This window comes from Synechococcus sp. W55.1 (assembly GCF_047461655.1).
Classification (GTDB): domain Bacteria; phylum Cyanobacteriota; class Cyanobacteriia; order Thermostichales; family Thermostichaceae; genus Thermostichus.
In genome coordinates, this window is the sequence record NZ_JANSHN010000004.1 from 1 (window position 1) to 55370 (window position 55370).

The 55370-nt window shown below is 59.0% G+C and carries 54 protein-coding genes, 1 tRNA gene and 2 pseudogenes (1 of these 57 running past the window's edge); 31 read left to right on the plus strand and 26 right to left on the minus strand.

Annotated elements, in window-relative coordinates:
• Positions 1-232: 232 nt before the first annotated feature.
• The 7 genes from NW816_RS02945 to NW816_RS02975 form a co-directional block, all read right to left on the minus strand.
• Positions 233-799: a GDYXXLXY domain-containing protein gene (locus NW816_RS02945; protein WP_414408192.1), complete on the minus strand. Its 567-nt coding sequence runs from the start codon at positions 797-799 to the stop codon at positions 233-235.
• A gap of 26 nt (positions 800-825) precedes the next feature.
• A complete protein-coding gene (gene thiD, locus NW816_RS02950) occupies positions 826-1692 on the minus strand; it encodes a bifunctional hydroxymethylpyrimidine kinase/phosphomethylpyrimidine kinase (RefSeq protein ID WP_414408193.1) in 867 nt (288 codons plus the stop codon).
• Between the two features lie 173 nt (positions 1693-1865).
• Positions 1866-2060, minus strand: coding sequence for a hypothetical protein (locus tag NW816_RS02955; RefSeq protein ID WP_414342212.1), 195 nt, complete (start codon positions 2058-2060; stop codon positions 1866-1868).
• A gap of 276 nt (positions 2061-2336) precedes the next feature.
• Entirely contained in the window at positions 2337-2654 is a 318-nt protein-coding gene (locus NW816_RS02960; protein ID WP_011434371.1) for a 2Fe-2S iron-sulfur cluster-binding protein, read from the minus strand.
• On the minus strand, positions 2654-2911 hold the full coding sequence (locus NW816_RS02965; protein ID WP_414408194.1) for a DUF1816 domain-containing protein: 258 nt from the start codon (positions 2909-2911) through the stop codon (positions 2654-2656). The genes NW816_RS02960 and NW816_RS02965 overlap by 1 nt, the downstream gene beginning before the upstream one ends.
• A gap of 22 nt (positions 2912-2933) precedes the next feature.
• Entirely contained in the window at positions 2934-4070 is a 1137-nt protein-coding gene (gene rlmB, locus NW816_RS02970; RefSeq protein ID WP_414408195.1) for a 23S rRNA (guanosine(2251)-2'-O)-methyltransferase RlmB, read from the minus strand.
• 33 nt (positions 4071-4103) lie between these two features.
• Entirely contained in the window at positions 4104-4535 is a 432-nt protein-coding gene (locus NW816_RS02975) for a ribonuclease III domain-containing protein (protein ID WP_011434368.1), read from the minus strand.
• Between the two features lie 208 nt (positions 4536-4743).
• On the opposite strand from NW816_RS02975, the gene NW816_RS02980 reads away from it, so the two are divergent.
• Positions 4744-4944: a CsbD family protein gene (locus tag NW816_RS02980; protein ID WP_414408196.1), complete on the plus strand. Its 201-nt coding sequence runs from the start codon at positions 4744-4746 to the stop codon at positions 4942-4944.
• Between the two features lie 6 nt (positions 4945-4950).
• On the opposite strand, the gene NW816_RS02985 is transcribed toward NW816_RS02980, so the two are convergent.
• From NW816_RS02985 to NW816_RS02995, 3 genes are all read right to left on the minus strand, one after another.
• Positions 4951-5439 carry a photosystem I reaction center protein subunit XI gene (locus NW816_RS02985; RefSeq protein WP_414408197.1) on the minus strand — a complete coding sequence of 163 codons (489 nt, stop codon included), beginning with the start codon at positions 5437-5439 and terminating at the stop codon, positions 4951-4953.
• Positions 5440-5539: 100 nt separating this feature from the next.
• The gene (locus tag NW816_RS02990) at positions 5540-5659 is read right to left on the minus strand and encodes a photosystem I reaction center subunit IX (RefSeq protein ID WP_011434365.1); all 120 of its coding nucleotides are present in this window, start codon (positions 5657-5659) and stop codon (positions 5540-5542) included.
• A 52-nt stretch (positions 5660-5711) separates the two neighbouring features.
• The gene (locus NW816_RS02995) at positions 5712-6257 is read right to left on the minus strand and encodes a Photosystem I reaction center subunit III (RefSeq protein WP_414342216.1); all 546 of its coding nucleotides are present in this window, start codon (positions 6255-6257) and stop codon (positions 5712-5714) included.
• Between the two features lie 195 nt (positions 6258-6452).
• Here NW816_RS02995 and tsaD point away from each other — a divergent pair, with 195 nt between their 5' ends.
• Positions 6453-7553, plus strand: a complete 1101-nt coding sequence (gene tsaD / locus NW816_RS03000; RefSeq protein ID WP_414408198.1) for a tRNA (adenosine(37)-N6)-threonylcarbamoyltransferase complex transferase subunit TsaD — start codon at positions 6453-6455, stop codon at positions 7551-7553.
• Here the strand turns inward: tsaD and mnmG are convergent.
• A complete protein-coding gene (gene mnmG / locus NW816_RS03005) occupies positions 7511-9448 on the minus strand; it encodes a tRNA uridine-5-carboxymethylaminomethyl(34) synthesis enzyme MnmG (protein ID WP_414408199.1) in 1938 nt (645 codons plus the stop codon). The two genes, tsaD and mnmG, sit on opposite strands and share 43 nt — an antisense overlap.
• A 497-nt stretch (positions 9449-9945) precedes the next feature.
• On the opposite strand from mnmG, the gene thrC reads away from it, so the two are divergent.
• The 6 genes from thrC (at position 9946) to NW816_RS03035 (ending at position 16425) form a co-directional block, all read left to right on the plus strand.
• Entirely contained in the window at positions 9946-11286 is a 1341-nt protein-coding gene (gene thrC / locus NW816_RS03010; protein ID WP_414357602.1) for a threonine synthase, read from the plus strand.
• A gap of 104 nt (positions 11287-11390) precedes the next feature.
• Positions 11391-11912 carry a fasciclin domain-containing protein gene (locus tag NW816_RS03015; RefSeq protein ID WP_414357601.1) on the plus strand — a complete coding sequence of 174 codons (522 nt, stop codon included), beginning with the start codon at positions 11391-11393 and terminating at the stop codon, positions 11910-11912.
• A 36-nt stretch (positions 11913-11948) separates the two neighbouring features.
• The gene (locus NW816_RS03020) at positions 11949-12224 is read left to right on the plus strand and encodes a ubiquitin-like small modifier protein 1 (RefSeq protein ID WP_011434358.1); all 276 of its coding nucleotides are present in this window, start codon (positions 11949-11951) and stop codon (positions 12222-12224) included.
• A 26-nt stretch (positions 12225-12250) separates the two neighbouring features.
• A complete protein-coding gene (locus NW816_RS03025) occupies positions 12251-12829 on the plus strand; it encodes a DNA-3-methyladenine glycosylase (RefSeq protein WP_011434357.1) in 579 nt (192 codons plus the stop codon).
• A 16-nt stretch (positions 12830-12845) separates the two neighbouring features.
• Positions 12846-14153, plus strand: coding sequence for a peptidase C39 family protein (locus NW816_RS03030; protein ID WP_414408200.1), 1308 nt, complete (start codon positions 12846-12848; stop codon positions 14151-14153).
• Positions 14154-14475: 322 nt separating this feature from the next.
• Positions 14476-16425 (plus strand): NHL repeat-containing protein, encoded by a 1950-nt coding sequence (locus NW816_RS03035; protein ID WP_414408201.1) that lies wholly within the window; start codon positions 14476-14478, stop codon positions 16423-16425.
• A gap of 46 nt (positions 16426-16471) precedes the next feature.
• Here NW816_RS03035 and NW816_RS03040 read toward each other — a convergent pair whose 3' ends face one another.
• Positions 16472-17611 carry an energy transducer TonB gene (locus NW816_RS03040; RefSeq protein WP_414408202.1) on the minus strand — a complete coding sequence of 380 codons (1140 nt, stop codon included), beginning with the start codon at positions 17609-17611 and terminating at the stop codon, positions 16472-16474.
• A 299-nt stretch (positions 17612-17910) separates the two neighbouring features.
• Between NW816_RS03040 and NW816_RS03045 the strand changes: the two genes are divergently transcribed.
• Positions 17911-18387, plus strand: coding sequence for a VOC family protein (locus NW816_RS03045; protein WP_414358172.1), 477 nt, complete (start codon positions 17911-17913; stop codon positions 18385-18387).
• A gap of 18 nt (positions 18388-18405) precedes the next feature.
• Positions 18406-19287, plus strand: coding sequence for a Tab2 family RNA-binding protein (locus NW816_RS03050; RefSeq protein ID WP_414358169.1), 882 nt, complete (start codon positions 18406-18408; stop codon positions 19285-19287).
• Between the two features lie 436 nt (positions 19288-19723).
• Here the strand turns inward: NW816_RS03050 and NW816_RS03055 are convergent, their stop codons facing one another.
• Positions 19724-21109 carry an FGGY-family carbohydrate kinase gene (locus tag NW816_RS03055; RefSeq protein WP_414408203.1) on the minus strand — a complete coding sequence of 462 codons (1386 nt, stop codon included), beginning with the start codon at positions 21107-21109 and terminating at the stop codon, positions 19724-19726.
• 165 nt (positions 21110-21274) lie between these two features.
• Positions 21275-21760, minus strand: a complete 486-nt coding sequence (locus NW816_RS03060) for a 2Fe-2S iron-sulfur cluster-binding protein (RefSeq protein ID WP_414358164.1) — start codon at positions 21758-21760, stop codon at positions 21275-21277.
• Between the two features lie 175 nt (positions 21761-21935).
• On the opposite strand from NW816_RS03060, the gene ylqF reads away from it, so the two are divergent.
• From ylqF to NW816_RS03085, 5 genes are all read left to right on the plus strand, one after another.
• A complete protein-coding gene (gene ylqF / locus NW816_RS03065; protein WP_414408204.1) occupies positions 21936-22787 on the plus strand; it encodes a ribosome biogenesis GTPase YlqF in 852 nt (283 codons plus the stop codon).
• A gap of 233 nt (positions 22788-23020) precedes the next feature.
• Positions 23021-23386, plus strand: a complete 366-nt coding sequence (locus NW816_RS03070) for an NAD(P)H-quinone oxidoreductase subunit M (RefSeq protein ID WP_011432289.1) — start codon at positions 23021-23023, stop codon at positions 23384-23386.
• An 81-nt stretch (positions 23387-23467) separates the two neighbouring features.
• Positions 23468-23893 carry a DUF2996 domain-containing protein gene (locus tag NW816_RS03075; protein WP_414408205.1) on the plus strand — a complete coding sequence of 142 codons (426 nt, stop codon included), beginning with the start codon at positions 23468-23470 and terminating at the stop codon, positions 23891-23893.
• Positions 23894-24468: 575 nt separating this feature from the next.
• On the plus strand, positions 24469-25944 hold the full coding sequence (gene glgA, locus NW816_RS03080; protein ID WP_414408206.1) for a glycogen synthase GlgA: 1476 nt from the start codon (positions 24469-24471) through the stop codon (positions 25942-25944).
• A gap of 157 nt (positions 25945-26101) precedes the next feature.
• Positions 26102-27709, plus strand: a complete 1608-nt coding sequence (locus NW816_RS03085) for a glycoside hydrolase family 57 protein (RefSeq protein WP_414408207.1) — start codon at positions 26102-26104, stop codon at positions 27707-27709.
• A 297-nt stretch (positions 27710-28006) separates the two neighbouring features.
• Here NW816_RS03085 and ilvB read toward each other — a convergent pair.
• A pseudogene (gene ilvB / locus NW816_RS03090) lies at positions 28007-29806 on the minus strand (biosynthetic-type acetolactate synthase large subunit); the annotation flags it as partial.
• Between the two features lie 211 nt (positions 29807-30017).
• Between ilvB and NW816_RS03095 the strand changes: the two are divergent.
• Positions 30018-31595, plus strand: a complete 1578-nt coding sequence (locus NW816_RS03095) for a phospholipid carrier-dependent glycosyltransferase (protein WP_414408208.1) — start codon at positions 30018-30020, stop codon at positions 31593-31595.
• A gap of 109 nt (positions 31596-31704) precedes the next feature.
• Positions 31705-32769: a Gfo/Idh/MocA family oxidoreductase gene (locus NW816_RS03100; protein WP_414408209.1), complete on the plus strand. Its 1065-nt coding sequence runs from the start codon at positions 31705-31707 to the stop codon at positions 32767-32769.
• Positions 32770-33108: 339 nt separating this feature from the next.
• Here the strand turns inward: NW816_RS03100 and NW816_RS03105 are convergent, their stop codons facing one another.
• Together NW816_RS03105 and NW816_RS03110 are read right to left on the minus strand one after the other, a co-directional pair.
• The gene (locus NW816_RS03105; RefSeq protein WP_414408210.1) at positions 33109-33336 is read right to left on the minus strand and encodes a Uma2 family endonuclease; all 228 of its coding nucleotides are present in this window, start codon (positions 33334-33336) and stop codon (positions 33109-33111) included.
• A 32-nt stretch (positions 33337-33368) separates the two neighbouring features.
• Positions 33369-35198, minus strand: coding sequence for a transglutaminase domain-containing protein (locus tag NW816_RS03110; RefSeq protein WP_414408211.1), 1830 nt, complete (start codon positions 35196-35198; stop codon positions 33369-33371).
• A 198-nt stretch (positions 35199-35396) separates the two neighbouring features.
• On the opposite strand from NW816_RS03110, the gene NW816_RS03115 reads away from it, so the two are divergent.
• A complete protein-coding gene (locus NW816_RS03115; RefSeq protein ID WP_414408212.1) occupies positions 35397-36260 on the plus strand; it encodes a sulfite exporter TauE/SafE family protein in 864 nt (287 codons plus the stop codon).
• A gap of 54 nt (positions 36261-36314) precedes the next feature.
• Here the strand turns inward: NW816_RS03115 and NW816_RS03120 are convergent, their stop codons facing one another.
• Positions 36315-36536, minus strand: a complete 222-nt coding sequence (locus NW816_RS03120) for a hypothetical protein (protein ID WP_414357796.1) — start codon at positions 36534-36536, stop codon at positions 36315-36317.
• 124 nt (positions 36537-36660) lie between these two features.
• Between NW816_RS03120 and NW816_RS03125 the strand changes: the two genes are divergently transcribed.
• From NW816_RS03125 to NW816_RS03145, 5 genes are all read left to right on the plus strand, one after another.
• A complete protein-coding gene (locus NW816_RS03125; RefSeq protein ID WP_414408213.1) occupies positions 36661-37305 on the plus strand; it encodes a DUF3038 domain-containing protein in 645 nt (214 codons plus the stop codon).
• Between the two features lie 61 nt (positions 37306-37366).
• Positions 37367-38314 (plus strand): DUF4335 domain-containing protein, encoded by a 948-nt coding sequence (locus tag NW816_RS03130; RefSeq protein WP_414408214.1) that lies wholly within the window; start codon positions 37367-37369, stop codon positions 38312-38314.
• Between the two features lie 449 nt (positions 38315-38763).
• Complete coding sequence (locus NW816_RS03135; RefSeq protein WP_414408215.1) at positions 38764-39819, plus strand: CobW family GTP-binding protein; 1056 nt, start codon at positions 38764-38766, stop codon at positions 39817-39819.
• Between the two features lie 91 nt (positions 39820-39910).
• Complete coding sequence (locus NW816_RS03140) at positions 39911-40237, plus strand: hypothetical protein (protein WP_238376924.1); 327 nt, start codon at positions 39911-39913, stop codon at positions 40235-40237.
• A 2-nt stretch (positions 40238-40239) separates the two neighbouring features.
• Positions 40240-40461: a hypothetical protein gene (locus NW816_RS03145; RefSeq protein WP_414408216.1), complete on the plus strand. Its 222-nt coding sequence runs from the start codon at positions 40240-40242 to the stop codon at positions 40459-40461.
• 45 nt (positions 40462-40506) lie between these two features.
• On the opposite strand, the gene guaA is transcribed toward NW816_RS03145, so the two are convergent.
• A complete protein-coding gene (guaA, locus tag NW816_RS03150; protein ID WP_414331898.1) occupies positions 40507-42057 on the minus strand; it encodes a glutamine-hydrolyzing GMP synthase in 1551 nt (516 codons plus the stop codon).
• Between the two features lie 420 nt (positions 42058-42477).
• On the opposite strand from guaA, the gene NW816_RS03155 reads away from it, so the two are divergent.
• The 3 genes from NW816_RS03155 to NW816_RS03165 all read left to right on the plus strand — a co-directional run bounded on the left by NW816_RS03155 (position 42478) and on the right by NW816_RS03165 (position 44730).
• Positions 42478-43467, plus strand: coding sequence for a hypothetical protein (locus NW816_RS03155; protein WP_414341740.1), 990 nt, complete (start codon positions 42478-42480; stop codon positions 43465-43467).
• Positions 43464-44246 carry a 16S rRNA (guanine(527)-N(7))-methyltransferase RsmG gene (gene rsmG, locus NW816_RS03160; RefSeq protein ID WP_414341738.1) on the plus strand — a complete coding sequence of 261 codons (783 nt, stop codon included), beginning with the start codon at positions 43464-43466 and terminating at the stop codon, positions 44244-44246. The genes NW816_RS03155 and rsmG overlap by 4 nt, the downstream gene beginning before the upstream one ends.
• 196 nt (positions 44247-44442) lie before the next feature.
• Positions 44443-44730 carry an RNA recognition motif domain-containing protein gene (locus NW816_RS03165; RefSeq protein ID WP_414329140.1) on the plus strand — a complete coding sequence of 96 codons (288 nt, stop codon included), beginning with the start codon at positions 44443-44445 and terminating at the stop codon, positions 44728-44730.
• Between the two features lie 75 nt (positions 44731-44805).
• Here the strand turns inward: NW816_RS03165 and NW816_RS03170 are convergent, their stop codons facing one another.
• Positions 44806-45639: a metal ABC transporter permease gene (locus NW816_RS03170; protein WP_414408217.1), complete on the minus strand. Its 834-nt coding sequence runs from the start codon at positions 45637-45639 to the stop codon at positions 44806-44808.
• 24 nt (positions 45640-45663) lie between these two features.
• Positions 45664-46425, minus strand: a complete 762-nt coding sequence (locus tag NW816_RS03175; RefSeq protein ID WP_414408218.1) for a metal ABC transporter ATP-binding protein — start codon at positions 46423-46425, stop codon at positions 45664-45666.
• A 63-nt stretch (positions 46426-46488) separates the two neighbouring features.
• On the opposite strand from NW816_RS03175, the gene NW816_RS03180 reads away from it, so the two are divergent.
• The 4 genes from NW816_RS03180 to NW816_RS03195 all read left to right on the plus strand — a co-directional run bounded on the left by NW816_RS03180 (position 46489) and on the right by NW816_RS03195 (position 51479).
• On the plus strand, positions 46489-47424 hold the full coding sequence (locus NW816_RS03180) for a metal ABC transporter solute-binding protein, Zn/Mn family (RefSeq protein ID WP_414408219.1): 936 nt from the start codon (positions 46489-46491) through the stop codon (positions 47422-47424).
• A 72-nt stretch (positions 47425-47496) separates the two neighbouring features.
• Positions 47497-49302, plus strand: a complete 1806-nt coding sequence (gene aspS, locus NW816_RS03185) for an aspartate--tRNA ligase (protein ID WP_011432789.1) — start codon at positions 47497-47499, stop codon at positions 49300-49302.
• Between the two features lie 219 nt (positions 49303-49521).
• Positions 49522-50298 (plus strand): enoyl-ACP reductase FabI, encoded by a 777-nt coding sequence (gene fabI, locus NW816_RS03190; RefSeq protein WP_414408260.1) that lies wholly within the window; start codon positions 49522-49524, stop codon positions 50296-50298.
• A 32-nt stretch (positions 50299-50330) separates the two neighbouring features.
• Positions 50331-51479, plus strand: a complete 1149-nt coding sequence (locus NW816_RS03195; protein WP_414341734.1) for an AI-2E family transporter — start codon at positions 50331-50333, stop codon at positions 51477-51479.
• 153 nt (positions 51480-51632) lie between these two features.
• Here the strand turns inward: NW816_RS03195 and NW816_RS03200 are convergent, their stop codons facing one another.
• From NW816_RS03200 to NW816_RS03210, 3 genes are all read right to left on the minus strand, one after another.
• Entirely contained in the window at positions 51633-52532 is a 900-nt protein-coding gene (locus NW816_RS03200; RefSeq protein ID WP_414408220.1) for a sulfatase-like hydrolase/transferase, read from the minus strand.
• Positions 52520-53002 (minus strand): LapA family protein, encoded by a 483-nt coding sequence (locus NW816_RS03205; RefSeq protein ID WP_414408221.1) that lies wholly within the window; start codon positions 53000-53002, stop codon positions 52520-52522. Before NW816_RS03205 ends, NW816_RS03200 begins: the two co-directional genes overlap by 13 nt.
• A gap of 242 nt (positions 53003-53244) precedes the next feature.
• Positions 53245-53316, minus strand: a tRNA-Val gene (locus NW816_RS03210).
• Between the two features lie 156 nt (positions 53317-53472).
• On the opposite strand from NW816_RS03210, the gene NW816_RS03215 reads away from it, so the two are divergent.
• The gene (locus NW816_RS03215; protein ID WP_414408222.1) at positions 53473-54225 is read left to right on the plus strand and encodes a segregation/condensation protein A; all 753 of its coding nucleotides are present in this window, start codon (positions 53473-53475) and stop codon (positions 54223-54225) included.
• 313 nt (positions 54226-54538) lie between these two features.
• On the opposite strand, the pseudogene NW816_RS03220 reads toward NW816_RS03215, so the two are convergent.
• Together NW816_RS03220 and NW816_RS03225 are read right to left on the minus strand one after the other, a co-directional pair.
• Positions 54539-54829 (minus strand): annotated as a pseudogene (locus NW816_RS03220) (DUF6679 family protein); the annotation flags it as partial.
• A 115-nt stretch (positions 54830-54944) separates the two neighbouring features.
• On the minus strand, positions 54945-55370 hold the final stretch of the coding sequence (locus NW816_RS03225; protein WP_414408223.1) for a folate/biopterin family MFS transporter. Its footprint extends 1002 nt past the window's final position; the window shows 426 of its 1428 coding nt (coding positions 1003-1428); its start codon lies off the right edge, out of view; the stop codon is at positions 54945-54947.

Here is a 55370-nt window from a genome sequence, read left to right on the forward strand (position 1 = left end):
ATCTAAAAAAACCAACTTCATCCTCTTTCCTCTATAAATTATTCTCTCTATCCTAACATAAGATCAACACGACCTAGTTTGAATCGAAATGGCCATAGCTTGTTTTCAGCTCAGGGACTGAAATCATCGCTAGAGCCAAATAAAAATTGACAAATTAGAGAAGCATGAGATTATGCTAGATAAAGAGCTTTCCGATTGTGAAAGCTAAAGAAGTCCAAAGCCAAGAATACACTTAGTACCGACGCTCTCTTACCCAGAGGCCGACCAATGCTGCCTTGCCCCAGGGATCCACTTTCACTTCTGCCCGCGTGGCTTCAGGGTAACGCCGAATATCCTCTTCCAAGGCATCTCCAATCGCTTCGGGAATAAAAAATTCTTCGATTCCCAACTTGAGCTGCTGCCCGTCAAACCAGCCTCGCAGCACTTTCTCTTCAGGCTGCAAATCTTTGGGCATCTCCCGGCTGACACCGATTGCTCGCCAAGGTTGAGTGGGATCCCCTTCGGGGGGAGCTAAGCGCAGATAAAGGATCCCTGGCGTCTCCAAATCAGGTAACCAACCCGGCAGTTGCTCTAGGGTGGAGCGTCGAGCGACGACGTAGCCCAAGGTCACGTACCGGCCCCGCAAAAGGTCATAGGGATCCACGGGGGCCGTTTGCAGGTAGATCGTGGTTCCGACAGCGAGGGTCAACGCTTGCCGAGACGGTATCAGCAGAACGATACCCAGTTGCAGCAGGAGGGGTAGCCAAAGCCGCCATTTGGGCAGGGATCCCTTCCTAGAAAGATTCAATGGGCCAGCCATAGTAGCCAGAGAGAGGGACTTCTCTCTTATGGCACAGGTTCGCCGATCCCGGACAGAAGCGGGTAGAAGTGCCCCACCGGCCCCTGCCCTGACCCGATGGCCAAAGGATGTCGCAGCGCCTCCGTTACATAGGCTTTGGCCGCCACCGTGGCCGCAAAGGGATCCTTACCCCAGGCCATCTGCGCCGCAATGGCCGCCGAGAGGGTGCAGCCGGTGCCGTGGGTGTGGCGGGTGGGGATCCGCTCTGTTTTCAGCACTTCCAGTCGCTCGCCATCGAACCACACATCCACCCCCTGCAGTTCCCCCGGCATGCCTCCGCCTTTAACCAACACCGCTCCACAGCCCAGGGTGTGAATCTGCTGGGCCGCCGTTTGCATATCTGCCAGGGACTGCAGCTCCAGCCCCGTTAAAATTTGCGCCTCATAGCGGTTGGGGGTCAGCACCTGAGCCAAGGGGATCAGCCGCTCGCGGATGGCCTGAATGGCCTCATCTGCCAACAACTTCGCTCCCGTGCGGGACACCATCACCGGATCCACCACCAGAGGCCGCAACGTCCAGCGCTCCACCTGACGGGCTACCTCCAGCACGATCTCGGCATTCAGCAACATGCCCGTCTTGATCCCTTGCACCCCGATGTCCTGCACCACAGCCTCGATTTGGGCGGCTACGGCTTCGGGGGGCAGCGCATCCACCCGGCTCACCCCAAGGGTATTCTGGGCGGTCACGCAGGTCAGGGCAGAGGTACCGTGTACCCGTTGGAAAGCAAAGGTGCGCAGATCCGCTTGGATCCCTGCTCCCCCACCACTGTCGGATCCAGCGATGGTGAGGGCGACAGGGGGGTGCTGCTCGGCCAGCAGTGGAGCCGGAGTTGGTTCAGATGCAGAGACAGACATTGGCCAAACGACAAAAATGGGCAAGGGTACCGATAGCCATTTCCATCAATCAATATGAACCATCTCTTTAACGTAGCAATGAAACTGTTGGTTCTCGATTGGTCTGAGACCACTGGGGTATTGGGAAAACTCTTGCAGACGTCTGTCAAGAAGCTGACTAAGAGTGAGTTGTCCTAGTCTAAATCCGAGTAGCCCTCATCAGTGGTGGCGACCACCTCAACCCAGGCTCTATCCCCCTCCACCGCCGTCAAGCTCCAGCGCAGAAGCCGAGCCGGCTGGCCCAGCTCCCGGTCAACTTGCTGACAGAGGGATTGCTCCAGTTGCGGGGCAGAGAGAGGCGAGCTCAACGGCAGAGATAGGTGCAACAAATGCAACTTCACAGGAGTCGAGAACTGATCTCGCCAAGGAAACAGACTTACTTTCGATAACTTCTAACACTAAGAATCCAACAATATAAACTAATGTAGTATTTTCAGATTAGGCTGAGACAGCCGGGCTACTGAGAAAAACCTTTTGGGCCCCTGCATTATTGCTCCGCAACGCTGACGCGACCAAGGTTTTAGTTGTGGGTACAGTGTCCTAGTTTGAATCGAAATGACTACAACACCTACTAACAAGTAGACCTGAACAGAAATCCGGCACGGTTAGGAGCCAAACTGCAAACGGTAAACCTCTTCCTCTTGATCGGTCTCCACCTCCAAATCGGAGGTAGCATAGGCTACACACAGCAGCACAAACCCTTGGGCCTGCAGTTCTGGCCCAATCCCCATTGCCTCTGTCTGAGTCACAGATCCCGACTTCAGCCGCCCCGCACAGGTGGTGCAAACCCCCGCCTGACAAGAGGAAGGTAGCTCTATCCCGTGTTCAAGAGCAGCTTGTAAAACCGTCTGATCCGCAGAGGCAGGGAAGCGGTAGGTTTGGCCGCGGTGATGAAGGGTTACTTGATAAGCCGTAGCAGACATCAGGAACGGGCTCCCGACGGAGTACGGGTCACCGTCAGAGACTGTGGCTGGCGCATTTTCTTCACCAGAGCCTGGATCTTTTTGGCTCCTTCCTTTTGCAGGTCGGCGATGTAGTGGCCTTTGAGCCGCTCCGCCTCAGCTTCATCGGAGAAGGGGCCGTAGTAGTAGGTGCAGTCCTCGGTGGTGATCTCGATCCAGACCGACAGGCCGCGCAGCCTATCCAACAGATTGGCCAAAAGGTTGCTCACGGGATCCATCCCCCATTATCAAGTCTAGCAATCATTGGATGTCCTTTTGCAATCCCCTAGATTCTACTACTTTTATTGACGATTTGTTGAGGAATGTATCAACCTCAGGGCGTTTGAGGTGGTGGGGAGAGCGCTGCCGGTGGATTTCGTAGAGGGCAATGCCGGTGGCCACAGAAGCATTCAAGCTTTCAGTGCGGCCTGCCAAGGGAATGGACAGCAGTTGGTCACAATGGCGTTGTGTGAGCAGGCTAATCCCTTCCCCCTCGGATCCCACTACCAAAGCAATGGGCCGCTGAAAATCGGCGCTATAGATGGGGTCAGCCCCTCGGCTGGTGGTGCCACAAACCCAAAACCCCTGCTCTTTGAGGTATTCCAAAGCCCGATTCAAATTCACCACCCGCGCCACCGGCAAGGTGGAGAGGGCTCCTGCCGCCACCTTCATCACCGTCGAGGTGACTCCTGCTGCCCGCCGCTGGGGGATCACCATCCCCTGCATGCCAAAAGCTTCTACGCTACGGGCAATGGCTCCCAAGTTATGGGGATCCTGGATCCCGTCTAGAACCACCAGCACCGGATTGGGGCCGGCCTGCCGGCTTTTTTCCACCAAATCCTCCAGATCCATGTACTGATAAGGCGTGGCTTGGGCAGCAATACCCTGGTGGTTGGCGCCAGCCGTGAGAGTGTTCAGCCGCTGTGGAGATACTTCGTCGATGACAGTGCCCCGCGCTTTGGCTTCTTCCAACAGAGACAAAAATTGGGGGCTGTAGCGCAACCTCGGCAGGATCCAAACCCGGTTGAGGGTGGCTTGACTTCTCAGGGCGGCCAGTACCGTCTGGCGACCGTAGATGATCTCTTGCTCCAGCTCGGTCTGCGGATCCCGGTCGGCCTGAAGCTGCACTTCTTCCGGCAGAACCCCTGTCCCACCCATGGGAAGGCCGGGATCTCGTTGGCCTGCCGGTTGAGGAGCCACCTTGCCCTGGGGCCACTGCCGCTGTGCGTTGCGGCGGATCGGCTTCACCGGAGCCTCTTGGGTGGCAAGCTTGGGATCCCCGTCTCGGCGTTTGGGCCGCTGTACCCGCTTGCTAACGGATTGCCCTGCCCCTCGCCGCTGCAGTTTGCCCGAGCGAGACAGCCGTGAAGCAGGTTTGCGCTGAGAAGTCTTGGGCATGGGCGTGGAAGATGGAAAGACGGAAAGACTATCCTAACCTTCCCACTCGCCTAGGGTCTCAGCCAAAACATCAGTGAGGGCGAGGATATGGCGCAGCCGTTCGGGATTGGCCAGGTAGAGATAGCCCAGAACTGTTTCCAGGCCGCTGGCGTTTTGGTAATCGGCCAGAGGCAGATGCCGGGGTGGGCGACCGCAGCCATTGCGACCCCAGCGGACAATTTCCTGCTCTTCGGGGTTGAGATGGGGCAACAGGGCCAACAGCAGCTTAGCCTGAGCCGAGCCGCGCACCCGCCTCACCACCTGCTGATGATAGCGCTCCAGTCGATCCGGAGGAAATAGCCGTTGCCGCCGCACATGCAGTTCGTAAATGGCGTCTCCCAAGTAGGCCAAGGCTGCGGGCGATAGGCGGCGAATCTCGGCCAAGGAGGGCCTTTCGGAAGTGGGCTCGAACAGCAGATCGTTCACAGCAGCTCACGAAAGATAGGCAGAAAAAATGTCTAGAACCGCTGTCATCGGCTCATTGCAGGATTCAGTCCATGCTAAGACAAGCTTCCTCTGGTCTGCTAGCCTGACTCGCGCTCTTTCCCCCCTTGCAGGTGATTTGGATCACGAGGCCCAGAGAGAAAAGGTGCTATCGAGTAGGCAGGGCAAAGCCGGTTAAGGGGCTGATGTTATGAGCCTTGAAAAGCCAGTTGGAGTTACTGCCAAGAATCTGGAGAGCAAAATCCAAGAAATTGTGGGTGAGCTGGCCAGCGATCAGCGTGAAAGGCTGGAAGGCAGGGCCGAGCAAGCGGAAGCAGCCGCCCACCCTGGAGTCGAAGATGCTCGAGAGGCAATCAAAGACGTTGTGGATGATGTGATGGAAGGCCAATAGCCTCAATTAAGACGCAGGAATCAGGAGATCCGCATTTAGCAAAAGCAGGTAGGCGACGATCGCCCCCCCCATACCCCCTACCAAAAAGCCAGCGGCCAATTCGCTCCAAGATTGGGATCCCTTTACCGGCCCTGTGTTGCGCTGCGAGGTGACAGAGCCGTAGAGAGAAAGGGCCGCCGTCAGGATCAGGATCAGGCCACAGGCTCCCAAAAAGCCGCTCAGCAGACCGATGGGCTCGTTGCGCAGCGGCCCCAGCTTGGCAAAGGGGCCGACCAGCCAATAGCCGTGGGCCATACCGATTTCCAAGCCCCGCCAAATGGAACTCAATCCCGGTCGGTTGATGGGCAGCCAGTCGATCAACAGCCGGACAACAGGCGCGTGGTTGATCGGTGTCCAGAGATCCCCAATTTGCGGATCTCCCTCAGGGACGGTGACGTATCCCTTATTCATGTTCAACCTATTCAACGGAGCAGGATCGGCATTGGGTTCGACCATTTCAGCAACTCTGTGTTCAGTTCAAAGGAGGATGGAAAAAAGCCTAAAAAAGCAGGGATCCCACCGGGCGTAGGTTGCGCTGGGGATCCCTGGCCTACACTCAGAACGTCAAAATGTCGGGGAAGAAGCGATTGATCTCGATGAACAGGGCAAAAACGAAGCTGGAAAACAGGATAAACGCCACCGGAGCAGTGGTGAGAAACTTGGTGAAGTCAGCCATAGATGCCTCTCAAAGATTGAACAGATCGAGTTAGAAAGCCGGGCTCAGCTCCTCAGCGGGGCGAGATGGGCACAGCCGCTTCCGGCTCTCGAATTTCGCCACTGGCAATCTCCTTGAAAGCAGCAGCAGGCCAAGCCAAAGCCGTGAGGAAACACCGCAGCGCCAGCGGTACATCGATCAGGCTCTCTTTCATCTCGGGGCTATCCTCATCCCGAACCGCGATGAGGTAAGAACGCCCGGCCCAGCCCAGCCAACCGGCGATATAGAGGAAAAGCAGGCCGGGGATGAGAAACTCGCCCGCATGGTTCAACCGACCATCTGTAACCAGGTGGGGCAGGCCCTCTTCGCCGCAGAGCAGCTTGCTGTAGCGCTCAAAGCGCTTGCTGGTTTGGGCCAGCTTTTGCTGGTAGACGGGAGCCATAGCAGGGCTGGCGTTGAGGATCTTCTCCTCTAGGCTGCTCAGGCGTTCGTTCATCAGAGCCTGAAAAGCGGGAACTTCGCTGCAAGGTTTCAGACCGATCAAGGGCTCTGCCTGCACAGATTGGGCGAGGCCAAGCGCGATGCAAAGGGCCAAAAGAAGGCTTAAAAAGGTTCGCATAGCAGGATGTGTCCTTGAGGTAGGGGTCTAGGATCTGTCCAAATGCTAAGGGATGCTAAGTGCAGCAACAGGCACTAAACGGTTAGTATCATACTCCTGAGCGCCTCGCCCCGAAGGATCCTGAGTTTTAGCTCACACAATTCTTAATTTAAGGATCCCAAGGCTTTCCTATTCCTTTCCCCAGCTTGCTCTCCCATGCCCCGCGTCCTTGCCATCGAAACCAGTTGTGACGAAACGGCTGTGGCTGTGGTGGCGGCGGATGCAGCCTGGCCGGGGTTTGCCCCACGGCAGCTCAGCTCCGTGGTGGCCAGCCAAATCGACCTTCATGCTGCTTACGGGGGGGTGGTGCCGGAGGTGGCCTCTCGTCAGCATGTGGAAACCTTGCCCTTTGTGCTGGAGAGGGCTCTGCAACAGGCAGGATTGGAGGTGGCCGAGGTAGATGCCATTGCCGTAACCTGTGCGCCGGGCCTGGTGGGATCCCTGCTGGTGGGGCTGATGGGGGCCAAGACCCTGGCTTTGCTTTACGACAAGCCCCTGATCGGGGTGCATCATCTGGAGGGCCATCTCTTCAGCGGCTTCTTGGCAGAGCCCGATTTGCGCCCCCCCTGCCTATGCCTTTTGGTATCGGGAGGCCATACCAGCCTGATTTGGATGAAGGACTACGGGGACTACCAGACGGTGGGCCGCACCCGCGACGATGCTGCCGGCGAGGCATTTGATAAGGTGGCGCGGCTGTTGGGGCTGGGCTACCCGGGGGGGCCGCAGATCGACCGTTGGGCCCAGCAGGGGGATCCAGAGCGGTTCCCGCTGCCAGAGGGCAAAGTGGATCATCCCTACGACAGCAGCTTCAGTGGCCTAAAAACGGCGGTGTTGCGCCTAGTACAGCAGTTGCGGCAAGAGGGCCAGGAGTTGCCCATTGCCGATATTGCCGCCAGCTTTCAAGCCCGCCTGACCGGTGCACTTGCCCAAAAAGCGGTGGCCTGTGCCGAAGCGCTGGGCCTCTCGACACTGCTGCTGACCGGAGGGGTGGCTGCCAATCGAGAGCTGAGGGCCCGCCTCAGGGAAGCAGCCCGGCAAAAGGGGTTGCGGGTGGTGATCCCGCCGATTGCCCTTTGTACCGACAATGCGGCCATGATCGGGGCGGCTGGTCTCTGCCATTGGCTGAGAGGGGAGGTCTCGCCGCTGGAGCTGGGGGTGGCCTCTCGCCTGCCCCTGGAAGGGATCCCTTCCCTCTACCTGGGTGGGGGCGGAGCTCATACAGAAGAACAGACGGGATCTGCCGCAGCCGTCCTCTGACGTTGCCTCACTTCCAGGTAGATCAGCAGGGCATTGATGTCGGCGGGGTTGACACCGCCAATGCGGGCTGCCTGGCCCACGGTGAGGGGACGCACCGCCGAGAGCTTATCCCGCGACTCTTTGGATAGGGTGGGGATGGCCTGGTAGTCGAGGTCAGGAGGCAAGGGGCGATGGTACTGTTTGCTCACCTGCTCGATTTGGCTTTGCTGCCGCTGGATGTAGCCGCTGTATTTGACGGCAATTTCCGCTGCTTCCTGCTCAAAGGGATCCAGCTCCGCATCCCCCAGCCCCAGTTCCAGGAGATCGGAGTAGTGAATCTGGTTGCGGCGCAAGATCTCGGCCAGAGTGGCGGATCCCTTGATCCCCTGTCCGGTCAGTTGGCTCAGTTGGATCCCGGCGGGGTCTTGGGCCTTCACCCGTTGGCTTTCCAGCCGTTGAATTTCGGCTGCGATACGGGCTTGCTTGGCTTGGAACAGGGCCCAGCGCCGGTCATCGATCAAGCCCCATTCCCGCCCCAGGGGGGTGAGCCGTTGGTCGGCATTGTCGGAGCGCAGGATGAGGCGGTATTCGGAGCGGCTGGTGAGCATGCGGTAGGGCTCCCGCAGTTCTTTGGTGCAGAGATCGTCGATGAGGGTGCCGATGTAGCTGGACTCCCGCGGCAGAATGACCAGAGGTTTGCCCTGAACCAGGCGGGCAGCGTTGATCCCGGCCATCAGCCCCTGAGCTGCCGCCTCTTCGTAGCCGGTGGTGCCGTTGATCTGGCCGGCGCAAAACAGCCCCTGCACTTTTTTGGTCATCAGAGTGGGGTAGAGCTGGGTGGCCGGCAGATAGTCGTATTCCACCGCATAGGCGGGGCGCAGCATGACACACTTTTCCAGACCCGGCAGGGAGCGCAACATCTGGATCTGGATTTTCTCCGGCATGCCGGTGGAGAACCCCTGGATGTAGAGCTCCGGCAGATCCCGCCCTTCCGGTTCGATAAAAATCTGATGGCTTTCCTTGTCGGCAAAGCGGACAATTTTATCTTCGATGCTGGGGCAATAGCGGGGCCCTTTGGCCTCTACCCAGCCGCCATAGACGGGGGTTTCGTGGAGATTTTCCCGGATGATGCGGTGGGTCTCTGGGGTGGTGCGGGTCAAGTAGCAATCCATCTGCTCCCGTGGCACCCACACTTCGGGGTCGAAGCTAAACCAGCGCACATCGGGATCCCCCGGTTGCCGCTCCATGACCGAAAAATCCACGCTGCGCCGATCCACGCGGGCAGGGGTGCCGGTTTTCAGCCGGCCCGTCTCCAAGCCCAGTTGGTGCAGGGTGTCTGTCAGCCCTTCCACCGCAAACTCCCCCGCTCGTCCGGCAGATTGCCAGTGACGGCCAATCCAGATGCGCCCCCCCAAAAACGTGCCGGTGGTCAGGATCACCGCTCGGCAGCCGAAGATGGTGCCAAAGTGGGTGACCACGCCGACGATCTCATCGTTGCGCCCCAACACCAAATCGGTAACGGTGCCCTCGCGAATCGTCAGGTTGGGCTGGTTTTCCACCACCGAGCGCATCACCCGCGCATATTCCCGTTTGTCGGTTTGTGCCCGCAGCGCCCACACCGCCGGCCCCCGCGAGCGGTTGAGCACCCGCTTCTGTAAATAGGTGCGGTCGGTGATTTTGCCCATCTCGCCGCCGAGGGCATCGATTTCGTGTACCAGTTGCGATTTGGCCGGGCCGCCGACGGCGGGGTTACAGGGTTGCCAGGCGATCTTGTCCAGATTCAATGTCAGCATGAGGGTGTTGCAGCCCAGCCGCGCTGCTGCCAACGCTGCCTCGCAGCCGGAGTGCCCCCCGCCGACCACCACCACATCGTAGTGATCGAGAAAATCAATGCTGTCCCGTCCAACTCTGAGCATAGGGTGGCAATTCCAAAATGAATAGCCGGGATCCCCGGTCTTTTAATTTTCAGGTTATTTCAGCTCGCTTATCCAGCTTAGCGATGGCGGCAACGGATAGGGTTATTTGCGACCGGCCTGAGGCAGGCAGAGCAGTAGGGAAAGTTTTCTGTTGCCCTGGGAAATAAAGTTGGGTAGAGGCTCAGTTCCCAGCCTAAGTCACCTGATTGAAGAGTTGAAGAGACCTCAGGGCGCTGGGATCAGCTCCCCCAAGGCTGCCGATAGCAGGGGATCCCAGAGGAAAGGGCAGAGTCGCCCAAGGGATGTTGCGGCTCATACAAACACCAGACAGCCCGCCTGAGAGAGCCAAGCACCGATTCCATTATCCTCAACCGGATCTAATCCAGACTATTTTAGTCGGGTTTAGTTGACGCGGCAGATTGCGGGTGATAAGATTCCCCCCAACGATAGGTAAGTTCAATCCAGCGCCCACCCTTTCCTTCACCTTGAGGCTGCCCATGTCCCAAACTCTTTCCGAACGCCCGCTCAGCCCTGCCGATTCCCCGTTGGCCTCTGCCTTGCACAGCTCCAAGGTGGGCTTCAGCCGTTTGCGCTGTCGGGAGTGTGGCGCCGAGTATGAGCCGGTCGCCAAGCATGTTTGTGAGCTGTGTTTCGGCCCCCTCGAAGTGGCTTATGACTACGACTGGCTGAAGCGCACGGTTAGCCGTCAGAGCATCCAGGCCGGGCCGCATTCCATCTGGCGCTATCGGCCTTTTCTGCCGGTGACTTCTGAGAAGCCCATTGATGTGGGCACGGGCCTGACCCCTCTGATCAAAGCGGAGCGGCTGGGTCGGCGGCTGGGATTGAAAAATCTTTACATCAAGAACGATGCCGTCAACATGCCCACCCTCAGCTTCAAGGATCGGGTGGTGTCGGTGGCGCTGACCCGTGCCAAGGAGCTGGGCTTTACCACCGTCTCTTGCGCCAGCACGGGCAACTTGGCCAACTCCACCGCTGCTATTGCCGCCCACGCCGGCTTGGACTGCACCATCTTCATCCCGGCGGACTTAGAAGCGGGCAAAGTGCTGGGATCCCTGATTTACAACCCCACCGTTATGGCTGTAGAGGGCAACTACGACCAGGTGAATCGCCTCTGCGCCGAGGTGGCGGATCGCTACGGCTGGGGCTTTGTCAACATCAACCTGCGCCCCTACTACTCAGAAGGCTCCAAAACCCTGGCCTATGAGGTGGCGGAGCAATTGGGTTGGCAACTGCCGGATCAGGTGGTGATCCCATTGGCCTCGGGATCCCTGTACACCAAGGTTTACAAAGGCTTCCAGGAGTTTGTGAAGGTGGGGCTGGTGGCGGATAAGCCGGTCACCTTCCACGGCGCCCAGGCGCAGGGATGTTCGCCCATTGCCCAAGCCTTCCGCGAGGGACGGGATTTTGTCACTCCGGTTAAGCCCAATACCATCGCCAAGTCCATCGCCATCGGCAACCCTGCCGACGGGATCTACGCCCTGGACATTGCCCGCAGAACCGGTGGGCAGATCGCAACGGCCACGGATCCCGAGATCATCGCCGGCATTAAGCTCCTGGCCGAGACCGAAGGCATCTTCACCGAGACTGCCGGCGGCACCACCATTGCCGTGCTCAAACACCTGGCAGAATCCGGTCAAATCGATCCGGAGGCGGTTACAGTAGCCTACATTACCGGCAACGGCCTGAAGACCCAGGAGGCGGTTCAACCCCACGTAGGCCATCCTCTGGTGATCTCGCCCAAGCTGGAGAGCTTTGAACAGGCTTTGGAGCGCGCCCGCACCCTAGAGCGGCTGGACTGGCAAGAGGCATCAGTATGAACTCGGTTTGCAGGGAAGACCCTCTCCACTGCCTCTTAACAGGATCTTAATGAAGAACTGTTAAGATCCCTGGCGTAGACCTATTGGCTCAGGAGCTTTGCACGATGCCTATCTTTCCTTCTGTTCAGCGCCTTGTTCGCCGTTGGATCCCGGTGGCGGCTGTACTGACCCCGCTTGTCTTTGCTCCCGTGGCCCGGCCACAAGGGCTGAACACCATTGCCGTTGAGCTGGAAACCTTGCCCAGCAGCTACTCGACGCTGGCAGCGGCTTTACGGGCGGCGGGGCTAAATACGGCTTTGGCAGGGCCGGGGCCGTTCACGGTCTTTGCCCCTTCCGATGTGGCCTTTGGGCAACTGCCGCCGGGTACAGTGGAGACGCTGTTGCAGCCGGCCAACCGGGCTCAGCTCACCCGCATTCTCACGTATCATGTGGTGCCGGGGCGGATTACCTCGTTTGATTTGCAACCGGGCCAGTCGGCTACTCTCACCACCTTGGCAGGGCTGCCGCTGCAGGTGCAAGTGGGATCCGATGGCAGCATCCGGGTCAACGGGGCTAACGTGAACCTGGCGGATATTCCAGTTTCCAACGGCGTGATTCACGGCATCGATGGGGTGCTGCTACCCTAGTTTTTTGATGTTGGTTAATGGACGAGGCATTGGGCTATGGCAGTCAAGGTGCTGATTCCCAACACGCTGCGGGCGCTCACCCAGGATCAGGGGGTGGTGAATTGCGAGGGATCCACCATCCGCGAATTGTTGGATGCTTTGGAACAACGCTGTCCGGGGATTAAGGCGCGGCTGTGCGATGAGAAGGGGGAATTGCGCCGCTTCGTCAACTTTTATGTGAACAGCGAAGACATTCGCTTCCTCAAGGGATGTGACACCCCTCTGCAAGATGGGGATGAGGTGAGCATCGTCCCTGCCGTTGCTGGGGGCTGAGGGCTGCCAAGCCTGCCGTGGACGCTGTGGAGTGGTTGAGCCAGCCGGCCCCGCTGGTGGCACCTGCCTTGCTGGGCATGGTTCTGGTGCGGCAATTTGCCGATGGGCTGCAGGTGCGGGCCCAGATCGTAGAGACGGAGGCCTACACGGCTGGGGATCCGGCCTGCCATGCCTACCGCCGCAAGACCCAACGCAACCAGGTCATGTTTGGCCCGCCAGGGCATCTCTACATCTATCGCATCTACGGCCTCTACCACTGTCTAAATATCGTTACCGAGCCAGAAGGGATCCCGGCGGCGGTTCTGATCCGGGCAGCTCAGTTGGATCGCCTGCCAGACTGGATCCCGGCCAACAAACAGAATCAGCCAGCACGGGCGGCGGCGGGGCCGGGCCTGCTCTGTCAAGCACTGCGCATCGACGGATCCCACAACGGCTGGCGGCTAGAGCGGGCGGAAGCCGGCCAGGAAGGCATTTGGCTGGAGGGATCCCCCTCTTGGCAAACGCAGTTGTCCATCGTCCAAACCACCCGCATCGGCATCACCCAAGGAGCCGAGATCCCCTGGCGCTGGTACATTGGTGGACATCCGGCGGTGTCGCGCTATTAGTGGGGGCAGGCGGACAATGCTCGCAGAAGGCAGTGGCTATCGGCAGGGGCTGCCTGGGCTGGTCAGCGGGGTTGTGCTGCTCTTGCTGGGGTTGCCCGCGTTGGCCCAGCCTGTTCCAACTTTTCCAGGACTCTTGACGATGCAAGCCCAGACCCACTCCACCTATCGCACCGGGTTTCAGCGCTGGCGGGCGGGAGAAGCTCAGGGGTTTCAGGACTGGTCAACCCAAGGGATCTGCCTGAACGCCCGAGGGCAATTGGTCTTGGATCCAGAGGGTTTGCGGCAAGAAGTCAGCCTTGAAGAGCCTGAGGTGGCGCTTCGGGGGCGCCCTTTCTATCCCCTTGGCCCCTACTGGGTGGGAGAAGCCACCAGCCCAGCAGTCCCCACCAGCTTCCCTATGGTCGGGGCAATCGCTTCCTGGAATGCCACCACGCCCCCCGGCACCTGGTTGGAACTGTGGATTCGGGCCAAGCTTTCAGACCGCTGGACAAAGTGGTATCACGGCGGGGTATGGGCTGCGGATCCCTTGACTCTGGCCAGCCACTCAGTGCAAGGACAAGGGGATGAGGATGGCAACCTGTACACGGACTTGCTGGTGCTCAAGGATACCCTCAACGGAGCAGAAGCCTTCCAGGTCAGGGTGCGCCTGTTCACGCAAGAGCCAGGCCGTTCTGCCGTTGTGGATCAGGTGGCAGTTGCCATTTCCAACGAGCCGGTCAGGCCCAGCCGCCTATCCCCTGGGGATCCCAGCCGCTGGGGCAAAATCTTGGATCTGCCTTGGTGCTCCCAGATGGTGTACCCCGATGGGGGAGAGGTCTGGTGTAGCCCCACCTCTTTGGCGATGGTGATGGCCTACTGGAAGCGGGATCCCCGCCCCTGTGAGGTGTTGGTGCGCGCAGCAGTGGCCGGTGTGTATGACCGGGTTTACCAGGGCCATGGCAACTGGGCTTTCAACGTCGCCCATGCTGCCGAGCAAGGTTTGTCCGGCGTGGTGGCGCGGCTGGAGAGCTTGGCTCAAGCAGAAGCCTGGATCGCGGCAGGGGTTCCGGTGATCCTCAGCTATGCTTGGGGTGAGGGAGAACTGGAAGGGGCGCCAATTCCCAGAAGCAACGGCCATCTGGCGGTGCTGGTGGGGTTTGCTCGCGGCAGCGGTGCGGAGCAGTTTAGCCATGGGGATCCCATCGTCCACGATCCGGCGGCCAAAACCAACGAAGAGGTTCGCCGTACCTACCGCCGCGAACAGCTAGAGTCGTTGTGGCTGGAGCACTCCGGGGGTACCGTCTACTTGATTCATCCGCGAGAGTGGCCTGTCCCCACTCTATAGCCGAACCGGGCGAACGCGGGCAGCATCGACTTACAGCGCTACCGCTATGGCCTGGATGATTTCCTGGCCGCTGAAACTGCTATCTGGTCTTTCGGTGGGGATTTGAGTAAGGATAGATGGAGTGAGGAGTGCGACTCACCTGCGGGTGAGGATGGTTGGTCATGAATAGGAATGCGGTTCAGGGGCCAAGGCATTGGTCGAGGTGGCTCCTGCGGCAGAGAGGGTGCTGGGCAATTCTCGCCGGTTTGTACGCTGATGAAGGTAAGCGTGGGGGTTTGGGTTTCCGCCATTTCCCAGTTTGTGGGAGGGGATGAGCTGCATCATGCCACGACGGGCTTCCCTGACACCGCTACCTTGGCCTGCGCTGAGTGCCTTGGTGCTGGCTCTCTCGGGCTGTGGCGAGCTTTCTTCTTCTAGTCTGTCTCCCAGCGTTGTTCCCCCTGCGGCCCTACAGCCGGTTTTAACTCCAACTCCTCTCCCTCCCTCCCCGCTTTCTCTGACTTTCGAGCAAGCCCGCCAGTCCGGCTTGTCGGTGCCCAGCAACCGCATCGTTCTGCTGCTCCAGGAACAGGGATCCGATCTGGTGGCCCAGCTACCGGCCTCAGAGGTGGATCGCTGGCTGGCTCGCACTCCCACCTGGCCGGGGGTGGAAGGGATCGACCTGAGCATTACCCTGGGCACTTATCGCCAAACCGCCACTGCCCCTCTGCGCCCAGGGCAACCGGCCACCTTCACCTTTACCAACCCCCCCGCCGGAGAAGCGGAGCTCAGCGCCATCGCCTATCGGGGATCCACCACTCTGGCGCAAGGGAAGGGATCCCTGACCCTTTCTGTCCGCTCTGGAGGTTCTGGCGGTGCTAACCGTCCTCCCCAAGACACAGAGCGCCAGCGCCGCCTTTCTATGTTGGTGCTCTCTGAGGTGGGGGTACCGCTGCTGCACACCAGCTCGGCAGCGCCCACCCTTGGCCAGCCGTTGCTGCTCTCAGGGGAAAATTTGGAGCGGGTGGAAACGGTTCTCTTTGCTGCAGCAGCCAATCCCGAGCGCATCCTGAGGGGGGAAATTCGCTCCCGCAGCGGTGACCGCCTGGTGGTGATGCCGCCTTCTTCTCTTTCCGGCTCAGTTTGGGTTGCTGTTGCGGATGCTTCCGGGCAAGGGCTGGGTACACTGGTCTACGATTGGCCTGCCGCTACTCCTTCCCCCAGCCCCTCTCCCACCCCCACTGCTCCGGCAGCATCGGCCTGGGTGGTGGAAACTTTGCTGGATGGCCGCACCTCGCCCGCGGCAGATCCTGTCGGCAACGCCCCTGATAACACCGGCACCGAGTCCAGGATCTACCTGCAGCAAATCAGCGGCATTGCTGTGGATCCTGAAGGAGCCTTCTATTTAGCCGATAGAGCCCAGCACCGCATCTTCCGGCTGTCTCCAGAGGGGGAACTGGAAGTTTGGGCCGGCACAGGCCAAGCAGGCCGCCGCGACGGAGCAGCCAATCAAGCTCAGTTTGACTCCCCACAGGGGCTGCTCTGGGATCCCAAGGGGGGATTGTGGGTGGCCGACAGCGGCAACCATTGCCTGCGCTATATCAACCTGCAACGACAGGTGAGCACCTTTGCCGGCACTTGTATAGCCGGATACCGAGATGGGGGGCTTGACCGAGCTCAGTTCCGGGAGCCATCTGGGCTGGCTTTGGGTTCAGATGGCAGCCTCTACGTTGCCGACCGCGCCAATCGCCGCATCCGCCGCATCACCCCTGCAGGTGAAGTGACCACGGTTGCCGGCACCGGCCAGCCGGGATCCGTCGATGGCCCAGCAGAACAGGCCCAGCTCCTGCAGCCCACGGCTCTGGCGGTGGATAAGGAGGGGAACCTCTGGATTGCCGATGGACATCGCCTGCGCCGGCTCTCTGCTGGCGGACGAGTGACCACCCTCTCCGGGGCAGAGCCAGGCTATCGGGATGGCCCCCTGGCAGAGGCCCGTTTTCAAACCCTGGGGGGGCTGGCCTTCGATGCGGCAGGCAACCTCTGGGTGGCCGACCGAGATAACCATCGCATTCGTCGTCTTCAGCCTGGGGGACAAGTTTCCACCTTGGCCGGACAGAATCAGCGCGGTTGGCAGGATGGCCCCACCTCGGCAGCCCGGTTTGAGCAGCCTGCCGGCTTGGCAGTCTTACCGGATGGCAGTGTGGTGGTGGTGGATGCCGGCTTGCCGGGCTTGCGTCGCATAAGCCGCGTTGCCTCTGGGCCCGCCACCCCAACTCCTGTGGGATCCCTGTAGGCTCTTGCCAGGCCGCCGTCTTTTGGGTTTCGCAGGGATCCCCTCCTCAGTTGGCGGATCCCCCTACAGTCAACTGGCCCAGCACGTTGATATCAAAGGTGAAATTAATCGTCACCGAGTTGCCCTCATAAGCCTCAGGCAGGGGCAGGAAGGGGGCTGCCCTCTGGATAGCCGTCAGCGCCGCATCATCGGTTTGTTGGCTGCCAGACGTGCGCCCCAGGCGAATGCTCTGCAGATCGCCAGCTCGACCCACCGTAAAAATCACCACCGTGCGACGCGAGGTGCCGGTCTGTCCAGGGATCCAATTTTGCTCCACTTTCCGCTGCAAAGCGGCCAGCCAGGGGCCCCAATCCACATCGGCCCGCGCTGCCACACTGGGGGGATTGGGAGCGGATTGGGTGGGGTTGGCCAATCCACTAGCTCCACTGCCCTGGATCCCGGCTCCATTGCTGGGAGCAGAGGCACTGACCGGAGGCCCCAACTGGGAAGAGTCAGAGGGCCGCTGGGCGGGAAGAACCTCTGTCACCGGTTGCGGAGCGGGCGGAACGGGAGCCAATTGGCTGGGATCCGAAACCCGCTCGCTTGGCTGTATGGGCAAGGGCTCCGCAGTTGGCGGGGGAGTGGGCCTTGGGGAGGGAGCAGCCGCCACAGGCGGTGGAGTTTGGGTCGGAGTAGGTCTGGGGACAGGCGTGGGAGGGGGCGGTGCCGCAGTCGGGGTCGCGGTGGGCTGAGGGGGAGCGGGGGTTGGGGTAGGCGTGGGCGTGGGTGGAGGGGTTGGAGTTGGGGTTGCCAGGGCAACTGCAGCCGGGGCAGGTGGTGGTGGAACAGGGGCAGGCGGTGGCGGTGGTTGGGGTCTTGGCGGAGGAGGAGCAGGGGCCTCCTGGGGAGGGGCGGCCTGAGATTGAGGTGGACTGCCTTGAGACGGAGGAGCTTCTACCCGCTCACCCCCATCGCGGGAATCAACTTCTGAAACCAGATCTGCTTCCTCTGGGGGCTGCAGATCTTCTGGATCCAGAAGGATAAACTCAATGGCTTCTTGTTCTGGCTCGCGAGTGAGCCAAAGCCGCCCCAAGTGGAGCAATCCCAGCAGCACCAGCACATGCAGCAGCAGCGATAGCGCCACCATCCAAAAAAAGTTGCGAGATTCATCCTCGCGGCGGCGCTGCTCAATCCAGATGCTGGTCATGGCCAAGATCGCCCTCTTGCGTCTTCAACGCTCTCAACACACCGAGTTGTCTGTTGCAGACTCGGCCACGCGGGTAACACACTAGCTAGTGTTATAGCATCCGAGCAGTTGGCACTCCTGCGCAAAGGCGTACAGTCTATCTCGGGCTTGAGAAGGGATCCCACCTTGCAGCAGCTCTAAGATCGCCTACCTTGAAAAGAGCGGGGATCCCATTAGCCGGGGAAAAGCCCCACAGCTCGGGGTGCTGGCTCTGATGTTGGCTGGTGGGGCACTTTTGGCAGCTTTCTAGGAGAACGTTGATGGAGACTATCCGCTTTCATCTGGCCTTTCCGGTTGCCGATATTGCCTTGGCCAAAGCCTACTACGGCGATGGCTTGGGCTGTGAAATCGGTCGAGAAACCCCTGCTGCCGTCATCTTTAACCTGTATGGCCATCAACTGGTGGCCCACCTCACCCACGAAGAGCTGACGCCCCAGCGGGGCATCTACCCCCGCCATTTTGGCCTGATCTTCCCCACCCAAGCGGATTGGCAGGCGCTGGCCGACCGTGCCCTGGAGCGAGCCTTGCCCTTTTATCAGGAGCCGCGTTGGCGCTTTGTTGACACCCCTTTGGAACACGGCACCTTCTTTTTGCAGGATCCCTTCTACAACCTGCTGGAGTTTAAGTACTACCGCCACGCTTCCGCCATTTTTGGGGAGCGGGAGTTGGCCTTGGTCGGGGACAGTGCTTCCCACCGCTCACGCGAACGATCCCCGGCCCGCTCAAGTGGCACGTAGCGCGATAGGAGGGATCCTTTGGCCACTCAACCCCTGCGTTCTGGCCCTGCGCGCTGCCCTATCTGGCAGATGGATTTCAACGCCGTCCCCCTGCGGGATGAGCAGAACCGACGGGTTTGGGAGCTGTTGGTGTGCGATCCCACCGGCCAGTTTCGCCAAGCGCAGTATTGCAGCAACCAAGAGGTGAACAGCACCTGGGTGGCACGACAGTTGCGGAGCTACCTGGAAGCTGCCCCACAGCCTCCCTCGGCCATTCGTGTGTTTCGAGCCCGCATGAGTTCCATCCTGCAACGGGCCTGCGATGCGGTTGGGATCCCGATGCTGCCCAGTCGTCGCGTTTACACCCTCAAAGCCTGGATGCGAGAACGGGCAGAGCGGGTTTACCCCCAAGAGACTCAGTTCACCTACAGCCCCGAACCTCCTGTGGATCCCGATCCGCCGGATCCTATCCGTCTGCCGGACAAGTTGCAGGGAGAACGCTGGGCTTTCGTTACCTTGCGAGCTGAGGATCTGCGGGAAGCCGACGCTTGGCCAATGGAATTTGGCGAGCTTTTTCCGGTTGCCTGGGACACTTTGACGCCCGACCCATTCGCGCCAGCGGTACGGAGCACCCTCATTCCCGGCTTGGTGATCGCCTCCCAGCGGGCTTTACCGATGGCGGCCTGGATGAGCGGTATGGAGCCCGCTTACTTGAGTGTGGCAGACGGACGGCTCCTGTTCGAGGCAGGCCTCAACGATTGCTACCTATTTGCGCAACTGAGAGATGAAAAACTGCGAACAGAGGCAGAAGTCTTTGCCCAGCGCCAGCAGCAGGCCCAAGGGATCCACTTTCTCGCCATTCAAACCGATTTCAAGGCCCAGTCCTTCGCCGGCTTCTGGCTGATGCAACATCCCCTATGAACTATGAATATCAGTCGTTTGCAAGAGCAGAGTGCAGCCCGAACAACTGGGGAGATCATCATCGCTGTCTCAGAGGGAAAAACCTACAGTCATTCAAGGAGGAATGAGACTGTTCCGCTGCATGGCTTCCTGGCTCCTCTCTCCCTTTCCTAGGGATGGTCGCGGAAGCGGCGTGAAGCGTTTGGACGGCACCGCGGAGCAGTTGAGAAGTGCCTTGATCTATAGTCTTTCAGCTTAGGGTGAGACGCCCGAGCTACGGAGAAAAGCTTCCTGACCTCGTGCATGATTGCTCCGCAACGCTGATGCGACGATGCGACGACGCAGCCCATGTTTTAGGTGGGCGTAGTGTCCTAGTTTGGATCGAAATGACTGTTGAAATGACCGTAGCAAGAACCCCAGCGCTACGGGGAAGCAAGCTGGTGGGGCAGGGAGCATGTCAAAGCAGGTTGCTCAGGCGGCTGTGAAAGGCTGAGTAGATCTCTGCGTAAGACTTCGCCCATTCTGGATCTGGTTGAACATAGCGTTCCACCTGCACCAATCGATCGGCAGCCTGTTGGACAGAGCAGCACCAATAGGCAGAAGCAGCCAAGATGGCTGCCCCCACAGCCGGCTCTGGGTGTTTCACCACGGCCAAGGGACGGGCAAGGATACTGGCGCGCAGGCGCAACCAAAGAGGGCTTTTGCTGCCTCCGCCGGTGGTGAACATCGGACTCTGTTCTGACACCGGGATCCCTTGAGCCGCCAACGTTTCCAGCCCCAGCCGCTCGACCATGGCTACCCCCTCTAACAACGCAGCATAAAAACGGGGGGATCCCTCTTCTGCCTCCGGCAAGAACCCGGCAAACCGGGGATCGACAATGGGAAAACGTTCTCCCGGCTGACAAAGGGGATAGCTGACCAGCCCAGTGGGCAGATAAGCCTGGGCTTGCTGATCCAGCACTTGCAAGTTGCCGCCAGGGAAGTAATGGGGCAAAACTCCGCCTCCACAAAAGGAAGCCGCTCCCGGCCACCAAACCGTTCGTTCGCGACAGTGGTGTGGAGCACAGTCCGGGTGCAAATGGGAATAGATGCTTGGGGTTTGTATGGGATCCGGACTGTTGGCCTTGAAAATGAGGGTTGTGCCCAAGCTGGTGGAAACCTGACCTAAGCGGGTGGCCCCTGCTGCCAATTGCCCGGCACAGCCATCCGTGATCCCTGCCGCGATCAGCACTTCCGGCCCCAATCCCCAGTCTGCTCGCACCGTTCCCAAAACCGTTCCCGGCGACACCACCTCGGGGAAATGCTTAGGATCAAGGCCCTGCCGCGCCAACCACTCCTGAGGCCAGGTGTAGGTCTCCAGGTCAAAGCCACTTTTGAGGGCGTGGGTGTGATCGGTAACCAGCTTGCGCCCCCCCAGTTGGCTCAGCAAAAAGTCCGCCGGATGGGCCAGGTAGCTGTCTCGATACTGATCAGGATGGGCTTCCGCCCACCACAGCCAACGGCTGAGGCCCCAACTGGCAGGGATCCCCAATTGCTTGGCCTGAGCCTGGCCCCGCGGGTCGGAATACAGCCACGCCTGTTCCAACGGCATGCCCCGACCATCCACCGGCAGAATGGTGCCGGAAGTGCTGCACGCACTCAGAGCGGCAATGGAATACCGATCCCCCAGTTGCGCGGTTAGTTGTCCCAGAAGGGCTTTCAGGGTTCGCAACCAGCGGCCTGGATTGGTCTCTGGGGGATCCCACCGGCGCTCGCTTTTGGCCACCACCTCTCCTTGTTCTGAGAGGGCCACCACCCGCATCCCAGAAGTGCCCAGATCGATCCCAAGAAACACAGGGGGCATAGGGGTACTCATCTCATCATCAGCTCATCATTAGGAAGGAAAATGCCTTGTCATGATGGAGTGCCCAAGGCCCAAGAATGCTCTCTGTATAGATGGGGTGGCCAAGTGGCTCAAACTGGCCTAAAGGATGGGAAAGGACTCCGGCCCGCTGTCGCGATCACAATTTCAAAACTCCTGGCTGCTCCGAGCCAACGCTTCTTGGATATCCAGATCCAGCCCTTTCACCGATTCCAGCACCGAGCGGGTGATCAGCTTACCCTCCTGCACCAAAATGGCGCCGGTTACAGGGTGCAAAAGCGGCTGTTCGGCCCGCCGACCGATCAACGCCTCGATATCCTGAAAAGCATTGATGTACATCCCGGCAGGCAATTCCACCACCACCCCTTCCCCCAGCACGCGCGCTTGGCAGGCCAGGCGGGAGTTGGGCTTGCAGGTGGTGATCGCCTCCAGGGTGCGCTGCTCCCGCTTGCTCACCGGAGACAAAGACTCCATCCCTTCCTTAACGTACACATGGCAGGTGGCACAGAGGCCGCGCCCGCCGCACTCTTTCAACACATTCAGCTCTTCCTGCAACAGTACCGAGAGCAAATTGCTGTTGGTGGCGATTTCAGACACTTGGGCAATGGGATCCAACCGCACGCGCTTGACCATAACCTTCCCTCTGTTACACGCCTTAACATTAGCTTGTCCATGAAATAAAGATCCCAGCCGCGTCCACATTGTATTATTGGCTACCTCGGTGGGCAGGTTGAGCCTCTTTTGGGGAATCGGGCTAGATTGGATCCCACTGTTGATTTCTGCTGTCCACTTCTAGGGTTCTGGCGGCATGAGTTCTCCGGCCATCCAGTGGTATCCCGGCCACATTGCCAAGGCGATCGGCCAGTTGCGGGAAGAGTTGCAGCGAGTGGATGCGGTCATCGAGGTGTTGGATGCGCGGATCCCTTCGGCCAGCCGTCATCCTGAGCTGGGCCGGTGGCTGGGGGAAAAACCTCGCCTCCTGGCTCTGAACAGGGCGGACTGCATTGAGGCTGGGGATCTGAAAGCTTGGCAGGAGTATTTTTTACGGCAAGGGATCCCTGTCTATCCCACCAATGGCCGCTCAGGAGAAGGGGTGAATCGCCTCAAGCAGGCGGTCTTGCAACTGGGGCAATCGGTCAATATGCGGCGTCAACAGCGGGGAATGCGACCGCGGGCCGTTCGGGCGGTGGTGGTGGGCTTTCCCAATGTGGGCAAATCTGCTTTGCTGAATCGACTGTTGGGGCGGCGGGCAGCCGAGAGCGCAGCACGTCCTGGGGTGACGCGGCAACTGCGGTGGGTGCGGCTGGGGGGAGAGTTGGATCTGTTGGACTCGCCGGGCATCCTACCGCCCTCTCTGCCGGATCAACAGGCGGCTTCTCTGTTGGCCATCTGCGATGACATCGGCGAAGCGGCCTACGATCCCGAACGGGTGGCGGCCTACTTTTTGGATCACGTGCTGAGGGTGCAGCCCCAAGCCCGATCTCTCCTACAAAGGCGCTACGGTTGGCCGGATCCGATCCCTCCCGGTGGTGCTGCAGTGCAGGAGTTGGCCGAGCGGCGGTATCAAGGGGATCCTCAACGGGCAGCACGGCAAATTCTCAACGACTATCGCAAGGGCTTGCTGGGGCCGCTGGCCTTGGAACTTCCTCCCAATGCGTGAGCCCCCTACAAGAAAGTCACGTTGTTGCTATGGGCAGGGGAACCGCAACGCTGTCGCGATAGGCCGCTGTGGGAACTTGCTCACCTCAATGTGCAGGCGCTCCAGTAGGGGAATAGCAGCGGGCATAGAAAAAGCTTGGGCCGAAGTAAGCCGAGGGCAAATAGCGGATCCCCCACAAGCGCTAGGTAATGATACGCTGTTTAGCAGGTTAGATCCGGATCGGAGCCATTGCAATGCTGAAATGCACCACTCGTCACGTCCATATCTTTGCCGGTGAAGTTACTGCCGACAACAACTTCGTGCCCCGCGACGACCTGTTTACCCTCGATGTGGATCCGGACAACGAGCTGGTCTGGACGGATGCTGCGCTCCAGAAGGTCTATGCCCGTTTCGAGGAACTGGTGGAAGAGTACCGAGGGCGAGATTTGACCGAGTACAACATCCGCCGCATTGGGTCTGACCTGGAACATTTCATCCGCTCCCTGCTCAAGCAAGGGGAGATCGCCTATAACCTGCAGGGGCGTGCCCCCAACTTCAGCATGGGCTTTCCCCAGATCCCTGCTGAAGAAATTGTCGGCCAGTACATTCCCAAGGGCTAGCTCTTTGCCGGTTCTGGACGGAGTTTTTGATGGTTTTGCATCTGAGTCTTTACACCCATCTGATTGTTGGAGCGTTTCCCCATGTCTGGAGAACCCACCCCCGAAGTTGCTGCTACCGAGAAACCTGCTGAAGCTGCCAAGCCTGCTGCTGAGGATTCCCCCAAAGCTGCCGGGAAAAAAGTCGCTAAGGAAGAAAAGCCCTTCGAGCAACAGATCACGGAAGAGGTGATCCCGGCGGCCATTGCGGCTTTTCAAAAGCGTGGGGTCAACGATCTGGAGCTGCGCCTAGAAGGCAAGACGCTGATCGGGGCGTTTGCAGGAGGCAAGAAGCAGTTCAGCGTGCTGTTTGCTGAGGGATCCTTGAATGGTCGCAAGTTCTTTCGCTGTACCACGGCGGGATCCCCGGCCAGCACCATCGAGTCTTTTATGATTGACGAGCGGCGCGTGGATGTTAACCTATTCGTGTTTTATTTGGTGCAGCGCCTTTACGCTCAGCAGTGGTATTGAGTTCGCGTGACCTTGAAGGATCCCTGGCTACCCCTAGCCGGAGAGAGTAAGCCTGCTCGCAAGAGACGAGGGGAGGTGCAGCCGGCTGCAGTTACCGTAAAGCCGGGATCCATCCGGCCCCGTTCTCTGGCATGCCTAGATCCTAAACAGGGTACTTCGGTTGCTGCTTTCTCGGAAGATGAGCTGCACACTCGGATCGAAGAACGGTGCCCATATGCCGGGGTCAACCGTTCATAGCCGTTTCAGGTTAGGGTAAGACGCCTGGGCTATTGAGAAAAGCCTTCTGGCCTTGTGCATTATCGCTCCGCAACGCTGACGCGACCAACGTTTTGAGTGGGGGTGCAGGGCCCTAGTTTGAATCAAATGACCCTAATTCCGTAGAGAGCTGCTCCCGTAGATCAGGTTCCTGAGCAAATGGCGCCGCTTGAGCCTGAACCCAGTCTGCCCAGAGGTTATCTAAAGTGAGGATCCCTAATTGTGGGGATCCCTTGCCGCTGCGAGGGATGTTCTGTCGGGGCCAAAAACGATTATCGTTTTGTGAAGAAAGGTAAGGCTCTGCTACAGGAGATCTCGAAATGTACATCGTGCAGATTGCGTCTGAATGTGCCCCGGTCATCAAGGCGGGGGGACTGGGGGATGTGGTGTACGGCCTCAGCCGGGAGCTGGAAGTGCGGGGGCACTGTGTCGAGCTGGTTTTGCCCAAGTACGACACGATGCGCTACGACCAGATCTGGGGCTTGCACGATGCCTATCGCGATCTCTGGGTGCCCTGGTACGGGGGGGCCATCCACTGTTCGGTGTACTGCGGCTGGGTGCATGGCCGCCTTTGCTTTTTCATTGAGCCTCACTCAGGAGACAACTTCTTTAATCGCGGGTGTTATTACGGCTGCCCGGATGACAACATGCGTTTTGCTTTTTTCAGCAAGGCGGCTTTGGAGTTTCTCCTACAAAGCAACAAGCGCCCCGACATCATCCATTGCCACGACTGGCAGACAGGGTTGGTACCGGTGCTGCTGTTTGAGATCTACAAGTACCACGGCATGGGAAACCAGCGGGTGTGCTACACCATTCACAACTTCAAACACCAAGGCTTTGGCGGCCCAGAGATTCTTTGGGCTACCGGCCTCAACCGCGAACCCTACTACTTCCACTACGACCGTTTGCGCGATAACTTCAACCCCTTTTCTCTCAACTTTATGAAGGGGGGAATTGTTTTTTCCAACTTTGTCACTACGGTCTCTCCCAATCACGCGCTGGAGGTGCAATTTGGCGACTACGGCTATGGACTTGGCCATACCCTCTACTTGCACCGGCACAAGTTTCGCGGCGTTTTGAATGGCATCGATTACGACATTTGGAACCCGGAGATCGACCGCTTTATCCCCGTGCGCTACACTGCTCAAACGCTGGAAAATAAAGCTAAAAACAAAAAAGCTCTGCGGGATCGGCTGCTACTGCAGGATGTTGACAAGCCTATCGTGGCCTATATCGGGCGATTGGACGAGCAAAAGGGCGTGCATTTGGTGCATCATGCCATCTACCGCTCCCTGTTCAAAAATGCCCAATTTGTTCTGCTGGGATCCGCTACGGAGCGAGGGATCGGCGCTTGGTTTGCCCACGAGAAAAGCTACCTCAACAACAACCCCGATGTTCACATTGAGTTGGGCTTTAACGAAGAACTTTCCCACCTTATCTATGCGGGGGCAGACATCATCGTAGTGCCCAGCCACTACGAACCCTGTGGACTCACTCAGATGATTGGCTTGAAGTATGGCACAGTTCCGGTGGTGAGAGGAGTGGGCGGCCTGGTGGATACCGTCTTCGACCGCGACTACGATCCCCACAAATTGCCCGAACAAAGCAATGGTTACGTCTTCTATCACACAGATCCGGCAGCTCTGGAGTCGGCTCTGGACCGGGCCATCGACCTTTGGTACACCGCTCCCGACCAGTTCCGCCGACTGCAGATCCAAGGCATGAGCTACGACTACTCCTGGAACTATCCCGGCAAGGAGTACCTGGAGATCTACGACTTCATCCGTCACCGCTGAGTCTGACAGCGATCCCCAGCGATCCCAGCCCTTGACCCCGCGGATGAAATGCTGGACGATAGGTAGCAATTGGGGGCTTAACCTTCTCTACAGATTTGCTGCTGAAGAAGGTGGGCTCGCCCCGTTATTTTTTCCCACCTAAGGATCCCTGGCCGCTATGGGTTATCTCGCTTTGGTACTCCACGCGCACCTGCCATTTGTGCGCCACCCTGAGCAAGACTTTGTGCTGGAGGAAGAATGGCTCTACGAAGCCATCACGGAGACCTATGTGCCGCTGCTGCACATGTTCGAGGGGCTACAGCGAGATGGCATCGACTTTCGCTTCACCATGTCCCTGACGCCGCCCTTGGTGTCGATGCTGCGGGATCCCTTGCTGCAGGAGCGCTACGACCACTACCTAACCAAATTGGAAGAGCTGGCCCAGCTGGAGTACGACAAAAACGCCACCAACGGCCACATTCGCTACCTGGCGGAGCACTACATCAAGCAGTTTGCCATGGTGCGGGATCTCTGGGAGCGCTACGACCGGGATCTGGTGCGAGCTTTTAAGCAGTTTCAAGACAGCGGCAACCTGGAGATCATCACCTGTGGGGCTACCCACGGCTACCTGCCCTTGATGCAGATGTACCCGCAGGCAGTCTGGGCGCAGTTGATTGTAGCTTGTGAGCACTACAACGAACACTTTGGCCAGTGGCCGCGGGGGATCTGGCTGCCGGAATGCGCCTATTACCAAGGGCTGGAGCGGATGATCGCCGATGCTGGCCTGCGCTACATGATCACCGACGCCCATGGTCTTCTCTACGCCAAGCCACGGCCCCGCTACGGCATGTACGCCCCCATTTTTACCGAGACTGGCGTTGCCGTTTTCGGGCGGGATCACGAGTCTTCGCAGCAGGTGTGGTCGGCAGAGGTGGGCTATCCAGGGGATCCGGTTTACCGCGAGTTCTACAAAGACCTAGGGTATGAGGCCGACTACGAGTACATCAAGCCTTACATCATGCCCAACGGCCAGCGGAAAAACACCGGCATCAAGTACCACCGCATCACCGGGCGCAACCTGGACCTGGGGCAAAAGCAGCTTTACGACCCCTATTGGGCGCGGGAGAAAGCGGCAGAGCATGCGGGCAACTTTATGTTCAACCGCCAGCGGCAAATCGAATATTTGTACAGCGTCATGGGCCGCCCGCCGCTGGTGGTGGCCCCCTACGATGCGGAGTTGTTCGGCCACTGGTGGTACGAGGGCCCTTGGTTTTTGGATTTTCTCATCCGCAAGAGCTACTTCGACCAAAACACCTACCGCATGACTCACCTGGCGGAGTACCTGCGGGAGAACCCCACCCAGCAGGTGTGCAAACCTGCCCAGTCCAGTTGGGGGGCGCGCGGCTTCCACGAGTACTGGCTCAACCCCACCAACGCCTGGATCTACCCCCACCTGCACAAGGCCACCGAGCGGATGATCGAGCTGAGCCGTCGCGAGCCTGCCGATGACCTAGAATGGCGGGCCTTGAACCAGGCGGCGCGAGAATTGCTACTGGCTCAATCGTCTGACTGGGCTTTTATCATGCGCACAGGGACGATGGTTCCCTACGCGGTGCGCCGCACCAAGTCTCATCTGCTGCGCTTCAATCACCTCTACGAAAAGATCAAAGAAGGCCAGTTTCGGCGGGAGAAGGCCACCCCTGAAGAGGAGCAGTGGCTGGCCAAGGTGGAATATATGGACAACATCTTCCCCAATCTCAACTACCGGGTTTACCGACCCCTCTAAGCCGGTTGGGCAGGTCTGGAGGGTGCCTGCTTCCGACCGCCAGAGACACCAGAGGCAGAAGTTTCCGGCTACCCTCCTTGAGGGGATCGAACTACCCCAGGGCAGGAGGGATCCTCCGTTCGTTGCGCTGATCCCAACCTTCCTCTCCTTTTGGGAAAGGGGCAGGAGTCGCTCGTGTTGGCCTCGCAGAGCGCTCAGGGAGCGTTTTAATCTGGCTTGTTCAGTAGCCCCGATATCCCCGAAGACTCCCTGCTGCTGGGGCCCGCCTTCCCCAGCCGGATGGCCAGGCCACCGATTCTAGAGCTTGGTGCCGCACTCGGCGCAAAACTTGTGCAGGGTGGGGTTTTTGGTGCCGCAATTGGGGCAGTAGATCAGCTCGGCGGCTTGTTCCAGTTGCCGCTTCTCCGGCAGCCCGATCATCTGATAGTTAGCTTTGCCGGCAGGCACCATCGGGTAGCAGTTTTCGTCCCGCTTGACCACAAAGTCGGCCACTACCGGCCCCTCGTGCTTGAGGATCTCCTGGATGGCATCTTCCAGTTGATCGGGGTGATCGACGCGGATCCCTTTCACCCCAAAAGCCTCGGCCAGCTTAACAAAATCCGGCATTCCGGGAGACATATCCGAGTGGGAGTAGCGCTCGCCGTGGAAGGCCTGCTGCCACTGCCGCACCATGCCCTGCCAGCCGTTGTTGATGATGGCCACTTTGGTGGCAATGCCGTACTGAGCCACTGTGCCCAGCTCTTGCATGTTCATCTGGAAGCTGGCATCGCCACTGATGCAGATGACTTCTTCGTGAGGCAGGGCTACCTTGACTCCCATCGCCGCGGGGAAACCGTAGCCCATGGTGCCCAGCCCAGAACTGGAGATCCATTGGCGCGGCCCGTTGCGCAGAAACTGCGCCGCCCACATCTGATGCTGGCCAACATCGGTGGTGTAGTAGGCGTGGGGAGCATGACGACGAAAGGCATCGATCACCTGTTGGGGGGCAATCACGCCTTCGTAGCTGGGCACCTGCAGGGGATAGTCCCGCTTCCAGCGCTCGATCCGATCCAGCCAGGCCTGAGTTAGGCCTGGAGTAGAAGGCATTTTGCTCAGTTGAGCCAGCATCTCCACCAGAACAGTGCGCACATCCCCTACAATCGGCACATCGGGCGCACGGTTTTTGCCCACCTCGGCTGGGTCGATGTCGATGTGAATGACTTTGGCGTGCTTGGCAAATTCATCTAGCTTGCCGGTCACGCGATCGTCAAAGCGGGCCCCCACCGCAATGAGCAGGTCGCACTCGGTGACGGCGAAGTTGGCATAGGCCGTGCCGTGCATGCCCAGCATCCCCACCGACAGGGGATCGTTCTCATCGAAAGCCCCTTTGCCCATGAGGGTGGTGGTCACCGGGATCCGATAGGTGTGGGCCAGCTCGGCAATTTCGGCGTGGGCACCGGAGATGATCGCTCCACCCCCCACATAGAGCAAGGGCCGTTTGGCCTGCAGGATCAGCTTGGCCGCCGCATGGATTTGCCGTGGGTTGCCTCGCACGGTGGGCTTGTAGCCGGGGATGTTGATCTCGCTGACGGGTTGATAGTCAAACTCTTCTAGGCCCACATCTTTGGGGATGTCGATCAGCACCGGCCCGGGCCGCCCTGTCCCGGCAATGTGAAAAGCCTCTGCCACGATCCGAGACATTTGGCGCGGATCCCGTACCACGTAGGAGTGCTTGACAATCGGCAGGGTGATGCCAAAGATGTCCGTCTCCTGGAAGCCGTCGGTGCCAATCAGATGGCGAGGTACCTGCCCAGTGATGACCACCATCGGTACAGAGTCCATCATGGCGTTGGCGATGCCCGTCACCAGGTTGGTCGCCCCTGGGCCAGAGGTAGCAAAACACACCCCCACCTTGCCAGTGGCGCGAGCATATCCGTCGGCGGCGTGGGCAGCCGCTTGTTCGTGGCGTACCAGGTAATGTTTGAGCAGCCCCTGAGACTCGGCTTTGTACAGCTCGTCGTAGATGGGGAGGATGGCTCCCCCCGGATAGCCAAAGATGTGTTGCACCCCATGCCGGTGCAGGCTGTCCACCAACGCATATCCACCAGTCGCCACGGTGTCTCCTCCCCACTGAGATGACCGAACGTCAAACGCCCGCTCTCAGGAGCGCCAGCGCAGACAGGGTACTGGCCAGAAGTTGGCCAACTTTGTATTCAATTCTACAGTCTAGCAGTGGTTTGCTTTGGAATCGCTTAGGCTTTCACGGTCGGCTAAAGTAACACTGGGGATCCCTAGGGATCCTCGCCGGAGTGTTGAGAGTGCCCTATCCATGACTGGAGAGCCAACCCCCATTGACCCCGGGCCGGAGCGGTCTCAGGGCAGCTTGCTGCTAGCTGTGCCCATCCTCGGATCCCCGCACAGTGCTGTGGGATCCCGACAGTGGCTGGTATGGGGAGCGCTGGGGATCTTTCTGGTGGGTCTGGGGTTGCGCCTGTGGCGGCTGGACGAGTTCCCGGCACCTGTGTTCGATGAGGTGTACTTCCCGGAGTTTGCCCAGAACTACCTGGATGGCAAGCCTTTTTACGATGTGCATCCCCCTTTGGGCAAGTACTTCATTGCCCTTAGCATTCGGGTGTTTGGCCGCAACGAGTGGGGATTCCGCTTCGCCACTGCTTTTTGCGGATCCCTGATCCCGCTGTTGCTGACCGGTTTAGCCTACCGCCTCACCTACCACGTGGGCTTTGCTCTGTTGAGCGGGGTTTTGCTGCTGACCGATGGGGTGTTTCTGGTGGAATCCCGCTTTGGCCTGATCAACGTGTATCTGGTAGCCTTTGGGCTGGCAGCGACCATTCTGTTGCTGAGAGGTCTAGAAGACCAAGGTTGGCGACGGGCTGCTCACTTTGCTTGCTCCGGGATCCTGTTGGGGGCGGCAGCTTCGGTGAAGTGGAATGGCCTCTGGTTTACCTTCATGTTTGCTCTGTTGGGGATCCTCGTCTGGGGGGTGGTCTGGCTGCGCCCGCAGTGGATCCCACGGTTGGGCATTTTGAGCCAGATTCGTCATCTGCGCTGGTGGCACTATGCGTTCTGCTTCGTCCTCGCTCCGCTGGCCTTTTATGCCATTCAGTGGATCCCGCACCTGCAGCTGAATCCCCAACAGGGACTAACTCTGGATTGGAGCTGGACGGGCATCCAGAATTATTTCCGATCCCTGGTGCTCATCAACCAATCCATCTACGGCGGCCACATGGCAGCCCACCTGGTGGTGAACGAAGAGACCCCTGTTCACCCCTACTGCTCCACCAGCTTGCGATCCCTGGTGGCTTGGTTCCCGGCTTTGCGTCCTTGGCTGACCACCCCCTTGGCCTCGGCAGGAGCTTGGTCCTGGCCGATCCTGGGCCGCCCCGTGGCCTACTACTTCGGCAGTCAGGGCAACCTCTGGCAAGCTGTTCATGGCTTGGGCAATCCTTGGCTGTGGTGGCTGGGGACGGGATCCATCTTGGTGCTTGTCTGGCGAGGGATCCGCCACTTTCACGGTCTCGAAGCCTTCATTTTGATTGGCTATGCGGCCAATTACCTGCCTTGGTTTAGGGTCAGCCGCTGCGTTTTTATCTACCACTACATGAGCGCTCTGGCGTTTAGCACCCTAGCCCTGGCTTGGTTGGTGCTGCTGGGCTGGCAGAGCTATCGCCGCTTTTGGCGCGGGGCGAGCATCACGGCGGTGGCCTTGGTTTTGGCGTCCTTTGTCTTCTTTTTCCCCGTTTGGCTTGGCCTGCCCCTCAGTCCAAGCGGATTCTACGCCCGCATGTGGTTTCGCTCTAGCCCGGTGCCGCTGTTCTGTTTCAGCCCCCAATCCTGCCAACAGCCCCCGCTGCACCTGCCGCCCATCCCCGGCTTGAACTGGATCTAAGGGAGGCATGGTAAGCTTTGTGAAGTTTGTTTCGTGAAATGCGGCGCTCCGTTACCGAAAGATGGAGCGAGGTTCGCGAAACCCTTGTGGTGGAGGTAGTGGAAACGTCATGGCCCGATCTTGCCCGAGTTCTGCCAACTCTCCCCGCCGTCCACTGGCTTATTCAGAGCAAGCTGTCCCGGTTGGGGTGATCGGGGTAGGTAACATGGGCCAGCACCACACCCGCGTTTTCAGCCTGATGAAGGATGTGCGGGTCGTGGGGGTAGCGGATATCAACGTGGAACGGGGATTGGATGTGGCCAGCCGCCACCGCGTTCATTTCTATGAGGACTACCGCGATCTGCTGCCCCATGTAGCTGCCGTGGCCATTGCCGTGCCGACGGTTCTGCACCACGAGGTGGGTATGGCCTGCCTGGAGGCCGGGGTACATGTGCTGATCGAAAAGCCCATCGCTGCCAGCATCAGCGAAGCAGAATCGCTGGTGAACCGAGCTGCCGATTGCAATTGTATTTTGCAGGTGGGGCACATCGAGCGCTTCAGCCCTGTTTTCCAAAAGCTGGGCCAAGTCTTGCAGGCGGAGGAACCTCTGGCTTTTGAGGCTCACCGTCTCAGCCCCTATTCCGACCGCGCCAGCGATGTGTCGGTGGTATTCGACTTGATGATCCACGACATCGATCTGTTGCTGGAGCTGATCCCATCTCCCGTGACCCAGATTACCGCCAGCGGCAACCGCATCTCCAAGCTGGGCTACCTGGACTACGTCACGGCTACTCTCACTTTTGCCAACGGTGCCATCGCCACCCTCACTGCCAGCAAGGTCACCCACCGCAAGGTGCGCAAAATTGCCGTCCACTGCAAGAATGCCTTGGTAGAAGCAGATTTTCTACACAATGAGATCTCGGTGTACCGCCAGGGATCCGTCGGCAGCACCAGCGACTACGGCCAAATGCCCTACCAGCGGGATTGTTTGATTGAGAAAGTCCACACCGACAATATCGACAAGCTGCATGCCGAACTGGAGCACTTCATCAATTGCGTGCGGGGGGGCAACCAACCTTCTGTGGGTGGGGAACAGGCCCTGAAAGCATTGAGGCTGGCCTCGGAGGTAGAGCGGATTGCTTTGGATGGATGTGCCTGGAGCGAAGCCAAGCCCCGCCGTAGTCTCCTATCCTAGTCTTTAACGCAAGCCCCAGATGGGGGCAGAGCCCTGTTGTTGGCCCATAGCCATTCCAGCATCAGGCTGGGGAAGAAAAAGCGACATTCGCGCCCGCGGAGTGCAGCTCTATTGACAGCTCCCCATTCGGGTGGCAGCTTTTCGAGCGAGCAATGGGGCTCCCACCAGACTCAGGCAAGAGGTGGCATCCACAGCTGTGAAATCGGGCACGCAAGCCCCGGCAGCAACGGCGAGTCCAATTCGAGTCCAATTCATCTTTCCCAAGCAAGTTTTGATCAACACCAACTGCCTTTGCTGACGCCGGTATACTTCCACTTGTTGCTGTTGCCAGTCCACCACTCAATACTCCTGTAGCCCAAGCCGACTGTAAAGCTTGAGCTTAGTTTGCTTATCTTGGCCAATATTGCGAGCTCCAGGGCTCAGCACTTCTACCGCCGATTCTGGGGCACTGTGGAGTTTGCCATCCGCCCCTAACGCTGTTCTCAGTCGAGAGCGGCTTACCCACACCACATCAGGAGCCACATTGTTATCTTCGGCAAAAATCACTCCCGGAGCAGTGTTGGCCAATCTCAGGCCCGTTTTCTCACTCTATTCGCCTTTCAAATTTCTTCTAAGATGCGAAACTGCACATGGTTAATGGCCAGCTCCCCAATTGAGGCTTGGTCGGTGTTGATCGTCTCGAAAGGGATCCCTTTGGCGATCTCGGCATGGGTCCAGGGCAAGCCCATGAAGTAGCGCTGCGAATAGGGGCGCTCCCCCCGATCGTCGGGGTTCGACTCCATCGGCACCCAACCCCAGCCGGGCAGATAAAACTCAATCCACACGTGGTTGTACTGGGGAAACAGCGGGATCCCTTTCAGTTCTGGATGGGGAGGACATTTGTAGCGCCCCACCGTGCGGCAAGGGATCCCATTGAGGCGGGCCAAAGCCAACAGCACCCCCACATATTCGCCACAAGAACCGGAGCCACGCCGCAAAACCTCATCCGGCGGATCGATGCGAGAGGTGACCCGGTAGGAGAGCTTGTCGTAAACATAGGCCCGGATATTGAGCATTTTGCGCAGCAAGTTGGTCTCGCTGCCAACGGCCAGCCGCGCTGCCTCTCGGACAATCGAGGTGTCCATGGCCAGGTAGTCATCGTCCACCAAGTAGCGATCCCGCAGCTCTCTGGGCAAAACGGCAGCCTCTACATCCAGTGGATCGATGCAGTACTTGATACTGTAGAGATCCAGCACCGCCCGCCAGCCAAACAAGCGCACCTCATGGGCCCCCAGGGATCCCAGCGAAAACACCGCCACCTGTTGGCCAGATTGCTCTTCCACTTCAAACGGCAGACCTACCCAGTGCAGGCTGCGCACCCGTTGGCGAAGGCTGTTGCAGGGCAAGGCAATTCGCCAGACTAAATCGGGCAGGAAGCGCGGCTCTTCTTGGGCAATTTCTTCCACATAGGTCAGCTCCACCCGATAGCCGTGGGAGAGGGTGTAGGTGGCGCGTTCCCCCAGACACTGGGGCTGAAAAACTACCGGACAGGCAATGGGGGAATCCTCGGCCTCGGTTCCACTGCCGCCAGTGGGGTCGGGGGAGCTAGGGGGATCCAAAGGCCGCAGGCGTAGGGGGGCCACCCAGGTTTTATCGCGCAGGGCCACCGACAAGGGATCTGGAGCGTTGGGGTTGTCGTGGATGTAGGCTTCTTCGTGGGCATAGGCCACCCAGAGTTGCCCCCGCCAATGGGCCAAGCCTGTTGGCCCAGGAGAAGGGGTGAGGATACGGGCCAGTTCTCGCCCGGTCTGGCGCTCCAGCACGTAGATCGTCTCTTCCACCCGATCGCTCACCCAGAGGTAGTCTCCCTGCACCGCAATCTGTTCTCGGCCAACCCCAGGGGCAGGCATCTCCTGCACAATAAGGCCACGGCTGGGATCCAGTTGCAGGATTTTTTCCCGTCGGTAGCAGGTGGCATAGAGGTAGCGGTTTCCCGTGTGGGGATCGCTCCAGAGGGCGATCCCTTCGATAGGGTAGGGGCACCTACACACTGGAAAGGCTTCCAGGGATCCCGGTTGCTGCAGAGCGGACATGGGAATGCGCAAGATTTGCGCCTCTTGCTCCCGACTGAGCCAAATCCACGCTTGATCCCCTTCTGACTCTACCCACAAACCGTAAGCGCCTTGGAAAGAATGGACATGATGGGGATTGAGCAGCAGGGTGTTGTGCTCTTGAATTTCCACCAAATAGCCCCTCACCCGATCCAAGCCCAACAGGCGATCTCCCCAGGTGGCCAAACCTTCCAAAGCAACCAGCCCCAGAGGTTGCAGAGGGGCCACAGTTCCCTGTTGCTGCCCAGATTGAGGCCACCAAGCGGGCTGGGATCCTTCTGCCGTAGAACCCGGATTTTTCAGAGCACCTAGATCATTTGCCGGATGAATGGCAACCATGAAGGCTTCCCTGCTTGTGGAGAAGTTGGCGCGCTAGCGCGATCCGCACCAGATCAGTACGACTGTCCAACATTTTATGATGCGCTTCTTTTCAACCCCGCCCCAAGGGATCCCTTCCCTGATGGTCTTGCCGAGGACGGAGAATGCTACCATAACAGACATTTTGCTTGTTTTGTTGATGAGCAGGGCCGAGAAGCAATGGAAGAAAAGGGTCTGGCCTTGGCAGTTGGGGGCTTGGTGGCAGGGATCCTAGCCGGGGTTCTGGGCATTGGCGGTGGAACGATCCTGGTGCCCTTACAGGTCAGCTTGGGGATACCACCGGTTCAAGCTGCAGCCACCAGCAACCTTTCCATCGTTATGACCTCGATTGCAGGCAGCATCCAAAACTGGCGGATGGGCATGCTTGATTTGAAACGGGTGATCCTGCTGGGGATCCCCGCATTGCTTACGGCCCAAGTGGGGGCGATCATCGCCAGTCGTCTTCCCAGCTACCTGCTGTTGACAGCCTTCGGGGTGTTGCTGCTGGCCAACACTTATCTGGTGGAGCTGCGCAAAAAGGTGGCCACCCAAGCCCTGGAGACAGAGTTCCCGCCTGCTGCTGTTCGCGACAGTGGTGCGAAGTCCTCAGGACAGATGTCTCCCTGGTTAGCCCGCGCCCTGACCGGCGGCACTGCCGGTTTGTTGGCCGGGCTGTTTGGCATCGGCGGTGGGGTGATCCTGGTGCCAATGCAGATCCTGCTGCTGAAAGAGACGATCAAAGTGGCGATTCAGACCAGTCTGGGGGCCATTGTGATCACAGCAGTTGCTGCCACCGCCAGCCATGCGGGCCTCAGCGATTGGATCTGGAATGGCCTGGGGTTGGGGGACGGCACTATCCACCAAAATGTGCTCTGGATCCCAGGTTTAATCTTGGGCACAGGGGGGTTAATCGGTGTACAGATTAGCACACGCACCCTGCCCAAATTGCCCGATGAAACCGTCAGTCTGTTGTTTCGGGGCTTCCTGGCCATTCTTTCTCTTTACATTTTTTGGCAAGCCTGGCAAAGCTACCGAGCCCTGTGAAGTGATCCTGGTCTGCCTGAGCGCTCAAGACAGCAGTCCTTGGTCATTTCGATTCTACGTTGGACGCGCTTTCCCCTCAGAGGACAGGGATCCTGCTGTTTGGGATAGGGCACCTTGTTTGCAGGGGTCATGCACAGGGTAGCTGCCAAAGAGCTTCAAGGTTTCGGCAATCGATTCCAGCGCCGCAATCACCTCGGCATCCAGATAGGGCTGGCCAACAGGATTCTCCAGATCGACAAAGACATAAGTCCCTGCCTGTCGGATCCCGTTAGCCAAGCCCTTGCCCAGAGCAAAGGCCAGAAAGTCTTTTTTTCCTGCAAGCGCGGGGGGGTAGGTTGCAGGTTTGGCTCGGACAAGAGATCATAGAGTTTCGTCAAAACCCAAAGCTCCCATTGACAGCGTGACGGTGGAACACAAGCACATTCAGTTAGACAGTCGGCCCGCTGGCCTGAGTACAGCCACCGGTACCATCAAAGCCCAGTTGGACTTGCTACTGCTGGGGCTGGAGTCCCTGAGCGGAGAAAGTTCCGAAGCGGTTCTGTCCGCAGCCAAAGCCCTCAACTTGGAAGAGCAGATTGGCGATCGGGTGACTCTCTGGCGACTGCGCAACGCTAACCCCTTGCGCCGCAGCAGCGGTGGGCGCAAAAAGGTGGATATCGAAGAGGCCCGTGCCCTGGTGATGGTGATTGCCTATCTGGCTGCTCAGCAACAAGCCCGTATCCGCAGCACCTTGGAGCAACTGGAAGCCGCTGTCGATCAAGAGCTCAGCCCCTTCCGTCAACCGCTGGTGGGGGATTACTTGGATGAATTTCTCTCCCACTACCGCAGCCGCATGGTGGATGGGGATGTGCGCGATGAGAATAGCCTCACCGAGCTGGCCCTGCGCATCTTGATTGAGCTGATGTTCTACAGCAGCCCGAAGGGTGCTCAGCGCCTGTGGAAAGCCTTGCTCAGCCGTCCTGAGATGGATTTGCCCGCCGGCAGCGATCTGGAGGAAGAGGGGGTGGCCCACAGCTCCGGCCCCGATGCCTCACCCTCTTCTTGAGGCAGTTTTGTCAATTATCGCCTCTGTAGCCCTCTACCCGTGTTGTTCGCCCGCAGTTGCCATGCCCAACCTTACCCTGGTTAGCCACACCTATCAACAGCCCACTTCTACGCTGACTGTACGGGGAGAAGCCCCTGCCGATTCCAATTCTTCAGACTCCTCTGCAACGCCGCCGCTGCAAGCCATCCAGCGCAGCTTCGAGTGTCAGTTGGAAATCCGCCAGGGGGAGACAGTCAAAACTTTACACGGCGATAACGTTTGGCTCAACGATTTGATCACCGTAATCGACCGCTACGTGGGATCCCACTTGAGTGGGGAACCCAAGGGAACCTTCAGCGGTACCGTGGCCATCCGTCCGCTTGATTTTATTTTTCATCGTCTCACGGTGCGCCAAGGGGAAGATCGCATCGCACAAGTAGATCTGTCGATGACGCAGTTGTACGACCTGCTGGAGAACCTCTCCCAGGTGGCCGACGATATTCCCCAACTGGCCAGTCTGGGAACTTCGGTGGCGCGGGCTTGGTATCGACAGCCCACCGGGATCGCTGCCCTGCTGGTGGGCGGGATCGCAGTTGTGGCCGGTGTTGGGATCTGGGCCAGCCGCACCCCCAGGGATCCCGCAGCTTCCCCTTCCCCGCAAGAGCAGCTCACCATCCCTGCCTTGACGGGTCAATCGCAGCCTTTGGCCACATCCCTCCAAGAATCTGACCCAACAGCGGGAAGAGAGGCAGCAGGGGCGGATCCCCTTTCCCGTCTGCGAGACATTTTGGCAGAGCAGTGGCAGTCTCCCCCCGATTTGCCGGAGAGCTTGGCCTATCGAGTAACTGTAGATGAGACGGGATCCCTGCTGGCTGCCGAGCCGGAGAATGAGCTTGCCCGAGAGCGCCGAGCCGAAACCCCATTTGCCGACCTGCCGGAGCTACCGCCGGATCCCTTGCCGGCAGGCGCCCAACAGTTCCGCGTCAGCCTAGAGCCGGGCAACCAGGTGGAAGTGACTCAGGACAGGTAGGCATCTTGACAGGCCAAGCTAGGGTGGCTCTGTACTGTGGTCTACCCAGAGACATTGTTTCTGGAGCTTTCAGAGGATTATAGTTGTTTCAGGTTAGGGTGAGACGCCTGGGCTACTGAGGAAAGCTTTCTGGTTCCGTGCATTATTGCTCTGCAACGCTGACGCGACGACGCGGCCAGCGTTTTAGGTGTAGGGTGCAGTGTCCTAGTTTGCATTGAAATGACCATACTTTCAGGGCCGGGGGATTAGAGGAAGCGATCTGACCCTGGAGGATTAAGCCGGAAAGAGAGAGACCATCCAGTTCAGACAGCCAAGGCTGCCGCCAATGCCGAGGCGCAAAGGCTCTACTGATCGCATCTGAAGGGTTTAATCGGCTTCAGACAGCTAGGGCAATGAGGACAAGAGGATAAAGTGGAAGAGTTCCCTCTATATCGGATCGCTGCCACTCTATGACCGCAACCATCGAAGTGCCTAAGCGAGGCTTACCTGTCACCATCATCACAGGTTTTTTGGGCAGTGGGAAAACCACCCTTCTCAACCACATCCTCAACAACCAGAAAGGGATGCGCACAGCGGTGCTGGTCAACGAGTTCGGCGAGATCAGCATCGATGCGGAGCTGATCGTCTCCAGCGAAGAAGACTTGGTGGAGCTGAACAACGGCTGCATCTGCTGCACCATCCGGGACGACATCGCCGAAAGCGTGTTGCGGCTGATGGAACGCTCTGACCACATCGACTACTTGGTGGTGGAGACCACGGGATTGGCCGATCCCTTGCCGGTGGCCCTCACCTTTTTGGGGCCAGAATTGCGAGATCTGACGCGGCTGGACTCAATCATCACCCTGGTAGATGCCACCAACTTTGCCCCCGATCTGTTCAACAGCGACGTGGCCTATAGCCAAATTGCCTATGGAGATGTGATTCTCCTCAACAAAACCGATCTGGTCGAGGAAGCTGAAATCGAGCGTCTGGAAAAACGCATCCGCGAGATCAAAGAAGATGCCCGCATTTTGCGCACTGTCAATAGCGCAGTCCCCCTGGAGCTGATCTTGGATACCGATTTGTTTCAGGCCAGTTCCTTGCCCCGAGAAGAGGCCCACGTTCACGACAGTCACGACCACCATGACCATGAGCATGATCATGACCACTGCGAGCACCCTGACCATCACCACTCCCATCCCAGCCACATCGAGGCCGACGGCTTTAACTCCCTAGCCTTTGAGAGCGATCAGCCCTTCTCTTTGGATGCTTTCCAAAATTTTCTCAACGAGTTGCCCGATGCAGTCTTTCGTGCCAAAGGGGTGTTGTGGTTTGAGGAAAGCCCAGAGCGACATATCTTTCACCTCAGCGGTCGGCGCTATACCCTCAGCAGCGATGATTGGCCTCGCCAGCCCAAAAACCAGTTGGTGCTCATCGGTCAGCGGCTCGATACAGCCCGGTTGCGGGAAAAACTCCAGGCCTGTATTGCCCGTCCGGCCACGCGGGGTCGAGGGTTTGGTCGCTGAATCAGGGATTGGCGGCAGTCCAGGCTCAAAACAGTCGGGCAATGTTCCAGCAGCCTCGATCATGAAGCCCTGAGGTGATGGCCCACTCTCCATGTCCGACATCTTTGTGATGATCCGCAATCAGGCCAACAACGCGCTCACCTCTATCGATGGGATCCCTTTTCTCAGTTTCCTGGAGCGAGAGGGGCAGTTGATTGCAGAAGAAACCATTGAGTTGATCTATGCGGACGCTGGATTTGATGACCTGCCAATTGGAGAATACACTGTGGGGGTACGGCATGAACGGGTGGAACCCCCGAAAGCCACCTGCCCGGTCAGTATTGCCTCTGAGGACGAGGTTGTTTTGGTAACATTTGTTTACCTTGAGCCCGAGCGGGTTCTGCTGACTATTCACGTCTCTGTGGAGAAGAGGTTGTAGCTATGACTGTCAAGGTCATCCCATCGCGCTCGATCAAAGCCTTTCGCTATCGGGTGTTCTGTTTGGGACAGGATCTCTGGAATGCACGGGATCCCATTAGCCGTGCCAACCTCGCTCTGCAACTGGCGGATGCCGCTACGACTTTGGCCCGAATGGAAGTCCAAGCCGCTCAGCCCTTCAGCTCAAGCCCTTCCTATCCCCTGCCGGAAGCTGGCCATAGGTAGCCATCGATCCAGCCGGGAATCGAGGCCAGACGCCAGGGATCCCGCCTACTCCCACTCGATGGTGCCAGGGGGCTTGGAGGTGATGTCGTAAACCACGCGGTTGATGCCGGGCACCTCATTGACGATGCGGTTGGAAATGGTGGCCAAGAGATCGTAGGGAACCCGCGCCCAATCGGCGGTCATACCGTCTTCGCTGGTAACCAGCCGCACCACCACCGGGCAGGCATAGGTGCGCTTATCCCCCATCACCCCCACCGATCGCACTTCCGGCAGCAGCACGGCAAAGGCTTGCCAAAGTTTGGGATAGTAGCCGGAGCGGTTGATCTCCTGCCGCACGATCATGTCCGCTTCTCGCAGGGTTTCCAGCCGTTCTTTGGTAACCTCGCCTACAATGCGGATGGCCAGCCCCGGCCCCGGAAAAGGATGGCGGCCCACAATCTCTTCCGGCAGACCCAAAGAGCGGGCCAGTTGCCGCACCTCGTCTTTGAAGAGCTTGCGCAAAGGCTCTACCAGCTTAAAGCGCAGATTTTCGGGCAGGCCGCCGACATTGTGATGGCTTTTGATCTTGACGGCAATGCGTTCTCCAGTAACCGGATCCACATGGGTATTGGCAGACTCGATCACGTCTGGGTAGAGAGTGCCTTGGGCTAAGTACTCAAAAGGACCCAGCCGCTGGGATTCTTCCTCAAACACGCGAATAAACTCTGCCCCAATTCGTTTGCGTTTTTCTTCGGGATCGGTAACCCCCTGCAACTGCCGGAGAAACCGCTCCTGGCCATCCACGTAGTGGACGGGAATGTGAAATTGCTCTTGGAAAAGGCGCAGCAGCCGCTGGGGCTCTTCCTTGCGCATAAACCCTTGGTCGATGAACACGCAGGTGAGCTGGTCGCCGATGGCCTTGTGCAGCAGAAAAGCCAAAGTAGAGCTGTCTACCCCCCCCGAGAGGGCCAACAGCACCTTCTTATTGCCCACACGGGCACGTACCTCTCGAATGGCTTCCTCCAGAAAAGCTGCCGTTGTCCAGGTGGGCTCGCAACCGCAGATGTGATAGACAAAGTTGCGGATGAGAAAGGCGCCAGCCTCTGAGTGGGCCACCTCCGGATGAAATTGCACCCCGTAGAGACGACGCCTTGGATCGGCAATGGCGGCACAGGGGGTGTTGTCGGTAGAGGCCAAGGTGTGAAAGCCCGGCGGCAGTTCGGTAACCGAATCCCCGTGGCTCATCCACATGATGCTGTTTTCCGGCAGGTTGGTGAGCAGGTCGGTGGGATCCAAAATGTGCAGAGCGGCACGGCCATATTCCCCCTTCTGGGCTGCTTCCACCTTGCCCCCCAACTGCTGCACCATGAGTTGCATGCCGTAGCACACCCCCAGAACCGGGATCCCTAGGTTCCAAATCTCGGGGTCACACACCGGAGCGGCTGGCTCATACACCGAGTTGGGGCCCCCGGAGAGGATAATGCCCTGCGGTTGCAGTTGCCGCAGTTGCTCAGCAGTGGTGCGATAGGAAAGGATTTCCGAATAGACGTGGGTTTCGCGAATGCGGCGGGCAATCAGCTCAGAGTACTGGGATCCAAAATCGAGAATGACGATCATCTGGCGCTGCACTTCGAGGGGGGAAAGGCCGGAACTGGGAGGAGATGCAGAAGGGATCACAAAACCTGGCACAGTGCACAATAAAAAAGCCGGTCCAAGAGACTAGCTTGGCTATGGATACGATGGATACGAAAGAAACATTAAGGGCTCTTCCATGGTAACAGGGGTGGAGAGCTTGCACGCGGCTGCCTGCTCTAAAAAGCCTCTGTCAGGCTTGCCGAGAAAACAGCGCTTCTCGGAGGAGTCTCGCCGAAAAACCGCCTGATGAGCCCCTGAAAAAGCTGGCCACCGGCTGGGCATGACTCCCGCCAACAACGCAATACAGAAGCCAGATGACCTAGCAAAGTTAAGACTTATGATCGTGAAGGAGCGCTCCAGGCCGGTGGGGGTATTGGTAGGGATCCGCAGTGCCATTTTTTTATGTCGATTGTTGCCGAGTCCTTTCAAACCTATCTGCGCCGCCGCCGTCGTCTTCTAGCCCGCCGTCTCAAGCGACAGCAGGGCTGGGTCGTGGTTTTGGCTCTGCTGGCTTTGTACTTGCTCAGTTGGGATGCGCTGGGCGAAGATGGGTCACTATCGCACCTGTGGAGGGGACAACCCCTGTGGCTGGTGTTGATCCCGCTGTTGGGGGGAGGGCTGTACAGCTTGGGCGCCGGGGTGATCTGGATGCTGCGCCAGCGCTGGTCTGCCCAGCTGTTGGCCGAGATGATCAGCTTGCCCCATTTGACTTTGGCTGCCCTGATCTGGCTGGGGTTAGCCGTTTGGGGAGAGCACCTTTCGCCTTTCCTGTTGCGACAAAAAAACCAATTGTTGGCGGGCCTGTTGATCAGTTGGCTGTTGGCCCAGGGGTGGAGTTTTTTCCAGACAGGTTGGGTAGTAGAGGCTGGGCAACTGTGGGCCGACTATCTGCAGGAGCTGCGCGGTTCTGTATTACAGCCCTGCTACCAGCGCCTGGAAACCTGTCGTCTTTCGCTCCATCTTTACCACGCCATTTGGCAAGACCTGCAACTGGAAGAACTGGAGGCCCAGCACCTGATTCAACTGTTGTCTGAGTCGTTGCTGCCGCTGACCCTGCCGCTCAAGGTCTATGCTCAGCGGGTTCACCATTGCTGTCAGCAGTTGGCAGCCCTGCTGGCGCAAATGCAGGAGCGGGTAGAGCGGTTGGAGCAGGTGCTTTTGAATGTAGAGCTGGAGTTGGCCTCTCATCAGTTGCTTCAGGCTCAGCCGCAGCCGATTAACTTGCTGGCGGAAGATTGGGCCAGCTGTCAGGAGCTGGATTTGCAGGAGTTGGTTTGCTTAAACCAAGAGCTGCTGGGCACCGACCGTTCTTTGCAGGGCTTGACCCAAGAGCTGAAAGGCTGGGCCGACAGAGCCATCCCCGCTGGATTGAAACTGGGATCCCTGGGATGAAGAAGGCTGACGCTTCTTCCTCTGAGCCCCCACAGCTCAAGACGCTGTGGGAAAGCTGGCTGGCGGAGCTGGGTTGGCAGCCTTCTGAACAGCAGCAGCAACAACTGCAACAGCTCTATCCGCTGGTGATGGCCGGAAACCGAACCCAGAACCTGACCCGCATCACCGATCCCATCGACTTTTGGGAGAAACACCTGTGGGATTCGCTGCGGGGCCTACGCCTGCTGGGATCCTGGGAGGCAATCCAAGCTCAGCCCTGGCGGGGGATCGACATCGGCACCGGGGCAGGGTTTCCAGGGATCCCGGCCCAAATTGCCCTGCCCCAAACCCGCTTTACCCTGCTGGACAGCACCCAACGCAAGATTGCCTTTGTACAGGACACCTTGCAAAGGCTCTCCCTCACCCAAGCGCGGGCAGTGGCTCAGCGGGCCGAAATTTGGGGGCAAGACCCGCAGGAACGGGGCAGCTATGATATTGCTCTGGCCAGGGCCCTGGCCTCGGCGGAGACCTGCGCCGAGTATTGCCTGCCTCTGCTCAAGGTGGGGGGACGCGCCATCCTCTATCGCGGCCATTGGACCGAGGCAGAAGCCCAAACTTTGGAGCAGGCCCTTGAGCTCCTGGGCGGAAAACTGATCCATGTAGAAGCCTTCACCACACCCCGCAGCCGTGGGGTGCGCCACTGCCTACTGCTGGAGAAAGTAGCCCCCACGCCGCCTCCTTATCCCCGCTCTCCCGGCACTCCCAAACGCCAACCGTTGGGCCAAAGCAATCGCCCATGAAGGTTAGGATCCTGAGTTTCCATCTTGCTACAAAAGCTTCTCCCAATTCTCGGACAAAAAGCTGCAAGGATAGCTTTGCAAATGCCATTGGGAAGACTAAGATGTGGTTGGCATGAGGTTCGGATTGAGCGAATGGTTTAACCAGGTGAGCCTCCGAACTGAACGCTAAAGGGTAAGGTTCGGAGTGTGCTACGCCATGACCATTTTTGTGGGTAATTTGTCCTTCAAGGCCAGCGAAGAAGATCTGCGGCTTGTGTTTGCCGAATACGGCACCGTTAAGCAAATTAAGCTGCCAGTGGATCGGGAGACTGGCCGTAAACGGGGCTTTGCCTTTGTGGAGCTGGAAAACGAAGCTGATGAGCAAAAAGCCATCGACGAGCTGGATGGCGCTACTTGGATGGGCCGGGATTTGAGGGTCAACAAGGCGTTGCCTCGGCAGGCCGGTGCAGGCGGCAGTCGGGATGGCCGCTCTTCCCGCTTCTGAGTTGACTACCTACCGCTTTCTACCCTCTCTCAGATGAGGTTCGAACCAGGGATCCCGACCTGCGATCCCTGGTTTCTAGCGCGTTCCTGAGAACACTCTGCCCAGAAAGGCCAGGCTAAACCAGGCGGAGGCCACCAGGACGATGGCCGGGCCGGAGGCCACATTGAGGTAGTAGCTGGCGTACATCCCCAGCAGGCTGGCGCTCACCCCAAATAGGGATCCCAACAGCATCACCTGGTGCAATCGAGGCACCACCAGATAGGCGGTTGCCGCTGGCGTGATCAGCATGGCCAACACTAAGAGCACGCCCACTGCCTTCATGCTGGCCACCAACGTCAGGGAAGTGAGCACCATCAGCCCCCACCCCAGCCGCTCGGTGGGCAGGCCGGCTGCTTTGGCCCCCAAGGGATCGAAGCTGTAGAAAGTCAATTCCTTGAAGAAGAGGGCCACCAAACCCAACACCAAAAGGGTGATGCCCACCACTGTCAGCACATCGACAGCATTCACCCCCAGGAGGTTGCCGAAGAGGAAGTGGTTGAGATCGACGCGAGCCCGCCGTTGGATCAAAGTGATCAACAGGATCCCCAAGGCAAAAAAGGCCGAAAAGACGATCCCCATGGCTGCATCCGGCTTGAGGGGGCTGGCGGAGCGGATCCATTGAATTAAGAGGGCGCTGAGGAGACCGGCCACAAAGGCTCCCACAAACAGGTTGAGGCCCAGCATGTAGGCAATGGCCAGGCCCGGCAGCAGCGAATGGCTGATGGCATCCCCCAGGAGGGCCAAGCTTTGCACCAGCAGATAGCTGCCCACCACGGCACAGAGAATGCCGACGGCCACCGCCACCAGCAGAGCCCGTTGCATGAAGGCAAAACTTAAGGGATCCGCCAGGCTGTGCCAGAGCCATTCCATAACGTTGTTGACCTCAAACTCTCCCTAGGCAGCTGAGTCCGGCAGCAGGGCTCGGCCATAGGCCCGCTGCAACACCGCTGGCTGCAACACCTCCCGCGGGGATCCCTGGGCAATTAAGACACGGTTGAGGAGGAGCACTTCGTCGAAGTAGGCCCGGGCCTGCCCCAAATCGTGGTGCACCACCATCACGATGTGGCCGGCATCTGCCAGCTCCCGCAACACCTGGAACAAAATAGCTTCGCTGGGCTGGTCGATCCCGGCAAAGGGTTCGTCAAGGGCGTAGATCTCCGCTTCTTGCGCCAAGGCCCGCGCCAGGAACACCCGCTGCTGTTGTCCCCCCGACAGCTTTCCAATGGGGCGATCCCGGTAGGCCCCCATCCCCACCCGCTCCAGGGCTTGAGCAGCCCGCTGCTGCCCCTTTTTCCCGATGCGGCGAAACCAGCCAGCAGCTCTCACCTGCCCCATCAACACCACATCCCACACCGTGGCGGGAAACGACCAGTCGATGGCCGAGCGCTGGGGTACATAGGCCACTTGCTCTCCCCACAGCGCTTGCCCACCGTAGCGCACTTCCCCCCGTTCCAGCGGCACCAACCCCAGCAGCGCTCTGAGAAACGTACTTTTGCCGGCTCCGTTGGGCCCGAGGATGCCCGTGATGCGCCCCGGCGCGATTTCAGCCTGGATCCCTTGCAGCACCCGCAGGCTGCCGTAACGCACCGTCAGATCCCGCACCACCAGGGATCCCCTGGCCGGGCGAAGAGGGAGAGGAGCAGATTGCTTTTTCATTTTGCTTTCATTTTCGAGTAAGTCCAGTGTACCCTAAAGGGGTACCTAAATCATGAAACGATAATGAAAAGTCCTGTCTTCCTTTGGGGGCGGCGCCGTTGGGTAGCGGCCTTCGGCTTGGCGATCAGCAGTTTTCTGGCCCTAGCCGGTTCGGGTTGGGCGCGTCCCCGCGTTGTGGCCACCACCACACTGATCGCCGATTGGGTGGAGCAGGTGGGCCAAGATCGCATCCAGCTCACCAGCCTGCTGCAGCCGGGGATGGATCCCCACATCTACGAGCCGGCACCGGCGGATGGGATGGCCCTAGAGCGGGCAGACTTGGTGTTTTACAACGGCTACAACCTGGAGCCGGGGTTGATGCGCCTCATCGAGGCCACAGCCCAACAGGCGCGGCGGGTTGCCTTGGCCGAGATCCTTGAACCTATTGTTGCCAACGAGGACGGGATCCCCACTCCCGACCCCCACGTGTGGGGCAATGTGGAAAACGTCATCCGCATGGTGGAGCGCATCGCCCAAGAGCTGGCGGAACAGGTGCCTGGCGAGGCGACCTTCTTCCAAACCAATGCTGCTGCCTATCGAGCAGAGCTGGAGGAGCTTCATGCCTGGATTGGGGAGCAAATTCAGACCATCCCCCCTCCCAACCGGGTTTTGGTGACCACCCACGATGCCTTTGCCTACTACACCCAAGCCTACGGTCTAAAAATGGGGGGATCCCTGCTGGGGATCAGCACCGAAGAACAGCCCAGCGCCCAGACTGTGGCCCGGTTGGTGGCCGAGATCCGCGCTCTACAGGTGCCGGCTGTCTTTGCCGAGACCACCCTCAACCCGGCCCTGATCCAAACGGTGGCCACCGAAGCCGGGGTCAAGGTAGCCGAACAGAAACTGTACTCGGACTCTTTGGGGGAGCCAGGCAGCGGCGCCGAAACTTACGTTGCCATGATGCGCCACAACACCTGCACGATTGTGGTAGCCCTGGGCGGATCCCCTGAATGCTCTTGAGAAGCTGAGTCGAGGCAGGAGGTCTGAGTTTTGTATGATAGGGGCTCAGACCCTTGTTCTCTCACCTCTTCCATGCCTGCTGCCATCCATCGCCCGGCCCGCACCCTCTACTGTGGCGAAGTCCGCCCGGCCCACATTGGCCAGACCGTCACCCTCTACGGCTGGATCGACCGCCGCCGCGACCACGGGGGGGTGATCTTTCTGGATTTGCGGGATCGCTCTGGCATTGTGCAACTGGTGGCGGATCCGCAGAAAACTCCGCAGTCATATCCACTGGCGGGGGAAGTGCGCAACGAATATGTGGTGCGGGTAACGGGAACTGTCCAGCAACGGCCCCCCGACTCCTTCAACCCTCGCCTGGCCACCGGCGAGGTCGAGATCTACGCCGAACAGTTGGAAGTGCTCAGTCCAGTCGGCAAGCAGCTCCCCTTCAGCGTCTCGGGAGAAGAAGCAGAGGAAGTGCGAGAAGAGATCCGCCTGCGCTATCGCTACCTGGATTTGCGGCGGGAGCGCATGTCCCGTAACCTGCAACTGCGCCACCGGGTCATCCAGGCCATCCGCCGTTTCCTAGAAGACGAGGAGGGCTTTGTCGAGGTGGAGACTCCCATTCTCACCCGCTCCACCCCAGAAGGGGCCAGAGACTACCTGGTGCCCAGCCGCGTCAACCCCGGCGAGTGGTTTGCCCTGCCGCAGTCGCCCCAGCTCTTTAAGCAGCTGCTGATGGTGGCTGGCGTGGATCGCTACTACCAGATCGCCCGCTGCTTTCGGGATGAGGATCTGCGGGCGGATCGGCAGCCGGAGTTCACCCAGTTGGACATGGAGATGAGCTTCATGGATCAAGAAGGGATCCTGGAGCTCAACGAGCGACTGATCTGCCATATCTTCAAAACTGTCAAAGGGATCCACCTGCCCCGTCCCTTCCCGCGCCTGACCTATGCCGAGGCCATGGCCCGCTACGGCTCCGACAAGCCTGACACCCGCTTTGGGATGGAGTTGGTGGATGTTTCGGAGGTGTTTCAGGGATCCCGATTCAAAGTCTTCGCCAAAGTGCTGGCTGAGGGCGGTTTGATCAAAATCCTGCCAGTGCCCGGCGGCGATGAAAAGATCTCCAACACCCGCATCAAACCAGGCGGGGATCTGTTCAAGCTGGTCACCCAGTATGGGGCGGGCGGCTTGGCCTTTATCCGGGTGCGGCCCGACAGCCTCGATACCATCGGCGCCCTGAAAGAGAGCTTGAGCCCCGAGCAGGAGAAGCGGTTGCTGGATCTCACCCAGGCCAAGCCAGGGGATCTGTTGCTGTTTGGGGCAGGGCCGGCGGCAGTGGTGAACGAGTCTTTGGGCCGGCTGCGGCTGCACCTGGGCCAGGAGCTGGGTTTGATCCCAGAGAACGCCTTGAATCTCCTCTGGATCACCGACTTTCCCATGTTTGAGTTCAACGCCGAAGAAAATCGCCTGGAAGCCCTGCACCACCCCTTTACCGCCCCCCACCCCGACGACTTGGCCGACCTGAAAACGGCGCGGGCCCAGGCTTATGACCTGGTGTGGAACGGCGTGGAAGTAGGAGGGGGATCCCTGCGGATTTACCAGCGGGAAATTCAGGAGCAGGTTTTTCAAGCGATTGGCCTCACCCCCGAACAGGCGCGGGACAAGTTTGGCTTTTTGTTGGAAGCCTTTGAGTATGGCACCCCGCCCCACGGCGGCATTGCCTACGGCCTGGATCGGCTGGTGATGTTGCTGGCCGGGGAAGATTCCATCCGGGATGTCATCGCCTTTCCCAAAACCCAGCAGGCGCGATGTTTGCTCACCGGCGCTCCTTCCAGCGTTGAGGCGAAGCAGCTCAAGGAACTGCACGTTGCTTCCACCTATCAGCCCGGTTGAGGGAGGTATCTTCCAACGACCACGGGTGCTCGATGATTTCGGCACGGGTAACAGGGCTGCGGAGATCCAGCAGACAATATTCCTTTTCAACCAAAAGGACTTTCATTGTGGAAGCCGGGCCTTTTTAACGGGAGTTCAGGAGTGCCTGGGATCCCTTCTCCCAGCCCCAGCTCCCACCTGTGGGAGGATAGAAAGGAATACACCCCTACTTTTTTTGCCATGCTACAGCTGACGGGAAAGAAAGCCTTGGTAACCGGCATTGCCAACGAGCGCTCCATTGCCTGGGGCATTGCTCAGCAACTGCACAAAGCGGGGGCCAGCCTAGGGGTTACCTATCTGCCGGACGAGCGGGATCGCTTCAAAACCAAAGTTCAGCAACTCACGGATCCCTTGCAGCCAGATTTTCTCCTCCCCTGCGACGTGCAAAGCGATCAGCAGATCAGCGATCTGTTTCAGGGGGTAACCGAAAAATGGGGTCAGGTCGATATTCTGGTTCACTGCCTGGCCTATGTCAAAAAAGAGGAGCTGAGCGGCAACTTCAGCGATATCTCGCGGGAGGGGTTTGCCCTGGCCATGGACGTGAGCACCTACTCTCTCATCGCCCTGTGCCGGGCTGCTAAGCCCCTGCTGAGATCTGGCAGCAGCATCCTCACCTTGACCTACTTGGGAGGAGTGCGGGTGGTGCCCAATTACAACATGGCAGCAGTCACCAAAGCGGGCCTGGAAACCTGTGTCCGCTACTTGGCTGCCGAGCTGGGTCCTGCCGGGATCCGGGTGAACGCCATTTCTGCCGGCCCGATCCGCACCTTGGCCTCTGCGGCCATTTCGGATTTTCATGCCATGCTGCATGCTGTGGAGGAGAAAGCCCCCCTGCGGCGCAATATCACTCAGCTAGAGGTGGGCAATGTGGCGGCTTTTCTGGCCAGCGATCTGGCCAGTGGCATTACCGGCCAGGTGATCTACGTGGATAGTGGGTATAGCATCCTGGGTTTTTAAGCGCTTTGGGATCCCTTGGGGATGGCTCCGGCATGAATCGCTTCTCACCCTTGCAGCGGTTGCTGCTCACCTGGATCTTGATCGTCATCAGCGGCTGGCTGGCCATACAGGTGGGTCGGCTGTTTGGGCATTTGCTCACCACCATCCTGACAGCGGCGGTGCTGGCCTTTTTGCTCAACTACCCGGTGCAGGTGCTGCGGCGCTATCGGGTCAGTCGAGGTTTGGCGGTCACCCTGGTCTTTGCTCTCTCGGTGGTGCTGCTGGTCTTGGTGGGGATCGCCGTGGTGCCGGTCTTGGCCAAGCAAGTGGTGCAGCTGGGGGCGCGGATCCCAGAGTGGGTGGACACCTTACAAAATTGGCTCGACCAGATTAGCCTTTGGGCCGCCGAGCGCAACATCAACCTTGGCCAGACGGAGCTGGTCAATACCCTTCTCAACCGCCTGCAGGCCAGCGCCGAGAAAATTGCCGGCCAATCCCTGGATCTCCTTCTGGGTACGTTCAACCAGGTGATCGACTTGGTGCTGGTGCTGGTGTTGGCCCTCTACATGCTGCTCTACGGGGGCCAGTTCTGGCAGGGGTTGCTCAGCCTCTTCCCCAAACCTTGGGGGCCGCGCATTGGCGAAGCCCTAGCCCTCAGCTTTCAGAACTTCCTCATCAGCCAGTTGGTGTTGGGGTTCATCATGGCCCTGATGCTGGTGCCGGTTTTTGGGTTTTTGCGGGTACCTTTCGGGCTCCTGTTTGGCCTGCTGATCGGCCTGCTGGAGGTCATCCCCCTGGTGGGGGGGGTGATTGGCATTGGGGCGGCGGCGGTGTTGCTGGCCTTTCAGGACATTTGGCTCAGCCTTAAAGTGGTGCTGGTTTCCCTGATCGTGCAGCAGGTGAAGGATCGGGTCATCGCCCCCCGCCTGATGGGAGAGCTGATCGGGCTAAATCCAGTGTGGATCTTGATTGCCCTGTTGGTGGGGGCGCAACTGGGGGGCATCCTGGGCGTGATCGTCGCCATTCCCCTCAGCAGTGTGGTGAAAAGCCTTTACGAGATCGCCCGCTCTGCCGACCTGGCCGCCGAAGATGGGTTGGGTTCCGGTGTAAAAGGATCCCCGCAAGGGCTCCGTCCGAGTAGCGCCAACGGCGAACCCCGCCGGGATCCTACCCTGCCCAAGCCGGAGACCCAGCAGATCTAGCTGCTCCAAAAGGGAAGAGGCTCTGCCCATGCGATTCAGGCGATCGCGTTAACCGGCAGGCAAACAGAGGCTCAATCCTGGTAAGCCCAGTTGCTGGGCTATCGATGGCCACCCTTGTCCTCAGGGAGAGGGGCTGGGGGTGAGGGCCTCATCCTAGCGAATCTTGCCCTCGATAAAAGGCACCTCCAGCACTTTTTCGTGGTGGATAGGGCCGTGGCCGAAGTAGCCTCCCTCCCCAAACAGTTCGCCGTGATCGGCTGTAACCGTGATGTAGGTGTTTTTGGGAACCAGGTCGAACAGCTGTTCAAAGATCCCATCCAGGTAGCGCACCGCTTGGATCTGTCGCTGCCGTAGCTCTTCCAACTGGGCCGAATCGAAAAAGGGGATCCCTGCTTCTCCTCCCTCATCCAGGCGCTTCAACACCCCATTGACCCCGGAAATACGAGGCCACAAGCTGGGATCCTCATCGGGCAGTGCGTAGGGATAGTGAGTTTCGCCCACATTCAACAGGTAAAAGCTGGGGCGATCCGGCTCGAAGTGCAACTGTTCCACCATGGCCGCCATATCGTTGTGCTGGGGCATGAGGCGGTAGGAATCGAAATCGCGATTCAGCAGGGTGCTGGGGTTGAGCACAGGCAAAGAGACCATGGCGTGGGTGGTGTAGCCCAGTTGATGCTTCAGCAGCGTCGGCAAGTAGAGATGGGGCAGCAGATGCTTGAACTCAATGGGTTGCCGGGTGCCGAGCCGCTCGTTGTAGCGCAGATAATCCTGCTTGTAGTGCTCGGAAGCAAAAACTTGGGTAGGGCTGGTGTGGGGCAGCAGGCCCATGAGCAGGTTGTAATGGGCAGGAGCCGTCCAGGAAGCATAGCTCCAGCGCTTTTCCAGGGATCCCAGCTTGAGCAGATGCTTGGGGTTGGCGGCCAGCAGGCTGTCGAAGCGGCAACTGTCCAAGACGATCAACAGGTAGTGATTTTGTCCCTGCGGCTCAGGTCGGGGAGCGGGCTCAGGCAAGGAAGCCGCAGAAGAAGATTTCCACCAGTTTAAGAGTCCCATTCTTCCTCCTCGTCAGAGCGCCAGTTGGGAGCAGAAGCATTGCCGACCTCCTCCTCCCGAATGCGTTCCGGCGGGATGTTGGAATAGGAGTATCGGCCTGCGTAGGGATCCGGAGCATATTCTGGCTCTGGCAGATCTTGAGGCAAATAGTGGTCGGGGGGAATCAGCTGGGCTTCCAAAAAGCGAACTCGGTCGCTCAACTGAGTTAACTTACGGATTGCCTGTCGCTGGAACACCCGGTCGTGCAGCCGCCAAGAGCCTACATACAAAAATCCCAGCCCCATCCCTGCTCCATAGGAGGCCAACAGCACCAACGACAAAGGAATCGGGGATCCCGATTGCCCACCCACCACAACCCTTGCCGGGGATCCCCAGTTTTGGGTGAGGAGAATGAGCAGGATCAAGATCCACAGGCCCAGAAGTATGGAGCGGATGTTTCTAAGCACGTCAGCAGGACGGACTCCTTGCATGGCCTCAACCCTATCCCTTACTAGGCTACCATTCTCTCCCTTCTCCACCGGCCCGGCAGCCAAGATGCTGGAAGGCCAGGTGGATTTGCCCGTTGTTGTTCTCAATAGCCATTGGCCCCCTCCCTAGGGTGAGCTCCAGGGAGACCCCGGGGCGGAAAAAGTCGTTTCTAGCCGCCTGTATCTCTCCTCCAGGAGAAGGACTTGGACTGTTGAAGCTCGCTGCAGGAGCAGGTTTGCGGGTATGGGCGGTACAAGATTCGAACTTGTGACCCCTTCCGTGTGAAGGAAGTGCGCTACCACTGTGCTAACCGCCCGCAGATACCACTCTAGCAGCTATCGACTAGAGCAGGATCTCTATATTACCACGTCAGCGATTGAGCCAGAGGATTCGGATCGGCATGGGAGATGGCTAGAGATAGCCGGGATCCGGCCTGAGGGCTACAGTAAGGGTCAGGGAGCTGTGGGGCGCTATGGCCTACTCACCGACCGAAGAGGCAATTGCTCTGCTCATTGATTTGGCAGAACGGGGTGAGATCGACCCCTGGGACGTGCAGGTCATTGAGGTTATCGATCGCTTTCTGGCCCGCATGGCCCCCACCGGCAGCAGCCATGACCTGTCTGAGTCGGGACAAGCCCTGCTCCATGCGGCTATGTTGGTCTACCTCAAGGCGATGGCTTTGGCAGAACCGGAAGCAGAAGAAAGTGAGCCCAGCCCGGTGGAGGTGGAAGGGGATCCCTGGCCAAGCTGGTCTTTGGCGCACTTGGATCGCGTGTTGCAACCCAGGGCAGCGCCACGTCTCCAACGTACCCGGCCTGTCACCCTCAAAGAACTCATCGCCCACCTGCAAGAGCTGGAAACCTTGCTGGAACAACCGCCCGAAGCTGCCCCAAAGCCGCTGGCCCAGCGGATTTCTCGCCAGCAAGCGCTGTCGGCCATCACTCAGCTAGCCCACCCAGAAAACCTTTTGGAAACCACCGCCGAGCTGGAATCTCTGCTGGCTCAACTTTGGCAGCAGGGTCTGACCCAGATCAGCTTTGCCGATCTCCAGCAACACTTTTGCCGAAAAAGCTATCAAAACGCCGGCAGCGGGGCTCTTCACCCCATTCAAATCTTCTGGTCATTGCTGCTGATGGCTGCCCGCTCTCAGGTAGAGCTGTGCCAAGAGGAGTTCTACGGCCCATTGACCATCCAACCCTGCACAACGGGGAGCCTGGTGAGTTAGATCCCGCCCTTGGGATCCCTTCATCTGCCAAGGCGAACTCTAGAGGACTTTCCTGGCCGTGGTTGCTCCATCCACCTCCTGAATCTGAAGATGTTAAGCACTCTTCTGCGCCGCTTGCGCGACCGACGAGATCCGGCAAACGGAGAACTTAGTCTGTGCCTTCAGCATCGTGCCGGGCACGATCCACCCGTTTGAGATCTTCCCCACTCGAGCGCACCGGCAGCTCGGCAGGGGTCTCCCGATCCAGGTAGTAATCTTCTACGAGACGCTCGCTGCTGAGATGATCTTCTCCTTCCGTAGGCAATAGCGGCGGATGCAGCAATTCAGCCGGGGGGCAATCTTCTGAGGTGAGCAAATCTGACGCGCTAAGCATCCCCTTGGGGATGGTGGAAAGGCGCTGAGCAACAGCCCCAATGCTTTCCAGGCGAATCATCTCCTCCCAGGAGCAGATCTCCTCCTCGTCTTCGGTCTCGTAGCGAACCAGGATGGTGTCCCCTTCGATATCGAGGATCTTGGCTCGTTCCAGCCAGCGTCCCTGATCGCGCAGATAGATCCACACATCCTTGCCTTCGCGGCTGAGTTGATAGATCCTACGATGAAGCACGGTCCCCTCCTGAAGTGAAAGATCCGGGTGAGTTGTGGGGGCTACCCAGCTCATCCCTCCATCTTAGCGGCTGGATACCGAGGCTGTATGCCTTTCCCAAAGCCAGACAGAGTCTTTAGGTCGGGTCGGTTTCGGCCAGAGAAACCCCTTCCATCGCCAAGGCTGTCTCCGCCTCTTCTGCCCGCACATCCCGCAAAAAGGATTCCAGAGAGGCATGGGCTTCCGCCTCCAGTTCTGCTCCGCCAAGGGTCATGCTCTCTTCCGGCAGCCAGCCCAAAAACGGCAGGGGCAAGAGGGTGGAAAGGTTGGTCAGGATCAGCAGCAGCCCCAGCCGGCTGAAATCGGTCTCCGTTACCCCCAGCCCATGCATCAGCAGGGATCCCAGCTCTTGGGAGAGAAACCCCGCCAAATTAAAGGCCGACATCAGCAGAGCAAAGAGGGTGGCCTCGATCCCAGGGGGGCAGAGGCGGGCGGCCAAGACCAGCACTGGCATAAAGGCAATTTGTCCTGCCACCGTCAGCACCAGGCTGTCCCCCAAGCT

Bases quoted from the DNA above. Each gene is read 5' to 3' on its own strand.
- NW816_RS02945 (WP_414408192.1), bottom strand. From the start codon at position 799: ATGGCTGGCCCATTGAATCTTTCTAGGAAGGGATCCCTGCCCAAATGG.
- thiD (WP_414408193.1), bottom strand. From the start codon at position 1,692: ATGTCTGTCTCTGCATCTGAACCAACTCCGGCTCCACTGCTGGCCGAG.
- NW816_RS02960 (WP_011434371.1), bottom strand. From the start codon at position 2,654: ATGTCTGCTACGGCTTATCAAGTAACCCTTCATCACCGCGGCCAAACC.
- NW816_RS02965 (WP_414408194.1), bottom strand. From the start codon at position 2,911: ATGGATCCCGTGAGCAACCTTTTGGCCAATCTGTTGGATAGGCTGCGC.
- rlmB (WP_414408195.1), bottom strand. From the start codon at position 4,070: ATGCCCAAGACTTCTCAGCGCAAACCTGCTTCACGGCTGTCTCGCTCG.
- NW816_RS02980 (WP_414408196.1), top strand. From the start codon at position 4,744: ATGAGCCTTGAAAAGCCAGTTGGAGTTACTGCCAAGAATCTGGAGAGC.
- NW816_RS02985 (WP_414408197.1), bottom strand. From the start codon at position 5,439: ATGGTCGAACCCAATGCCGATCCTGCTCCGTTGAATAGGTTGAACATG.
- NW816_RS02990 (WP_011434365.1), bottom strand. From the start codon at position 5,659: ATGGCTGACTTCACCAAGTTTCTCACCACTGCTCCGGTGGCGTTTATC.
- NW816_RS02995 (WP_414342216.1), bottom strand. From the start codon at position 6,257: ATGCGAACCTTTTTAAGCCTTCTTTTGGCCCTTTGCATCGCGCTTGGC.
- tsaD (WP_414408198.1), top strand. From the start codon at position 6,453: ATGCCCCGCGTCCTTGCCATCGAAACCAGTTGTGACGAAACGGCTGTG.
- mnmG (WP_414408199.1), bottom strand. From the start codon at position 9,448: ATGCTCAGAGTTGGACGGGACAGCATTGATTTTCTCGATCACTACGAT.
- thrC (WP_414357602.1), top strand. From the start codon at position 9,946: ATGTCCCAAACTCTTTCCGAACGCCCGCTCAGCCCTGCCGATTCCCCG.
- NW816_RS03015 (WP_414357601.1), top strand. From the start codon at position 11,391: ATGCCTATCTTTCCTTCTGTTCAGCGCCTTGTTCGCCGTTGGATCCCG.
- NW816_RS03020 (WP_011434358.1), top strand. From the start codon at position 11,949: ATGGCAGTCAAGGTGCTGATTCCCAACACGCTGCGGGCGCTCACCCAG.
- NW816_RS03030 (WP_414408200.1), top strand. From the start codon at position 12,846: ATGCTCGCAGAAGGCAGTGGCTATCGGCAGGGGCTGCCTGGGCTGGTC.
- NW816_RS03035 (WP_414408201.1), top strand. From the start codon at position 14,476: ATGCCACGACGGGCTTCCCTGACACCGCTACCTTGGCCTGCGCTGAGT.
- NW816_RS03040 (WP_414408202.1), bottom strand. From the start codon at position 17,611: ATGACCAGCATCTGGATTGAGCAGCGCCGCCGCGAGGATGAATCTCGC.
- NW816_RS03045 (WP_414358172.1), top strand. From the start codon at position 17,911: ATGGAGACTATCCGCTTTCATCTGGCCTTTCCGGTTGCCGATATTGCC.
- NW816_RS03055 (WP_414408203.1), bottom strand. From the start codon at position 21,109: ATGCCCCCTGTGTTTCTTGGGATCGATCTGGGCACTTCTGGGATGCGG.
- NW816_RS03060 (WP_414358164.1), bottom strand. From the start codon at position 21,760: ATGGTCAAGCGCGTGCGGTTGGATCCCATTGCCCAAGTGTCTGAAATC.
- ylqF (WP_414408204.1), top strand. From the start codon at position 21,936: ATGAGTTCTCCGGCCATCCAGTGGTATCCCGGCCACATTGCCAAGGCG.
- NW816_RS03070 (WP_011432289.1), top strand. From the start codon at position 23,021: ATGCTGAAATGCACCACTCGTCACGTCCATATCTTTGCCGGTGAAGTT.
- NW816_RS03075 (WP_414408205.1), top strand. From the start codon at position 23,468: ATGTCTGGAGAACCCACCCCCGAAGTTGCTGCTACCGAGAAACCTGCT.
- glgA (WP_414408206.1), top strand. From the start codon at position 24,469: ATGTACATCGTGCAGATTGCGTCTGAATGTGCCCCGGTCATCAAGGCG.
- NW816_RS03085 (WP_414408207.1), top strand. From the start codon at position 26,102: ATGGGTTATCTCGCTTTGGTACTCCACGCGCACCTGCCATTTGTGCGC.
- NW816_RS03095 (WP_414408208.1), top strand. From the start codon at position 30,018: ATGACTGGAGAGCCAACCCCCATTGACCCCGGGCCGGAGCGGTCTCAG.
- NW816_RS03100 (WP_414408209.1), top strand. From the start codon at position 31,705: ATGGCCCGATCTTGCCCGAGTTCTGCCAACTCTCCCCGCCGTCCACTG.
- NW816_RS03110 (WP_414408211.1), bottom strand. From the start codon at position 35,198: ATGGTTGCCATTCATCCGGCAAATGATCTAGGTGCTCTGAAAAATCCG.
- NW816_RS03115 (WP_414408212.1), top strand. From the start codon at position 35,397: ATGGAAGAAAAGGGTCTGGCCTTGGCAGTTGGGGGCTTGGTGGCAGGG.
- NW816_RS03130 (WP_414408214.1), top strand. From the start codon at position 37,367: ATGCCCAACCTTACCCTGGTTAGCCACACCTATCAACAGCCCACTTCT.
- NW816_RS03135 (WP_414408215.1), top strand. From the start codon at position 38,764: ATGACCGCAACCATCGAAGTGCCTAAGCGAGGCTTACCTGTCACCATC.
- NW816_RS03140 (WP_238376924.1), top strand. From the start codon at position 39,911: ATGTCCGACATCTTTGTGATGATCCGCAATCAGGCCAACAACGCGCTC.
- NW816_RS03145 (WP_414408216.1), top strand. From the start codon at position 40,240: ATGACTGTCAAGGTCATCCCATCGCGCTCGATCAAAGCCTTTCGCTAT.
- guaA (WP_414331898.1), bottom strand. From the start codon at position 42,057: ATGATCGTCATTCTCGATTTTGGATCCCAGTACTCTGAGCTGATTGCC.
- NW816_RS03155 (WP_414341740.1), top strand. From the start codon at position 42,478: ATGTCGATTGTTGCCGAGTCCTTTCAAACCTATCTGCGCCGCCGCCGT.
- rsmG (WP_414341738.1), top strand. From the start codon at position 43,464: ATGAAGAAGGCTGACGCTTCTTCCTCTGAGCCCCCACAGCTCAAGACG.
- NW816_RS03165 (WP_414329140.1), top strand. From the start codon at position 44,443: ATGACCATTTTTGTGGGTAATTTGTCCTTCAAGGCCAGCGAAGAAGAT.
- NW816_RS03170 (WP_414408217.1), bottom strand. From the start codon at position 45,639: ATGGAATGGCTCTGGCACAGCCTGGCGGATCCCTTAAGTTTTGCCTTC.
- NW816_RS03175 (WP_414408218.1), bottom strand. From the start codon at position 46,425: ATGAAAAAGCAATCTGCTCCTCTCCCTCTTCGCCCGGCCAGGGGATCC.
- NW816_RS03180 (WP_414408219.1), top strand. From the start codon at position 46,489: ATGAAAAGTCCTGTCTTCCTTTGGGGGCGGCGCCGTTGGGTAGCGGCC.
- aspS (WP_011432789.1), top strand. From the start codon at position 47,497: ATGCCTGCTGCCATCCATCGCCCGGCCCGCACCCTCTACTGTGGCGAA.
- fabI (WP_414408260.1), top strand. From the start codon at position 49,522: ATGCTACAGCTGACGGGAAAGAAAGCCTTGGTAACCGGCATTGCCAAC.
- NW816_RS03195 (WP_414341734.1), top strand. From the start codon at position 50,331: ATGAATCGCTTCTCACCCTTGCAGCGGTTGCTGCTCACCTGGATCTTG.
- NW816_RS03200 (WP_414408220.1), bottom strand. From the start codon at position 52,532: ATGGGACTCTTAAACTGGTGGAAATCTTCTTCTGCGGCTTCCTTGCCT.
- NW816_RS03205 (WP_414408221.1), bottom strand. From the start codon at position 53,002: ATGCAAGGAGTCCGTCCTGCTGACGTGCTTAGAAACATCCGCTCCATA.
- NW816_RS03215 (WP_414408222.1), top strand. From the start codon at position 53,473: ATGGCCTACTCACCGACCGAAGAGGCAATTGCTCTGCTCATTGATTTG.